This is a genomic window from Streptomyces odontotermitis, from assembly GCF_050510915.1.
Lineage (GTDB): Bacteria > Actinomycetota > Actinomycetes > Streptomycetales > Streptomycetaceae > Streptomyces.
The window spans coordinates 1-55,657 of sequence record NZ_JBNJLS010000010.1 but is presented as its reverse complement, the minus strand read 5'-3'; the positions used below and the strand labels follow the sequence as shown (position 1 = coordinate 55,657).

Below are 55,657 nucleotides of genomic sequence, written 5' to 3'. Positions count from 1 at the left end.
GCCGGACGGGCTGATCCCGGGACCCCGTAGGGTCGGCCGCATGCTTCTGTGGCTCAACGGACCCTTTGGCGGCGGCAAGACCCAGACAGCGCACGAGATCCTGCGGCGCCTGCCCGGCAGCGTCGTCTGCGACCCCGAAGAGGTCGGCTTCGGGCTCCACCGCATGACCCCCCGCCCCCTCCGCGCCGACTTCCAGGACCTCCCCGCCTGGCGCCAGGGCGTCTACGAGGTCCTCGACCTCGCCCTCACCAAGTACCCGGGCCCCGTCATCGCCCCGATGACCGTCGTGGAGCCCGGCTACTTCCAGGAGACCGTCGGCCGGCTGCGCGAACGCGGCCACGACGTACGCCACTTCGCCCTCCTCGCCGAACGCGAGACCGTCCTGCGCCGGCTCTCGGAACGCGGCTTCGGCCACGTCGCCCGCGCCCTGGGCGGCAAGGACGCGCCCCTGCGCCGCGAGAGCTTCGCCGTCGCCAAGCTCGACCTGTGCCTGGAGCGGCTGCGCGGCGCCGAGTTCGCCGAGCAGGTGTGGACCGACCACCGCTCCGTGCCCCGGGTCGCCGAGCACATCGCCACCGCCTCCGGCCTCACGCTCACCCCGAACACGGACGGCCCGCTGCGCGCCCGGGTCCGGCGGGCCTGGACCGGGGTCAAGCACATCCGGTTCCTCTGACGGCGAGAGCTACCCTGGCCGGAAGGCACACGAGGCACACACCGTCGTCGTCGAAGCCAGTCGAAGTCACCGGATCTCTGGGGGATCGCGCCACATGCTCCGCTACCTGCCGTTCCTGCTGGTCCTGGCGCTGTGGATCTATGCCTTCATCGACTGCCTGAACACCCCTGAGGAAGAGGTCAAGGGCCTGCCGAAGGTGGCGTGGGTCTTCATCGTGCTGCTCTTCGGGGAGGTACTGGTCGGGCCCGTCGCCTGGCTCGTGGCGGGCAAGAAGCGGGCCACCGCCCCCGGGGGCGGCAGCGGCGCCCGTGGCCGCCGCTGGGTCGCGCCCGACGACAACCCCGAGTTCCTCAAGTCGCTGCGGGACGACAAGCCCAAGCCCGAGGAGTCCTAGTGGAGCTGCGGCTTCTCGTCACCTTCGAGAAGGTCGCCACCGTCCTCAGCTTCACACAGGCCGCCGCCGACCTGAAGTACGCCCAGTCCAGCGTGACCAGCCAGGTCCGGGCCCTGGAGGCGGACCTCGGCACCGAGCTCTTCGACCGGCTCGGCAGCCGCATCCGGCTGACCGAGGCGGGCGAGCGCCTCCTCCCGTACGCGCGGCAGATCATCGAACTCGCCGACGAGGCACGGGCCGCGGCCGTCGGCACCGGGGAGCCGTCCGGCACTCTCGCGGTGGGCACGATGGAGTCCCTGACCTCCTACCGGCTGCCGCCGCTGCTGGAGCTCTTCCACCACCGCTACGCCGGCGTGCGGCTCGCGCTGCGCACCACCATCGGCGACGCGACGAAGGAGGCGCTGCGCCGGGGCACGTACGACGTGGGCTTCCTGATGGAGCGGGAGCGCGAGCACCCGGGCCTCGCGACCGAGGTGCTCGCCGAGGAGCCGCTCGCCCTGGTCGCCGCCCCCACGCACCCGCTGGCGGGGCGCGAGACGGTGACGGCGCAGGAGCTGACGCGAGTCGCGCTGCTTGCGACCGAGCCGGGCTGCGCGTACCGCGATCTCTTCGAGCAGGAGCTCAACTCCCTTGTCCCGCACGGGGTCTCCTTCATGGAGTTCGGCACGATCGAGGCGACGAAGCAGGGGGCGGCGGGCGGGCTCGGCGTGGCGCTGCTGCCCGCCGTGACGGTCGCCCGCGAGCTGGCGGACGGGACGCTCGTCCGGCTCGGCTGGGAGCCGCCGTTCACGCTGTGGACGCAGCTCGCGTGGCGGTCCGGGAAGCGTCTTCCGGCCCACGTGCGACTGTTCGTGGAGCAGGCCGTGCGGCTCGTGCGGGAGCAAGCGTCACCTTGAGGCTCGCCATGATGATCAGCGGGACGCCGAGCGCCTGGACGAGGCCGATGTGGTGCCCGTACACCGCCCAGTCGGCGACCGTCGCGACCGCCGGGTAGGTGAAGGCGAGCACCGCGATCTTCGAGGTCGGCAGCTTCGCGTACGCGGCGTACATCAGGACGTACATGAGGCCGGTGTGGATCACGCCGAGCCCGGCCAGCCACGCCCATCCCGCGCCCGTCCCGCCCATCGCGCCGAAGTCGGCGAAGGGCAGCAACAGCGGGATGCCGACGAGGACTTGGACGAGGGCGACCAGGTGCGGGCGCACCCCCGTGACGCGCTTGGTGACGAGCGTGGACAGGGCGTAGAGGACGGCGGCCAGCAGGGCCAGGCCGATGCCCGCGAGCGACGCCGTGTCGCCGGGCCGCACCCCGGAGACCAGGACGAGTCCCGCGAACGCGACGGCCAGCCAGCCGAGTTGGAAGCGGGCGAGGCGCTCGCGGAGGACCAGGGCGCTCAGCAGGACCAGGAAGAAGGGCTGCGTGTGGTAGACGACGGTGGCCAGGGAGATCGACGTCGCCTCGTACGCCTTGAAGAGGAACACCCAGTTGAAGACGGTGAACACGCCGCCGAGCGCGGCGAGTCCGGCCTTCTTGAGGGTGAGGCCGTGGTCGCGGAAGTAGCCGCGGGCGAACGCGTACGCGCCGAGAGCGAGGGCGCCGAACAGGACGCGGAAGAAGACGACGTTGAAGGCGGCGGCCCCGGACTCGACGACGAAGATGCCGAGGGTGCCGGAGAGGGCCATGGCGGCGGTGAGCTGGAGGGTGCCCGTGCGCTCACCGCTGGGGTTCGTTGGGGTCATGGCAGGAACGTACGAGCGGGCATATGTGCTGGTCCACGCGCCAGTGGGGCGTCCTGCCGATGGGGCGATCGGCGCCGTCGATGGGGCCTGGTCGGGGGTGACCGCGGCGGCGCCGGGGGTGACCGCGGCGGCGCTGGGGCCTGGTCCGGTGTGTGCGGGGGCAGCATGTCAGGCATGAGCAGCAGCCCCGCCCCAAGCCCGCCCCGCATCCCCACCATCGACCTGCGGCCCTGGCTCTCCGGTGCCGCGGGCGACCGCCGCGCGACCGCGCGGACCGTCGACGACGCCCTGCGCACCGCCGGGTTCCTCCTCGTCACCGGGCACGGCGTGGACCCGGACCTGCGGGCCCGCATCCGCGCCTGCGCCCGCTCCTTCTTCCACCTCCCGGAGGCGGCGAAGCGCCCGTACGCCGTGCGGGTCGGCGCCCGCGGCTGGCTCGGCCCCGGCGCCGAGGCCAACAGCTACGCGGAGGGCACGCCCGCGCCGCCCGACCTGAAGGAGTCCCTGTCCTTCGCGGCCGACGAGCCCACCGGGAACGCGGCGGTGGACGCGGAGTGGTTCGCGCCCAACACCTGGCCGCGTGAAGTCCCGCAGCTCCAGGGCCTGTTGACGGACTACCTCGCCCAGATGCGTACGCTCTCCGACCACCTCCTCGAACTGCTCGCCGCCGCACTCGGCGAACCCGGGGACTTCTTCACCCGACACACGGGCCACCCCACCTGGGGCTTCAACATCAACTGGTACCCGGGCCGGGAGCGGGTGGGCGAGCCCGAGCCGGGCCAGTTCCGGATCGGCCCGCACACCGACTTCGGCACGGTCACGGTCCTGGACCGGCAGGCGGGCCGGGGCGGACTGCAGGTGTTCACGGACGAGGGCGGCTGGGAGGACGCCCCGTACGACCCGGAGGCGTTCACGGTCAACATCGGTGATCTGATGGCCCGTTGGACGGGCGACCGCTGGCAGTCGGGCCGCCACCGCGTCCTGCCGCCCCCGGCGGAGCTGCCCGCGGAGGAGCTGATGTCGCTGGTCTACTTCTACGAGTGCGACCCGGGGACGGATGTACGGGGCGTGGACTCGCACACGTATCTGCGGGCCCAGCTGGACGCGATCGCGGTGGAGCCGGAGGGTTAGCGCGCCTCGTACTCGTCCCGCAGCTCCCGCCACCGCTCCAGGCTCCACGTCGACCAGTCCTTCGGGCGGCCCGCCAGCGCGTCCGCCAGGAACTCGAAGTGGTTGTGCCACCCGGCGAGGCAGTCGAGGCGGAGCGCGTCGTCGCCCTCGAACTCGTTGGTGAAGCGGACCGTGGTGCCCCCGGCGGCCGCCGGCTCCAGGTGGAAGCGGCAGCGGCCGTGCAGGTCGATCGTGTACTCGGCGACGCGCTCCACGTCCCAGGCCGTGACCTGGCCGCTGTGCACGCCGTCGCCGCCCTCCTGGTTCAGCCAGCGCAGCGTGACGGCTCCGCCGAGCCGCGGCTCCAGCACATCGGCGGCGGCCAGCCACTCCGGGAGCCCGCCCGGAGTGGCCACCGCCGCCCAGACCTTCTCCACAGGCTGGGGAAGGTTCAGCGTGAAGTGCAGGGTCTGGGTCTGCGTGCTTCCCTGTGCACTTCCCTGCGTGCGGCTTGTGCCCTTTTCGATGGTTTCGGTCATAGGCCAAGGGTGCCCCACAGGGGCGTCCTGTCAGGGGCGCTGACCCGCCTTGTCGACGATCGTGCGCTCCAGCACCGCGGTCGTGGCGAGAACGTCCCCCTTCTTGCCGAAGGGCTTGTCCTCGGTCAGGACCTCGCGCTCACCGAGGTACTTCTTCGTCTCCTTGTCGAAGAGCAGCTCCTGGCGCTGCCCGTCGTCCTCCCAGGCGATGGCGACCCCGTGCCGCCCGGCGGCGTCCACCGCGTCCTCGACCAGCTCGACGCCCGGGATCTCCGTCGCGGCGAGGTAGATGGCCGCGGCCTGCTTCGACGGCATCAGGGACTCGCGGATGAGGTCGCCCACGACGACGAACGGCTTCCCGTTCGCGTTCTCGTCGGCGATCCTGTTCAGCCAGTCCCGCATGTTGACCGGGTCGGTCGGCAGCTTCTCCAGGTTGCGGTAGTGGTCGTCGTCCTCCAGCAGCGGCAGCTCCGGCTCCACGCGGACGTTGTCGTGGTCGTTCTGCGGCTCGTTGAGCACCTCCGTGTGCTTGCCGTCGACGGACTCCCAGAACTCCCTCACGTGCAGCGGATCCCGCCCCTCGTCCGACGCGTAGCTCACCTTGCTCTTGATGTAGACGAACTGGTCGTCCCGGAGCTTGGGGTCGGGGTGCCGCTTCGCCGCCTCCGCGATCTCCTCCAGCATCTTCACGGTCTCCTTCGACGGCGCGGCCTGCGCCGACCGGTCGCCGAACGGCGAGGCGACGAGGACGCCCGCCACGGCCGCCGCGGCCAGCGCGGTCGCCGCGACGCCCGACCGCAGCCAGACCTTCCTGTTCCGCTGCGGCGACATGTACTTCTTCGGCGAAGCCTCGGACGTGCTGGCCTCGCTCTGCCGGATCTCGGTCAACAGGTGCTCCCTGAGCGCGCGATGACGGCCCGGCGGAAGCTCCCTCTCGGGTACGTCGTTCATCGGCTTCCCTCCCTGATGGGCCCGACCGCGGTGGTGCGGTCACCTCTCATCTGTCCGCGCCCGGAAGGCGGTTCCAGCTCTTTCGTGGCTTTCGCCAGCTTCTTCCGTGCCCGGGAGAGCCGGGATCTGACCGTCCCGACCGGCACCCCGAGCGCCTCGGCGGCCGCCGCGTAGTCGAGCCCCGACCAGACGCACAGCGCGAGCACCTCCCGCTCGGCGCGGCGCAGGGAATCCAGCGCCGCCCGTACGAGAGCCAGTTGCTCCTCGTCGTCGAGGCGCCCCGCGACCTCGTCCGCGAAGTCGTCGACGGACTCCTCGCGCGGCAGCCGGGCGACGGCGGCCGCGTGTCTGCGGGCGGCCCTGCGGCTGTTGCGCGTCACGTTCGTCGCGACGCCGAGCAGCCAGGGCCGCAGCGAGCCCCCGTCCGGCGCGACCCGCGCCCGCATCCGCCACGCCTCCAGGAAGGTCAGCGACACGATGTCCTCGGCCGCCGACCACTCCCCCGTGAGCCGGTAGGCGTGGTTGTAGACGGAGCGCGCGTACGCGTCGAAGAGCTCCCCGAAGGCGTCGGCGTCCCCGTCCCTGATCCGGGCGCGCAGCACCCGCTGGTCCCCCTGATTCATCTCCACACCCCCTTGCTGTCCGTACGACAAAGGCCGGTTCCCGTGACCTGAGTCACAGGAACCGGCCTCTCCCGTAAGGGAGTTGGGGCTACACGCCCGCGTACGAGTGCTTGCCGGTCACGAAGATGTTGACGCCGTAGTAGTTGAACAGCCAGCAGCCGAAGGCGATCAGGGCCAGGTAGGCGGCCTTGCGGCCCTTCCACCCGGCGGTGGCGCGGGCGTGCAGGTAGCAGGCGAAGGCCACCCACGTGATGAACGACCAGACCTCCTTGGGGTCCCAGCCCCAGTAGCGGCCCCAGGCGTCGCCCGCCCAGATCGCGCCCGCGACGATCGTGAACGTCCACAGCGGGAAGACCGCCGCGTTCACGCGGTAGGAGAACTTGTCGAGGGAGGCCGAGGAAGGCAGCCGCTCCATGACGGAGGTGGCGAAGGTGCCGGGCTTGCCGCCCTTCATCAGCTTCGTCTCGTAGCTGTCCTTGAAGAGGTAGAGCAGGGCCGCGACGCCGCCCACGTAGAAGACCGCGCCGCAGAAGATGGCCGTCGAGACGTGGATCCACAGCCAGTACGAGTGCAGGGCCGGCACCAGCTGGTCGCTGGCCGTGTAGAGGACGGTGACCGCGAGGCCGAGGTCGAGCAGGACCGTGGTGACCAGGGGCAGTCCGAGCCAGCGGACGTTCTTCTTCAGGGCGAGCAGGCCGAGGTAGACGCCGACGGCCACCGTGGAGAAGGTGATGTTGAACTCGTACATGTTGCCCCACGGCGCGCGCTGCACCGACAGGGCGCGGGTGAGGACCCCGCCGAACTCGACGAGGAACGCGAGCACCGTCAGCGAGACGGCGATCCTGCCGTACAGGTCGCCCTGCTCGTCGCCGCCCGCCGCGCCGGGCCCGTCCGGGACGTCGCCCCGGCTGCCCGCGGCCGCCCGCGTCACGACCTTGGGCCGCTCCAGGACGGCGGTACCGCCCTTGGCCGACTTCACGGTGACCGCGGGGCCCGCGGCGGCCTCCTCCGACGCGGCCGGGGTCAGCGCGGCCGCGGTACGGGCGACCTTGCTGCGACTGCCGAAGAGCCACTCCGCCATGTGCGCGAAGAAGGCCAGGAGATAGACGGCCATCGCGGAGTAGATCAGCACGTTGCTGATGTGCGCGAGGTTCTCGTTCGTCTCGGCGGCGAGGGTGGTGGCGAGATTCATTTCTCAGCCCCTTCGGCAGGAACAACTGGGGGGTTGTCGGGGGTGGAGTCCTTGGCGTCCTTGGAGCCCTTGGCGTCCTTGGCGTCCTTGGCTTCGGGCTCCTGCTCGGGTGCGCTCGGCGCCCGCTCATGGAGGTGCGCCGCGAGCTCGGACAGCTCCTCGGGGAGCTTCGCCGACTCGCTGCGGCCGAGCCCGGCCATCTCGACGACGGTCACGCCGTCATCGCCGGTGGTGGCCCGCACCCAGACGCGGCGGCGCTGGATGAAGAGCGACCCGGCGAGGCCCAGGATCGCGGCGACCGCGCCGGACAGCGCCCAGCCGGTGCCGGGCTGCTGGGAGATCTGGAAGGTCGCCCACTGCTTGATGTCCTTCTCGAAGGTGATCGAGCCGGCACCGTTCGGGAGCTTCAACGTCTCCCCGGGCACCAGCCGGTCCTTGAGCAGCTGGCCCTTGGAGTCCTTGAACTTCTCCATCTTCTTCGTGTCCAGCTGGTACACGTTCTGCGGCAGGCCCGAGTCCACGCCCAGGCTGCCGTGGTACGCGGACAGGGCGAGCACCGGGAACTTCAGGGCGGGGAACTGCGAGAACATCTGGCCCTTGCCCGAGCCCGCGAACGTCGGCACGAAGAAGGCGTTGAAGCCGAGCTGCTCCTCCTTGCCGTTCTTGTCCTTGTAGCCGTCGAGGACCTTGATGGCGCCGGTGGACGTCACGTTCGAGTCGATCGGCAGGAGCGGCACCGACGCCTTGTAGACGACCTTGCCGCGCCCGTCCCTGACGGTGACCGTGGGCGCGTAGCCGTGCCCGATGAGATAGACCTTCGAGCCGTCGACCTCGAGCGGCTTGTTGGACTCGATGGCCTTCTTCTTCTCGGTGCCGTCCGCGCCCTCGCTGTAGGAGACGTTGGCCCGGTAGGTGCGGGGCGTGCCGCGCTGGGGGCCCGACTCCTCGTACGTGCCCTCGAACTTGTCGAGCTTGAAGCTGAAGGGCGCGAGGTCCTGGGTGTCGAAGAGGCTGCCGGACTTGAAGTTGTCGTACTGGGTGAGGGTGTTGGAGAACCCGTCGCCCTCCACGACCAGCTTCTGGCCCTCGGACTTGAACAGCTGCCCGGCCGCGAAGGCGACCAGCAGCACGATCAGGGCGACGTGGAAGGCCAGGTTGCCGGCCTCGCGCAGATAGCCCTTCTCGGCGGCGACGGCGTCGCCGTCGGTGTGGGCACGGAAGCGGCGCTCCTTGAGCATGGTGAGCGCGGCCTCGCGGACCTGCTCGGGCTCGGCCTCGGTGCGCCACGTCGCGTACGCGGGCAGCCGCGTGAGCCGCTTCGGGGCGCCCGGCGGGCGGCTGCGCAGCTGGCCGACGAACTGCCAGGTGCGCGGCACGATGCAGCCGATGAGCGAGACGAACAGCAGGATGTAGATCGCCGAGAACCACACCGAGCTGTAGACGTCGAAGAGCTGCAGCTTGTCGTAGAGCGGCGCGAGCGTGGAGTGCGCGGCCTTGAAGTCCTGGACCTTGAGCTCGTCGACGCTGTTCTGCGGGATGAGCGAGCCGGGGATCGCGCCGAGCGAGAGCAGGAAGAGCAGGATCAGGGCGACCCGCATCGAGGTGAGCTGCCGCCAGAACCAGCGGACCCAGCCGACCACCCCGAGCGAGGGCAGCTTGACCTCTTCCTGGGGGGCGGTGGAGAGCTGGGCACCGGCGGCGCCGAGGTCGTCGGCGCTCTCGCCGGCGGCGCCGGTCTCGGGGGTGGTGTCGGTCTTGCTCATGGATCAGATCCCCACCGTGTAGCCGTTGGTCCAGACCTGCATCTGCTGCACGATGCTGTCCCACACCCCGGTGACGAGGAGCAGGCCGGTCGCGATCATCATGATGCCGCCGATCCGCATCACCCAGACGTAGTGCCGCTTGATCCAGCCGAACGCGCCGAGCGCCTTGCGGAAGGCGATCGCGGCGACCACGAACGGGATGCCGAGCCCCAGGCAGTACGCGACGCCGAGCACGGCCCCGCGCGTGGGGTTGGCGCCGTCCAGGGCGAGCACGTTGACCGAGGCGAGCGTCGGGCCGATGCACGGCGTCCAGCCGACGGCGAACAGCGCACCCAGTATGGGGGCGCCCGCGAGCCCCGCGGCGGGCTTCTTGTGGAAGCGGAACTCGCGCTGGCTCAGCCAGGGCATGAGCCCCATGAAGAAGACGCCGAGCAGGATCATCACGACGCCGAGCACCCGCATGATCGTGCTCTGGTGCTCCTTCACGGACTGCCCGAGGGCGCCGAAGAAGACGCCCGTCGGCACGAAGACCGCGGTGAAGCCGAGCACGAAGAGCCCGGCCCCGGCGGCCATCCGGCCCCGCTTCGCCTCCGCCAGGTCGGTGCCGCTGACCCCCGTCACGTACGACAGGTAGCCGGGCACCAGCGGAAGCACGCAGGGCGAGAAGAAGGAGACAAGGCCGCCGAGGACGGCGACCGGGATCGCGAGCAGCAGTGCGCCGCTGAGGATGGTCTGGTTCGGTTCGCTCACCGCGGCGGCGAGCGTCAGTGCGCCGGCCACGCCGCTCACTTCTCCGCGATCAGCGGGTCGATCATCTTGTGCAGCTTCTCCGCGTCGAGCGGCTGCTGCGAGCGCGCCGCGACCCGGCCGTCCCGGTCGAGGACGATCGTCGACGGGATGAAGTTCGGGTTGAGCGTGCCCCGGGGGAAGCGCAGCATCAGCTTGCCCATGGGGTCGTGCAGGCTCGGGTACGGGATGTCCTTCGCCTTCTCGAAGGCGAGCGCCGGGCCCTTGTCGTTGTCGCGGGTGTTGATGCCGACGAACTCGACGCCCTTGGCCTTGGTCTCGTTCGCCACCTTCGCGAAGTTCGGTGCCTCGGCCCGGCAGGGCGGGCACCACGAACCCCAGACGTTCAGGACGACGACCTTGCCCTTGTAGTCGGCGAGGTCGAGGTGCTTGCCCTCCAGGGTGGTGCCCTCGATCTTCGGGCCCGGGGTGCGCGCGCTCTTCTTGACGGTGGACAGACCGTCCGTGCCGGTCACGAAGTTGGTGTTCCCCGAGCCGCCCGACGTGCCGCCCGAACCGCAGGCGGACAGGGCCAGGGCACAGGCCGCGGCCCCGGCGGTCAGCAAGGCGGCGCGGCCGCGGCGACTCTTGCGGCTGCGGCTGCTACTGCGATGCGAGCTGTGGGGGGCGCGGCAGGCGGCACTCATGTGAAAAGTTTCGCATGCCCGTTTCGGGGATCTTCGACGCCCCCCGCACTAGCGGAAAGCCCCATTTCAGGCCGCGTTTTTCAGCCCGTTCCAGCCACCCGTGGGAGCGGTGCCGACCTCGAGCTTCTGCCAGGCCGCGAGCACCGCGGGGTCCTGGGCGTCGAGCCAGTCCACGAACTGCTTGAAGGAGACCATGCGGACGTCCTTCTTGCCGGCCATGCCCTTCAGCGCCTCCTCGACCGCATCCATGTAGATGCCGCCGTTCCACTCCTCGAAGTGGTTGCCGATGAAGAAGGGCGCGCGGTTCGTCGTGTAGGCCCGCTCGAATCCCTTGAGGTACGCCTCGGTGGCCTGCTTGCGCCAGCCCGGGTAGTTGGCCGGCGGGGCCTTCGTCGAGTTCTTCGACTGGTTGGCGAGGATGTTGTAGTCCATCGACAGGACCTCGAAGGAGTGGCCCGGGAAGGGCACCGCCTGCAGCGGCAGGTCCCAGACGCCCATCTTCTTCTCGGGCCAGCGCTGACGGCCGCCCGGCGAGGACGCGTCGTAGCGCCAGCCGAGCTTCTTGGCGGTCGGCAGCAGGTTGTTCTGCCCGAGCAGGCAGGGGGTGCGGCCGCCGACGAGCTCCTTGTCGTAGTCGAAGGGCAGCGAGGGCAGATCGCTCCAGCCCGTGTTCGTGCGCCACTTCTTGACGAAGGACTTCGCCTGGTCGATCTCCGACTGCCATTGCGCGGACGTCCAGTTGGCGACCGAACCGGTGCCCGCGCAGAAGTGCCCGTTGAAATGCGTGCCGATCTCATGGCCCTCGAGCCATGCCTGGCGCACGTACTTCAGCGTCTCCTTGATGTGACCGTCGGTGAGATATCCGATGTCGGAGGCGCCGACCGCGTTGTTCGGCGGACGGTAGAGGCGCTTCTTGGACTCGGGCAGCAGATAGAGCCCGGAAAGGAAGAAGGTCATCCGCGCGCCGTGGTCCTCGGCGAGCTTCAGAAAGCGCGGGAACAGGCCATTGCCGACCTCGCCGGCACCGTCCCAGGAAAAGATCACGAACTGCGGCGGTTTCTGGCCGAGTTCGAGGCGCTCCGGCTTGTCGGGCTGATTCGGCTGCTTGCCGGTGAAGGAGGTCGAGCCGTCCCCGATGGGCTTGCCCGAGCGCTCCTGGCCGCCCGCGCCCTCCTTGCCGCCGTTGGCCTTGCCCGCGGGGGACGCCGAGTCGCCGCCGCCGGAGCCGCAGCCGGCCAGGCCGAGAGCGGCCGCCGCTCCCACGCCGAGCCCGATCGCTCCCCGCCGGCTGACCACCCCGCGCTTCGCCGTGTGGTTGTCCCCGTGGTTGTCGCGCATTCCATCCCCATTCGTCGCGCCCCTGGGTCCGGGCCGACCGGCCTTTTCAGGCCATGCAAGCCGGACAACCAGTTAGAGGGCGCGACGAACACGGGGGTTCCGACAAGTCGCACATATTTAGCGGTAATTGGCGGTATGGGACGTTGAGTCGCCTTTTGGCTACACAGGGTTCACACAGTTAGACGTGCGTCACACGCATCGCACCGCGTATCCCACGGCACTCACGCGCCGAACGCCTTGCTCTTCCCCTTCACCGGCTTGGCACCCGCCAGAAGATGGGACGGCACGAGATCGCGTGCCGGTTCCGAGTATCCGACGGAGACAATTTTGTCGCCGCGGTACGTGAAGGTGGTCAGCGAGGCCAGCGTGCACTGCCGCTTGCGCGGGTCGTGCCAGAGGCGTCGCTTCTCGACGAAGCTGCGCACGATCCAGATCGGCAGCTGATGGCTCACGCACACCGCCTCGTGGCCGCGCGCCGCGTCCTTCGCCGCGTCCAGGGCGCCCATCATCCGGACGACCTGCTCGATGTACGGCTCGCCCCAGGAGGGCTTGAAGGGGTTGACGAGGTGCTTCCAGTTCTCCGGGTTCTTCAGGGCGCCGTCGCCCACCCCGAAGGTCTTGCCCTCGAAGACGTTGGCGGCCTCGATGAGCCGCCCGTCCGTGGCGAGGTCGAGCCCGTGCACCTTGGCGATCGGCGTCGCCGTCTCCTGCGCCCGGTCCAGGGGCGAGGCCACGACGTGCGTGACGTCGCGCTGCGCGAGGTGCTCGGCGACCCGGTCGGCCATCTGCCGCCCCAGCTCGGAGAGGTGGTAGTCCGGCAGGCGCCCGTAGAGGACCCCCTCCGGGTTGTGCACCTCGCCGTGGCGCATCAGATGGACGACGGTCAGATCGTCGCTGTTCGCCCCGCTCTTCGCGTCGTCGCTCTTCGCCCCGCTCATGCGGTGGCCTCCTCGGTGGCTTCGGCTGCCGCGCGGGCGGCGGCGGGCAGGGCGGCGGCGATGCGCTCGACGGCCCGCTCGTCATGGGCGGTGGACACGAACCAGGACTCGAAGGACGACGGCGGCAGATAGACGCCCTGCGACAGCATCGAGTGGAAGAAGGCGGTGAAGCGGAACGACTCCTGCTTCTTGGCGTCCTCGTAGGTGCGCACGTCCTGGTCGGTGAAGAAGACCGAGAACATGTTGGAGGCGTTCTGCAGCCGGTGCGCGACGCCCTCCTTGGCGAGCGCCTCCGTCACCAGCGTGCGGATCTGCAGGCTGACCGCGTCCACCTTCTCGTACGCGGCGTCGTCGAGCAGCCGCAGCTGGGCGAGTCCTGCGGCGGTCGCGACGGGGTTACCGGAGAGCGTGCCCGCCTGGTAGACAGGGCCCGCGGGCGCGAGGTACGCCATCACGTCGGCCCGTCCGCCGAAGGCCGCGGCCGGGAAGCCGCCGCCCATGACCTTGCCGAACGTCATGAGGTCGGGCGTGACCCCGTCGACGCCGAACCAGCCGGCCTTCGAGGTGCGGAAGCCGGTCATCACCTCGTCCGAGATGTACAGCGCGCCGCTGTCGCGGCACAGGTCCTTGAGCCCCTGGTTGAAGCCCTCGCCGGGCGGCACGACGCCCATGTTGCCGGGCGACGCCTCCGTGATGACGCAGGCGATCTCGCCGGGGTGCGCGGCGAACGCGGCGCGCACCGCCTCCAGGTCGTTGTACGGGAGCACGATCGTGTCGCCCGCCTGGGCGCCCGTGACACCGGGGGTGTCGGGCAGGCCGAGGGTGGCGACGCCGGAGCCCGCGGCGGCGAGCAGCGCGTCCACGTGGCCGTGGTAGCAGCCGGCGAACTTGATGACCTTGGCGCGGCCGGTGAAGCCGCGGGCGAGCCGGATCGCCGACATCGTCGCCTCGGTACCGCTGGAAACCAGCCGCACCTGCTCGACCGGCGCGATCCGCGCGACGATCTCCTCGGCGAGCGCGACCTCGCCCTCACCAGGCGTGCCGAAGGAGGTGCCGCGCGCGACGGCCTCCTGCACGGCGGCGATGACCTCCGGGTGGGAATGGCCGAGAATCATCGGCCCCCACGAACACACGAGGTCGACGTACTCACGACCGTCGGCATCCGTCAGGTACGGACCGGTACCGGACACCATGAAACGGGGCGTACCGCCCACCGCGCGGAACGCGCGCACGGGAGAGTTCACACCGCCGGGCGTCACGGCCGCCGCACGGTCGAAAAGAGTCTGCGAAACTGGGGCGCTATACGGGAAGCTCACACGGGCCATGGTCTCAGAGGGTCCGGGCTTCCTGCGGACAGGTGTTTCACCCCACGTTTTAGCGGGTGACGGTGGGGGAGGTCACTGACACGATGATCGGGTTGCACGGCGGGGGCCTCGCGGCCTAGAAAATGCAGGGGCCGCGCGCCCTGGAAAAGCAGTCGGGTGGAGATATGCATCGCGGTGGCGGCGGACTGGGCGAGGGGACCGACGACCTGGAACCGCGGCGTGCCCGGCGGGGAAAGCACCGACGCGACGCCGAGGCGGCCCAGGCCCCGCCGGCCCAGCCGTCGGCACAGGATCGCGGCGAGACCAGGCGGACCCGGGACGGGGAGCGCGAGCAGGAGCGGGACCGGCGAGGACGCCGTCACCGTGCGGACAGCGGGAGTGGCCGGGTGGGCGGGGTGACGTACAAGTACTTCGGAGCCCCGGACGGCGCCACCGCCGCCCGGGTACCCATCTCCATGCGTCCCGAGGAGCTCGGCGGTGACGAGCTCGGCATGGGCGGCATGTTCACGAAGATCAAGCCGGAGACGATGGCCGCGATGGTCCTGACCGGCATCGAGGGCATACCCCTGCACAAGGTCCCCCCGCTGGAGCTGGTCGTGCTCCACCCCGACTACGCGGTGGTCAAGCTCCCCATGACGGTCGTCGACCCGCTGCGCGGCATCGGCGAGGAGTCGGTGGGCGCCGCGGCCTTCATCTGGTCGACGGTCCCCGACCGCGGCGGCCCCCGCGACGCGTTCAACGTGTACCAACTCCTGCACGAGTGGCAGGACTTCAGCCATCGCCTGCATGACGCGGGGCATCAGGCGTACTGCCTGGTGTGGCCCTGAGCAGTTCTGAAAGGGCCTGAGCGGGCCTGAGCGGGCCTGAGTGATGTGCCTAACGCACGGGCGCCCAGGCGGGATCGCGTCCGGTCACGGCCAGCAGCCGCTCGAAGTCCCCGGCACCCTCCGGCGCGGAGACCGACTCTCCGAAGACCCCCATCTCCCGTGCCATGGGCGCCATCCGCTCGACGGCCGGGCTCAGCACGGCGACGACCCGGGGGTCGGCCTCGTACGCCTGGCCCGTCGCCCGCGCCAAGTCCCAGGCGTGCACGGTCAGATCGAGCAGCACCATGCAGCCCACGGTCCGGGCGGGCATGTTCATCGCGCCGGTGGTGCCCTCCTCGGCGCCGGGCTCGGACCAGGCGGCGACGAGAGCGTCGGCCTCCTTGCCGAAGCCGGCCCGCCAGTCGGCGCCGGGCACGACGTACCGCGTCCCGGTGTCGAACTCGGAGTCCCGCTTGGCGGCCAGGTCCTGGAAGTGGACGACGACCTGGAAGAGGTGGTCGACCAGGTCCTTCACGTCGTACTCGGCGCAGGGGGTCGGGGCGGAGAGCCGGTCGTCGGGGAGGGCGCGGACGACGGGGGCGGCGCCGTCCGCGGCCACCGCGAGGAGGTCACCGATGCGGTGCGCGTTCTCGTGCGTAGTCATGGGCCGACCGTACGGAGCCGGGGACCTGGCGTCTTGAACGAACACGACACCCGCCCGGACGGCCCCGGACTCCCCGGACGGCCCCGGTATTCCGCGGACGGGCCCCGAACTCCCCCGTGCGGACCCGAAGTCCCCGTCGGACCCGGCCTACGATCGGTCCATGGCTGACGCCGCTCCCCGCCGCGACACCCGGGGCATCGTCGATCCGGCGGGGCTCCTGACCCGCGTACGCTTCCGCCGCCGCCTCCCCGCCGAGCCCCTGCGCGCGTACGTCGAGCACTACTGGCTGATCGACTGGGACCTCCCGGAGCCCTACGCCACCCATGTCGTGCCCCACCCGGCCGTCAACGTGGTCTTCCAACTCCTGCCGGGGCAGGCGCCGTTCGGGGAGGTGGCCGGGGTCGGGCTCGGGCTCTTCGGGAAGAAGCTGCGGGGGCGCGGGCGGGTGTGCGGGGCGCAGTTCAGGCCGGGCGGGTTCCGGCCGTTCGCGCCGGGGCGGGCGGTGGCGGAGTGGACGGGGCGGGAGGTGCCGCTCGCCGATGTGTTCGGCCCGCTCGCCGAAGACCTCGCCCCCGGAGTGCTCGGCCCCGATGACGAGCACGCGCGCGTGGCCGCACTCGACGCCTTCTTGCTGGACCTCGCCCCGGCGCCCGACCCGCGCGCGGACCTGGCCATGCGCCTCGTCGCCCGCGTCCGCGCGGACCGCACGATGCGGCGGGTCGACGCGCTCGCGCGCACGGAGGGCCTGTCCGTCCGCGCGCTGCAACGGCTCTTCGCCGCATACGTGGGGGTGGGGCCCAAGTGGGTCGTCCTGCGCTACCGGATCCACGAGGCCCTGGAGCGGGCCGGGTCGGCGGCGGACGGGCGGGGCGTCGACTGGGCGGGGCTCGCCGCCGCGCTCGGGTATGCCGACCAGGCCCATCTCGTACGGGACTTCACGGCGACCGTGGGGGTGCCGCCGACCGCGTACGGATTGTCGGACCCCCCGCCTACCGTGAGGGCATGAGCATCCGACTCCGTCTCGAACCCTGGTCCGAGGGCGACTTCGAGCTGCTGGTGCGGAACAACGCGCCGGAGATGACCGACCACCTCGGCGGCCCCGAGAGCGACGAGAAGCTCGCCGACCGGCACCGCCGCTACCTCGCGCTGCGGGAGAGCGAGGGGCGCGGCCAGATGTTCCGGATCTCGGCGGGGCCCGACGCCCCCTCGGCGGGGTCGATCGGGTACTGGGAGACGACGTGGCAGGGGGAGCCCGCCTGGGAGACCGGGTGGGGGGTGCTGCCGGAGTTCCAGGGGCGGGGCATCGCGGCGGCGGCCGCGCGCCTGGTCGCCGAGCGGGCCCGGGAAGCGGGCCGCCACCGGCACCTGCACGCGTTCCCGTCCGTCGACCACCCCGCGTCGAACGGGGTGTGCAGGAAGGCCGGGTTCACGCTCCTGGGAGAGTGCGCCTTCGAGTATCCGAAGGGGCACTGGATGCGGTGCAACGACTGGCGGCTGGAGCTGGCCTAGCCGAGGTCGCGGGCCGCGACTCCCGTCATCCGCCTTGACAGTTCCGGGGGCCCTCCCGCACATTTATCTGCGTCACGCAGTTTCTGCACAGCGCAAGATAATTCCTCCCGCTGTGGCTGCGCCCCACCCGAAAGGCACCTCCCATGAGCACGTCCGCTCCCACTCCCGCTCCCACTCCCGCTCCCGCTCCCGCCGAGCCCAGAGCCGCTCCCGAACCCCCCTTCACCCCCCGAAAACGCTGGGCCGTCCTCGCCGTCGTCCTCGCCGCCGACGTGCTCGACCTCGTCGACGCGACCCTCACCAACATCGCCGCCCCCACCATCGCCAGGGACCTCGGCGGCGGCCCCGCCCTCGTGCAGTGGCTCGGCGCCTCGTACGCCCTCGCCCTCGGTGTGCTGCTCGTCCTCGGCGGGCGGCTCGGCGACAAGTACGGCAGGCGGCGGCTCTTCCTCGCCGGTCTTGGCGGGTTCACGCTCGCCTCCGTGGTCTGCGGGCTCGCACCGAACCCCGAACTCGTCGTCGGCGCCCGGCTCGTGCAGGGCGCGTTCGGCGCGCTCGTCATCCCGCAGGGCTTCGGCATCCTCGGCGCGGTCTGGCCCCGCGACCAGCTCGGCAAGGCGTTCAGCTTCTTCGGGCCCGTGATGGGGCTCTCGGCCGTCGGCGGACCCGTCCTCGCCGGGTTCCTCGTCGACGCCGACCTCGGCGGACTCGGCTGGCGCCCGATGTTCCTGATCAACCTCGTGCTCGGCGCCGCCGCCGTCCTCGCCGCCGCCCGGCTGCTCCCCCGCGACACCGGCGACCGCGCCACCGCCATCGACGGCCCCGGCTCCGCCCTCCTCGGCGGCGCCATGCTCGGCCTGCTCGGCGGCCTCATCGAGGGCACGGCGAACGGCTGGAGCGCGGGCCCCGTCCTGCTCGTCGCCGCCGGACTCGCCCTCTTCGCCGCCTTCTGCCACCGCCAGCGCACCGCCCGGAACCCGCTGATCCAGCCGTCGTTGCTGCACAACCGCGGCTTCACCTCGGGCCTGCTCCTCGGCGTCTTCTTCTCCGCCGCGGTCTCCGGCCTGCTCTACGTGATCTCGCTCTTCCTCCAGCAGGGCCTCGGCCGCTCCCCGACCGGCACCGCGCTCGGCCTGATGCCGTTGTCCGCGGGCATCGTCGTCGCGTCCCTCGCCTGCTACCGCCTCATCGGCCGGTTCGGCCGCACCCTCGTCGTCGCCGGTCTCCTCATCACCCTCACCGGCACCGGCTACCTCCTCGCCCTCGTCACCGACACCGGTACGGATACGGGCACTTGGGCCCTCGTCCCGCCCCTGCTCATCGTCGGACTCGGCATGGGCACGTGCTTCGGCACCATCTACAACGTCACCATCGGCGACATCGCCCCCGCCGAGGCGGGCAGCGCCAGCGGCTCACTCACCGCGGTGCAGCAGCTCGCCAACGCGATCGGCGCCGCCACCGTCACCACCGCCTACTTCAAGACCCTCGCGTCCGGGTCCGCCCACGCGACCGCCGTCAGCCTCGGCACGGTCGGCGCCGTCACACTCGTCTGCCTGAGCCTCGTCCGGCTCCTGCCCCGCGAGGCTCCGCAGGACGACCACCACTGAGCCCGCCCCGGGCTGCTAGCCGAACTCGCCGTCCCGCAGCCGTGTCACCTGCTGCGCGCTGAACTCCACGGTGCGCCTCATGTGGCCGACCAGGACGGCGAGTTCGTCGTTCCCGAGCTCCTCGAAGATCCCGTTCCAGCCCTCCGCCATCCTGTCCCACAGCCGCCCGAACTCCTCGATCTTCTCCGGCACCGTCGCCACCAGGACGCGCCTGCGGTCTGCGGCGTCCCGCTCCCGTACGACGTAACCGGCCCGCTCCAGACGGTCCACGAGCCGCGTCGCCGACCCCGTCGTGAGCCCGGTCAGCTCCGCGATCCGTCCCGTCGTGACCGGCTTCGCCTCCAGGCTGAGCAGGTTGAGGCACTGCAGGTCGGTCGGGTGCAGCCGCAGGTGGTCGGCGACGGCCTGGTTGAAGAGGGCGTACGACGCCATGTAGCGGCGCGAGGCGACGGACAGCTCGTCGAGCAGCGTCGCCCGCTCGCGCTCGGCCTTCTTGCTCCCGGTCATGGACGCCCCCTTCGGAGAAGCCGGTCTCTGCGTCAGACAGAAAGCGTACGACGCAGAGAAGCCGGGTCGCGGGCGAGCGCCCGCCTCGGAAGGAGCCCCATGGGGAGCCCAAGAAGGAGGGGTCCTGGGACGAGGGGTCCTAGAAGTAGTACGCGTCCCCTGAGTCCAGGACCAGCACCTCATGCTCCTGGTTCGCCGGGTTCAGATCCGAGGCCCCGCCGTTCCAGACCGTGTCGATGCGGACCCGCACCTCCGGCACCCGCCCCGCGAGCCGCACTCCCAGCTCCACCGGCTCCCCCCTGCTCCCCGCCGCCAGCTCCCCGGCGTCGCACAGCACCTCCCGCTCACCCCCGCGCACACAGCCCCGCGGCAGCCGCTGGCCGTCCGCGAGCGGCACCGACCAGCGCAGCCGGACCGTGGCGTCGGAGACGTCGGCGGGGCCGTGGTTCTGCGGGGCGAACCGCACCCGGACCCGCTCGCCGGAGAGGGAGACCTCCCCGTGGTAGGCGAGGTCGGCCTCCGGAGGGGCAGCGGGCAGGGGGACGGGCTCGCGCACGGCACCCGGCACCGGGCTCGGCTCACCCGCGGCACCGGCCGCCATGGCGCCGCCCCCGCAGAGCACCACCCCCATCACCCCCGCCACCCCCATCCCCGCCACCACACCCCAGCGAAGCAGCAGCATGCGCACAACAGCCTCCACACAGCACTCGGCCCGGAACGTCGCCCCGATACATGCCACTCGCCCGCCCCGTGCACAGCACTCCCACACCTCATGCCACCCTCATGCCACCCTGAGGCCCATGCTCATCGCCCGCTCCGCCGCTCTCTTCGTCCTCGCCGCGCTCTTCGAGATCGGTGGCGCGTGGCTCGTCTGGCAGGGGGTGCGGGAGCACCGCGGGTGGGCGTGGATCGGCGCCGGAGTGCTCGCGCTCGGGGTGTACGGCTTCGTCGCGACGCTCCAGCCGGACGCCGAGTTCGGCCGGATCCTCGCCGCGTACGGCGGGATCTTCGTGGCCGGTTCGATCGCGTGGGGCATGGTCGCCGACGGCTACCGGCCGGACCGCTGGGACGTCGCCGGGGCGTTGATCTGCCTCGCCGGGATGGCGGTCATCATGTACGCGCCGAGGGGCCGCTGATCGTGCGCCCCGCCCGGCCTATCCTGGCGGCAGGACAAGGACAAGAACGTACGTACGCCCAAGGAGCCACCATGACCGCCGGGAACGCCGGGAACGGGGCGAACGCCGCCCGCCGCATCGCCATCGTCACCGGCGCGAGCAGCGGCATCGGCGCCGCCACCGCGCGCGGACTCGCGGCGGCCGGCTACCGGGTCGTCCTCACCGCCCGCCGCAAGGACCGCATCGAGGCCCTCGCCGCCGAGCTCACCGACGCCGGGCACGACGTGGTCCCGTACTCCCTCGACGTCACCGACCGCGCCGCCGTCGACACCTTCGCGACCGCCTTCCGCGAGATCGCCGTCCTGGTCAACAACGCGGGCGGCGCGCTCGGCGCGGACCCCGTCGCCAGCAGCTCCCCCGAGGACTGGCGCCAGATGTACGAGACGAACGTCATCGGCACCCTGAACGTCACGCAGGCGCTGCTGCCCGCCCTCACCGCGAGCGGCGACGGCACGGTCGTCGTCCTCTCCTCGACGGCCGGGCACGGCACGTACGAGGGAGGCGGCGGCTATGTGGCCGCCAAGCACGCCGAGCACGTGCTCGCCGAGACGCTGCGCCTGGAGATCGTCGGTACGCCGGTGCGCGTCATCGAGATCGCGCCCGGCATGGTGAAGACCGACGAGTTCGCCCTGACCCGCTTCGGCGGTGACCGGGAGAAGGCCGCCAAGGTCTACGCGGGCGTGGCCGAGCCGCTCACCGCGGACGACGTCGCGGACACCATCACCTGGGCGGTGACCCGCCCGCCGCACGTCAACATCGACCTGCTCGTGGTCCGCCCCCGGGCCCAGGCGTCCAACACCAAGGTCCACCGGGACGCGTGAGCCGCCCCCGATGACCTACGCCTCCGACGACCCCGGCGCACCGGCCGGGTCACCCGACTCCGCCGACCCGGCCGAGCGGCTCACCCACGAGGTCGAGTCCCGCCGCCTCGCCCAGGAGAAGAAGAACGAACGCCTTGTGTGGTGGTACCTCGCGTACTTCCTGTTCGGGATCCACCTGGTGGCCTTCATCATGATCTTCGCGATCAAGAACGCGAAGTAGGCGCATCCACCGGGGAGTTCACCGAACGCGAGTCAGCCACATCGGTGAACGCGTCCTATCGCCATGAGAGTTGATGTACGGCCTGCCCAGGGTGGAGTTCCCTCGTCGTGACTATCTGCGGGGCCTCGTCGATGCAGACGGCTCGATCGGCCACACCGGCCAACAGCTCCCCTCATGGGGGCGGAGCGGCTGATCAAACGCAACCTGTCTCTGGGGGCCCAGGCTGACAACAGCCTGGGCCCCACGGCCAGTTCAGCCCTTCACGCACACAACCTGCTTCAGCTTCGCCACGACTTCGACGAGGTCGCGCTGGTTCTCCATCACCTGCTCGATCGGCTTGTACGCGCCCGGAATCTCGTCGACGACACCCGAGTCCTTGCGGCACTCGACGCCCCGCGTCTGCTCCTCCAAGTCGCGCGCCGTGAACCGCTTCTTCGCCGCGTTCCGGCTCATCTTCCGGCCGGCGCCGTGCGACGCCGAGTTGAAGGACTTCGCGTTGCCGAGGCCCTTCACGATGTACGAGCCGGTGCCCATCGAGCCCGGGATGATCCCGTAGTCACCGGAGCCCGCGCGGATCGCGCCCTTACGGGTGACGAGCAGATCCATGCCCTCGTAGCGCTCTTCGCTCACGTAGTTGTGATGGCAGCTGATCTCCGGCTCGAAAGTCGGCTTCGCCTTCTTGAACTCCTTTCGGATCACATCCTTGAAGAGCGCCATCATGATTGCGCGGTTGTACTTCGCGTACTCCTGCGCCCAGTAGAGGTCGTTCCGGTACGCCGCCATCTGCGGGGTGTCGGCGACGAAGACCGCCAAGTCGCGGTCGATCAGGCCCTGGTTGTGCGGGAGGCTCTGAGCCACACCGATGTGGTGGTCGGCCAGCTCCTTGCCGATGTTGCGGGAACCCGAGTGCAGCATGAGCCACACCGAATCAGACATGTCAACACAAACTTCCGCAAAGTGGTTGCCCGACCCGAGCGTTCCCATCTGCTTACCGGCCCGCTCCTCCCGGAACTTCACCGCATCGGCAACCCCGTCAAAGCGCGACCAGAAGTCACCCCACCCCGCCGTCGGGAACCCATACAGCCGCCCCGGATCCACAGCCTCCTCATGCATCCCCCGCCCCACAGGAATCGCCGCCTCGATCTTCGACCGCAGCCGCGACAGGTCCCCCGGCAGATCGTTGGCGGTCAGCGACGTCTTGACGGCGCTCATCCCGCAGCCGATGTCGACCCCGACCGCCGCCGGGCACACCGCGCCCTTCATGGCGATCACGGACCCGACCGTCGCACCCTTGCCGAAGTGGACGTCCGGCATGACGGCGAGGCCCTTGATCCAGGGCAGCGTCGCCACGTTCTGCAGCTGCTGCATGGCGGCGCCCTCGACCGTGGACGGGTCGGTCCACATCCGGATCGGTACCTTCGCCCCCGGAACCTCTACGTAACTCATGGCGTCCTCTTTCCCCCGTACTACTGAAACAACTGGTAACGCAACAAATGACCTTGAAGCGCAAATACCGGTGCCAAGGTCGACGAAAGGGATGAGGGACCGGCAGCCGGAGCAGCGCGTGCGATAGACATTGTGTCCACCGGCTGACCACCACCGGCAACCGATTAACCCGTCGAGCATCCGTCGAGAGGAGCCCCAGCGTGCAGCGGAAGGCCAGGGCAAGGGCCGCCAAGGTCTGCGTATCAGGCGTCGCCGCCCTCCTCTCGGTCGTGCTCGCCGGCTGCTCGGGCGGCTCGGGCCTCGGGGACGACTCCGACGACTCCAAGCCCGGCGACCCGGGCTCCACCACGCGCGCCGCCGAGCCCGGCAAGTTCCGCACGCTGCCCGAGCCCTGCGGCGCGGTGGACCACGGCACCCTCGACGAGATGCTGCCCGGGATCCAGCAGATCGAGGACGAGGACCAGCAGGAGAAGGCGTACGCGGGCACGGCGACGAACACCTTCGACACCGACCGCCGGGTGGGCTGCCGCTGGAAGGTCGACTCCCCGGACGCCACGCACCACCTCCTCGTCGACTACGAGCGGGTCGTCTCGTACGACGGCGACGTCAGCGACGACGCCCGCGCCCAGGAGCTCTACCAGCGACGGGTCACGGCCGCGGACCTGCCCGCGCCGTCGGCGTCGAGCGGGGACAGCACCTCGAAGGAGAGCACGTCCGGCGGCGGCGCCTCCGACGACCCCGGCTCCGGCAAGGACAAGGACAAGGACAAGACCAAGGACACGGACAAGTCGGGAGACAAGGGCGAGCAGGACGGCAAGGGAGGCAAGGGAGATAAGGGAGGCAAGGGGGACAAGGCGAGCCCCTCCGGGTCGCCCTCCGGGAACGCCGCGCCGCCCGCCAGCCTCCTGCCCCGCGTCCTCGACGACCTCGGTGACGAGGCGTACCTCGACGACGCCCTCGCGGCCTCCGGTTCGGCGGCCCGGCACCGGACCGTGACTGTGGTGTTCCGCACGTCCAACGTCCTGGTGACCGTCGAGTACGACGAGCAGCCGGGGCGCGGCAGCGACATCCCCGACAGCAAGGAAATGCAGGACAAGGCACAGGAACTGGCCGAGTCGCTGGCCGGGAAGTTCGACTCGTAAGGGCTCCGTGAAGGCGGTCCGCCGGGTGGCCGGGGTGATGTGCGGCTCACTCGAAGCGGGACCGCTCAGGTTCCTCAGCGCGTACCGTGGCCCCTCGGAACGACGACGTCATGAATGAACACATGAGTGAACATGAGTGAAGGAACCATGCACCGACCTGCACAGCGACAGCGACTGACCCGCCGCCTTCTCGCCTGCGCGGCCGCCGTACCGGTGATCCTCGTCGCCTCCGGCTGCTCCTCCGACTCCGGCGACTCGGACGGCGCGAAGAAGGACTCCGGCTCGAAGGCGTCCGCCTCGGCCTCCACCGGCGGCGACAAGGCCGCCGAGGTGCAGAAGGCGGCGTACGCGAAGCTGCCCGAGCCGTGCGACGTCCTGTCGAAGAAGACCCTCGGCGACCTGGTGCCGAAGGCGAAGGACAAGACCGGCAAGGCCGGCACGTCCGACGACACCTCGGCGCGCGGCACCTGCTCCTGGGACAGCCTCGACAACAACGGCGTCGACGGCTCCCAGTTCCGCTGGCTGCGGGTCTCCCTGCTGCGCTTCGACTCCGAGGCGTCGCTGGGCAGCGGCGAGAAGCGCGCCCAGCAGAGCTTCACCAAGCAGGTCACGGACGCGCAGGCCACCAAGGACGCCAAGTCCGTGAAGACCCAGCCGGTCTCCGGCGTGGGCGACCAGGCGACGCTCGTGACGTACGACCTGAAGAAGGACAAGGACACCTTCAAGCAGCAGACGGTCGTGGCGCGCGTGGAGAACGCGGTCGTGACGATCGACTACAACGGCGCGGGCCTGGCGGGCGACAAGTCCCCGAAGGCGGAGGACCTGTCGAAGGCCGCGGAGAAGGCGGCGAAGGAGGCCGCGGCGTCGGTCACCGACGCCAACAAGGCGGGCTCGGGCGGCAAGTCGTCCGACAAGCCTTCGGAGAAGCCCTCGGAGAAGTCCTCGGAGAAGTCCAAGGACGACAAGAAGAGCAGCGACGACAAGAAGAGCGACGAGAAGAGCGACGACAAGTCCAAGTCGTAGCCGCGGCGCAGCAGTCGACGGAGCCCGGCCCCCTGGGGGCCGGGCTCCTGTCGTTCTCCGCGGGCTCATGTGCCAGGCTGTCGCTCGCAACAGACCGAACAGGGAGGGGTTCGCGGGTGGCCGCGATGCAGCTGACACGCACACACCGGATACTCATCGGGGTGGTCGTCGCCGGTGCGGTGGTCATCGCCGGAATCGGCTTCGCCGGCTCGTACGCCGCCGTGCGCGAACTGGCCCTCAAGAAGGGCTTCGGCAACTTCAGTTACGTCTTCCCGATCGGCATCGACGCGGGCATCTGTGTGCTGCTCGCCCTCGACCTCCTGCTGACCTGGATCCGCATCCCCTTCCCGCTGCTGCGCCAGACGGCCTGGCTCCTGACGGCCGCCACCATCGCCTTCAACGGCGCGGCGGCCTGGCCCGACCCGCTGGGCGTGGGCATGCACGCCGTCATCCCGATCCTCTTCGTCGTCTCGGTCGAGGCCGCCCGGCACGCGATCGGGCGCATCGCGGACATCACCGCCGACAAGCACATGGAGGGGGTGCGGATGATGCGCTGGCTGCTCTCCCCGCTCCCCACGTTCCTGCTGTGGCGCCGCATGAAGCTGTGGGAACTGCGCTCCTACGAGCAGGTCATCAAGCTCGAACAGGAACGTCTCGTCTACCAGGCCCGGCTGCGCTCCCGCTTCGGCCGCGGCTGGCGCCGCAAGGCCCCCGTCGAGTCGCTGATGCCGCTGCGCCTCGCCCGCTACGGCGTCCCGCTCGCCGAGACCGCCCCCGCGGGGCTCGCGGCGGCGGGCATCGAGCCGGTGCTCCTGCCGCCCGCCCCCGCGGCGGTCACGACGAAGGAGCAGCAGCACCCCGAACTCACGGCCCCGGCCCCGGTGACGCCCGCACCCGCGCCCCCGGCGGCCGCCGCCGAGGAGCCCGCGCCCCACCCCCCGGAGGAGACCCTTCCGGTCGGCCGGCACGAGAGCCCCTGGTTCGCCGCGCACAGCGCCTCGTACGCCCCCGTGGCCCCCTACGACGAGTGGTACGCGGAACAGGAACAGGGCCAGCCCCAGCCGCAGGCCCAGCCCGAGTTCCCCGTCCCCAACGGCGCCGGCGGCACCCGCCCCCTCGGCGACGGCGCCCCCCAGGCCGAGCCCGAGCCGCTCCCCGAAGCGGTGGCGGAGGCGCTCCCCGAAGCGGCGCCCGAATCAGCGCCCGAACCCGCCCCCGCCCCCTCCGACGAGGACCTCTACCAGGTGTTCCGGCACTCGATAGAGGGCGAGGGCATGCCGACCCCCGGCGCGTTCGCGGCGAACGTCGAGGCCGCCTTCGGGATCCGCCTCCAGTCCCGCGAACTCAACCACTACATGGACCGGTTCACCGCTCGCCTGGACAGCGAGCTGATGGAGGACCACATCGCCTAACCCCGGCTCCTCGCCCGCTGCTTGGACGTCTCGCCCCAGATCGCCAGCGCGGCGCCGAGGACGAACAGGACGAGGTAGCCGGGGGTCGGGATGTCCCACCACTTCTGGAGCAGACCCCAGGAGTCCCCGGTGAAGAGGCGGCCGAGGACGCCGAGGGCGCCCTGGATGCCGACGACCCAGCCGATGATGGTGATGATTTCCTTCATGCGTCCATGATCGGCGGCGCCCGGCCCGCACGCCTCGTGCGGCTGAGCGAGATCGCCGCCGTCGCCGTAGTCCGAAAGATGCAGTACGTACGGGTGAGGGGGCGCCGTCCGCGCGGACGGCGCCCCCTCACCCGTAAGCCGACAGCTAGACCGACAGCAGCTTCCGCACCCGGTCCGCCCCCACCGCGAGCAGCAGCGTGGGCAGTCGCGGCCCCGTCTCACGGGTCACCAGGAGCCGGTAGATCAGCGCGAAGAACGTCCGCTGCGCCACCTTGATCTCCGGCGGCAGCTCCTTCGCCGTCGCGTCCGCCGAGAAGCCCGCCCGGACCTTCGGGACGCCGTAGACGAGGTGGGTGAGGCCGTCCAGGGACCAGTGCGAGTCCAGGCCCTCCAGGAGGAGGCGGAGCGACTCGCGGGCCTCGTCGTCCAGGGACGAGAGCAGCTCGGTGTCCGGCTCGGCGCGCACGATGGTGCGGGCGTCGGCCGGGACCTGCGTGCTGATCCAGTTCTCGGCGCGGTCGAGGCGCGGGCGCACCTCGTCCAGCGAGGCCAGCGGGCTCGACGGGTCGAGCTCGCTGAGGATGCGGAGCGTCTGGTCCTCCGCCCCGGCCGTGATGTCCGCGACCGACGCGAGCGTGCGGTACGGCAACGGGCGCGGGGTGCGCGGCAGTTCACCGGCGGCGGTGCGGGCGGCCCGGGAGTGCGCGGCCGCGTCGGCGGGCAGCACCGAGCCGTCGGCGACCTTGGCCTCCAGCTTGTCCCACTCGTCGTAGAGCCGCTGGATCTCCTGGTCGAAGGCGATCTTGAACGACTGGTTCGGCCTGCGGCGGGCGTAGAGCCAGCGCAGCAGCTGCGGCTCCATGATCGCGAGGGCGTCGGCGGGCGTCGGGACGCCGCCCCGCGACGACGACATCTTCGCCATGCCGCTGATGCCGACGAACGCGTACATCGGGCCGATCGGCTGCTTGCCGCCGAAGATCCCGACGATCTGCCCGCCGACCTGGAACGACGAGCCGGGCGAGGAGTGGTCCACACCGCTCGGCTCGAAGATCACGCCCTCGTACGCCCAGCGCATCGGCCAGTCGACCTTCCAGACCAGCTTGCCGCGGTTGAACTCGCTCAGCCGGACCGTCTCGGTGAAGGCGCACTCGCCGCACACGTACGTGAGCTCGGTGGTCTCGTCGTCGTACGACGTGACCGTCGTCAGGTCCTTGCCGCAGCCGCCGCAGTACGGCTTGTACGGGAAGTAGCCCGCGCCGGAGCCCGAGCCGTCGTCCTCGTTCGCCGCGCCCGAGCCCTCGGCGGCCTCCAGCTCGGCCTCGTCGACCGGCTTCTGGCCCTGCTTCTTCGGCGGGGCCTTCTTGGTGCGGTACTGCGCGAGGATCGCGTCGATGTCGCCGCGGTGCTTCATCGCGTGCAGGACCTGCTCGCGGTAGACACCCGCCTGGTACTGCTCGGTCTGGCTGATGCCGTCGAACTCGACGCCCAGCTCACCGAGGGAGGCGACCATCGCGGCCTTGAAGTGCTCCGCCCAGTTCGGGTACGCGGAACCGGCCGGGGCGGGCACCGACGTCAGCGGCTTGCCGATGTGCTCGGCCCACGACTCGTCGACGCCGGGGACGCCCGCCGGGACCTTGCGGTACCGGTCGTAGTCGTCCCAGGAGATCAGGTGCCGGACCTCGTACCCGCGCCGCCGGATCTCGTCGGCGACCAGGTGCGGGGTCATGACCTCGCGGAGGTTGCCGAGGTGGATCGGGCCGGAGGGGGACAGGCCGGAGGCGACCACGACGCGTTTGCCCGGGGCACGACGCTCCGACTCGGCGATGACGTCGTCCGCGTAACGGGAAACCCAGTCCGCATTCTCGGCGGGCTCCGTGCTCGTGCTCTGGGCCACGGTCAGTCGGTCCCTTTCGCTTCAGGTCTTCGGCTTCAGGTTCTTCATGGGGCGCGCTTGCTCTCCATGGGGGCACGATCGCTCGCTGTGCCGCTGCCATTCTCCCAGACGGAAGCGACCCCTCCGGGGTTGCGCTTATCCAGAAGCGACGGCCTCTCTCCTCATGGGACACTTGGCACCCAGCACGGTGCATCCCCATTACCAGAACGGAAGCTCATGGCCTCGGTCCCGTCCCTCGCCTCTACCGTCCAGCAGCGCCTCGCGGACGCCCTCTCGGCAGCCCTGCCGGAGGCCGGCTCCGCCGACCCGCTGCTGCGACGTAGCGACCGGGCGGACTTCCAGGCCAACGGCATCCTGGCGCTCGCCAAGAAGCTGAAGGGCAACCCGAGGGAGCTGGCGGCCAAGGTCACCGACGCCCTCGACGCCGCCGACGTGCTGCAGGACGTCGAGGTCTCGGGGCCGGGCTTCCTGAACATCACGGTCACCGACAAGGTGATCGTCGAGACCCTCGCCGCCCGCGCGGCCGACGACCGGCTCGGCGTCCCGCTCAAGGAGCAGCCGGGCACCACGGTCATCGACTACGCCCAGCCGAACGTGGCGAAGGAGATGCACGTCGGCCACCTGCGCTCGGCGGTCATCGGCGACGCCCTGCGCGGCATGCTCGACTTCACCGGCGAGCGGACCGTCGGCCGCCACCACATCGGCGACTGGGGCACCCAGTTCGGCATGCTCATCCAGTACCTGATCGAGAACCCCGGCGAGCTGGCCCCGGCCGAGGACGTCGACGGCGAGCAGGCCATGTCGAACCTGAACCGGGTGTACAAGGCGTCGCGCGCGGTCTTCGACTCGGACGAGGAGTTCAAGGAGCGGGCCCGGAAGCGGGTCGTGGCGCTCCAGTCCGGCGACAAGGAGACCCTCGGGCTGTGGCAGCAGTTCGTCGACGAGTCGAAGGTCTACTTCTACTCGGTCTTCGAGAAGCTCGACATGGAGATCCGGGACGACGAGATCGTCGGCGAGTCCGCGTACAACGAGATGATGCCGGAGACGGCGCGGCTCCTGGAGGAGTCCGGCGTCGCCGTCCGCTCGGACGGCGCGCTCGTGGTCTTCTTCGACGAGATTCGCGGCAAGGACGGCGAGCCGGTGCCGCTGATCGTGCAGAAGGCGGACGGCGGCTTCGGCTACGCGGCCTCCGACCTCTCGGCGATCCGCAACAGGGTCGTCGACCTGGACGCGACGACGCTCCTGTACGTGGTGGACGTGCGCCAGTCCCTCCACTTCAAGATGGTCTTCGAGGCGGCCCGCCGGATGGGCTGGCTGAGCGACGAGGTCACGGCCCACAACATGGGCTACGGCACGGTGCTCGGCGCGGACGGCAAGCCGTTCAAGACCCGCGAGGGCGAGACGGTGAAGCTGGAGGACCTCTTGGACGAGGCCGCCGAGCGGGCCACGGCGGTCGTGCGCGAGAAGGCCGCGGAGAAGCCGGGCCACCTGACCGAGGAAGAGATCGTCGAGAACGGCCGGTACGTGGGCATCGGCGCCGTGAAGTACGCGGACCTGTCGACGTCGGCGAACCGCGACTACAAGTTCGACCTGGACCAGATGGTCTCGCTCAACGGCGACACGAGCGTGTACGTCCAGTACGCGTACGCCCGGATCAAGTCGATCCTGCGCAACGCGGAGGACGCGGCCCCGACCGCGCACCCGGAGCTCGAACTCGCCCCGGCGGAGCGGGCGTTGGGCCTGCACCTGGACGGGTTCGGCGATCTGCTCGCGGAGGCGACGGCGGAGTACGCCCCGCACAAGCTGACGGCGTACCTGTACCAGCTGTCGTCGCTGTTCACGACGTTCTACAGCCAGTGCCCGGTGATCAAGCCGCGCCCGGCCCAGGAGATCGTCGAGAACCGCCTGTTCCTCTGTGACCTGACGGCGCGCACCCTGCACCAGGGGATGGCGCTCCTGGGCATCCGCACCCCGGAGCGCCTCTAGCCGTCGGCCATGGCCCCGCCTGGTCGGCTCAGCTCAGCGCGGCGCCGGTGAACGCGGTGCCGAGCCTCCGCAGCCCCTCACCGATCTCCTCGGGCGTCTGTGTGACGAAGCACAGGCGCAGGGTTGCGGGGTCCGGCGCCCCCGCGTAGAACGGCGCGCCCGGTACATAGGCGACGTCGTACGTGATGACCTTCCGCAGCAGCTCCGTGGTGTCGTGCCCCTCCGGCAGCGACGCCCACACGAACATGCCGCCCTCCGGCCGGATCCACCGCGACCCGGCGGGCAGCGCGTCCCCGAGCCCCGCGAGCAGCGCGTCCCGCCGCTCCCGGTAGGCGCCCGCGACCCGCGCGACGTGCGCGTCCAGGTCGTTGTCCGCCAAGTACCGTGCGGCGGCGAGCTGGTTGACGGTCGGGGTGTGCAGATCGGCGGCCTGCTTGGCGACGGCGCAGGCCCGCCGCAGCGCCGCCGGGGCGCGCAGCCAGCCCAGCCGCAGCCCGGGTGCCATCACCTTGGAGAAGCTGCCGAGCAGGACGGTCCGGTCCTCGGCGCCGGGGTACGTCGCGATCCACGGCACCCGCTCACCCTCGAACCGCAGCTCCCCGTACGGGTCGTCCTCGACGATCCACAGGCCGTGCCGCCCGGCGACCTCCGCGACGGCGGCCCGGCGCTCGGCGGGCAGGGTGCGGCCCGTCGGGTTCTGGAAGGTGGGGACGGTGTAGAGCAGCTTGGGCCGGTGCAGGGCGACGAGCGCGTCGAGCGCGGCCGGGTCGAGGCCCTCGTCGTCGCCCGGCACGGCGACGATGTCCGCCCCGGCGAAGGAGAAGACCTGAAGTGCCGCCAGATAGCAGGGCTCTTCGACGAGGACCGTGTCGCCGGGCTCGATGAGCGCGGTGGCGAGCAGCGAGAGCGCCTGCTGCGAACCGGTGGTGACGAGCACGTCGTCGGCGTCGGTGGGCAGTCCGCGTGCCGCCGTGCGCCCGGCTATCGCGGTACGGAGGGTGGGCTCGCCCTCCGTCGTCGAGTACTGCAGCGCCGTCCCGGGCGTCCCGGTCAGCACCTGCTGGAAGGCGGCGGCCACCCCGGCGCCGTCGAAGAACTCGGGCGCCGGGAGCCCGCCCGCGAAGTTGATGACCTCAGGGCGGGCGGTGACCGCGAGGATGTCCCGGATGGGCGAACCGCCCACGGCGGTGGCCCGGGCCGCGAGGGCGGGGGCGGGGGCGCGGCCCTGGCCGGTGGGGACGGGGGCGTCGGTCACGGTCATCTGCGGCTCCTTGGCTCCTGTGTTCCCCGCAGCGTAAGGATCCACGTGCCCCCCACAAGCACCATTCCGAGATGCGGACGCCCCCTCTCCTACTGCTCCCCCGCCTCCGCCGAGTCCGCCGAGTCCGCCGACACCTGGTCGTTGTCGCGGTTCGTCTTCAGCCACTTCTTCTTCTCGGGCGAATACGCGTACACGGGACGGCTCTTGTCGCCGCTCGTGGCGAACGGCTTGTTCTTTTCGTCGTGGATGCGGATCGTCCCGCGCTCACCCCCGCTCGACCACTCCAGCTCCAAGTACCAGTCCACATAACTGGAGTTGGCGGTCCCCTTGATGAAGAACGCCTCCGGGTCGCTCTCGCTCACCTTGTAGGGGAAGCCGCTCTCCTTGGGCTCGGCATCGGGGTCGGGAGTCAGCCGCGGCGCCGAGGAGTCCAGGTCGACGTTGAAGGAGTGCGTGGGCACCCTGCCGCCGCAGCCGTAGCCGAAGTACCCCATCTTGTAGGTGGTCCAGTCGAGCGCGGCGGCCCGCTTGACCACACGGACGTTCATCGACTCCAGGACGACGGTGTTCTTCCCCGTCCCCTGGACCGTCACCTTCACGGTCTGGTCCCGCGAGGCGACCCCTCGGTTCGCCGACACCCAGCTGGTGGCGTCCTGTTCGCCGGGGGGCGGCGAGAGCTCGCCGGGGCTCTTGTCGACGAGGTAGGCGGGGGTGCAGGGGTCGTCCCAGTACTGGGGCTGGACGGAAACGGTCACGGGAGGGGACCCCTTGCCGGTGCCCGCGCCGCCACCCCCCTTGCCACCGCCTCCGGTGGCGGGCGCCGAGCCCTTGCCCCCGGCCTCCTCGCCTCCCCCGTCCCCCTTCGACTTCCCGGGCCCCGCGGCGTCCCCGTCGCCCTTGCCCTTCCCGGGCCCCTTTCCGGAAGGCGAAGCGGAACCGTTGACGTCCGGATTCCGCTTCCGCGCCCCGCCGTCGGCGGAAGGGGAGTTGGCGGAGGCACGATCGTGGTTGCGCCCGCCGTCGTCGGAGGAGGCGGCCTGCACGGCGAAGACGGTGGCCCCGAGCGCAAGCACCACACCAGCGGCAACGAGCACCCGCACCCGCGACATCCGCCCACCGTCACGCTGCTTCACCGCGTCGCCGACGGGCCCGATGACGACGCCGGGCGCGTCGCGCTCGGATCCCTCGTCAGCATCCGCCCAGGCCGGGCGGCGCCGCTCCTCCGTGGGCTGGCGTCCCGCACGGCCGGTCCCGTCTTCGAGATGGACCCCGTCGCCGGGTGTCCCTGCCTCGAAGTCCCGCTCGGCGAGAGCCGGCTCAGCAGAGACGTCGGGCGCCTCTCCCTCGAAGTCCCGCTCGGCGCGCCCCGGTTCAGCAGACTCGCCGGGCACAGCAGCGCCGGAGGCCGGAGCAACCGACCCGTCGGGCACCGAAGAAGAAGAGGGCGCCCCCTCCCTCCGCTCCCCCCGACTCGCATCGGCGAGTATCCACCGCCGATGCGCCTCGACCATCTCCTCCCGAGACGCCCCGCACACCCGGGCAAGCCGCTCCAGCGGAGCGAACTCCGTAGGCACGGCAGTCCCGTTCACATACCGGTGCAGTGTCGAGGTCGACACATGCAATCGCTTGGCCAGCGCCCCGTAGCTGAGCCCCGACCTCTCTTTCAGCTCCCGCAGCAGCTCCGCGAGATCTCCCGCCCCCACGTTCCCCTCCATCCCATTCGTCCGTTCCATGGAACAGCGTTTCCCCAGGCCACACCCTTATGGGTGTCCCAGCGTCCCCGACTCCCCCGTCACGCTGGCCCTGAATTACATCGCTGTACATGCTGCGACCCATACAAGCACGCCGCCTCCAGGAGCCTCTCGGCGCGGCGCGCGTAGGCCACGTCACACCGAAAGAGACCAGCCATGCGACTCATCACCAAGGCCGCCACCGCAGCAGCGGCCCTCACGGCCACCCTGTCGCTCACTGCACTCGGCGGCGCCGCGTCGGCGGCACCCTCAGCCACGTCGGGCCCGTCGACGGCGGCCAAGAGCTGCACCGCCGCCACGACGAAGATGACCGTGAAGGAGGTCGGCCGCCCGCTCAACCACCTGCTTCTTTCCGCCAAGAACACGGGAACGGAGACGTGTTACGCGTACGGCGCCCCGTTCCTCCGCTTCGACGAGGCCCAGGCGGCCACGGCGTGGCTGGAGGAGAGCCGGCCCCAGGCGGTGGTCACCCTCCGGCCGGGCGAGACGGCGTACGCGGCGATCGGCACCTCGTCGCCCGAGGGCGTGGAGGGCTACCGGGCCCACAAGCTGGGGGTCCACTTCTCCAACCGCGCGATGAACGGCAGCGTGGGCGCCCCCGCACCGGCCAGGCTCCCCAAGGGGGGCGTGTACGTGGACAGTTCGGCGTATGTCACGTACTGGCAGACGTCGGCGTCGGACGCGCTGATGTGGTGACGGCGTGGGGGCGGGGCGAGGCCACGCGTACGTGTCCTCGCCCCGACTCCCCGTCCGGACACACGAGTTCGGGGCACCGGTCACCACTGGTGTGCACCTCGGCGCGCAGAGAGCGTGTGCCTTCGCCCTCGGCGTCGTAGCGGAGGCAGAGCTGGAACCCACGTCCGGGAGGGACGCCCGGGAGGAGGGAATTGGTTGCACGTTCGATGACACAGCGGACGGCGCCGTGCCCGCCGCACGAAAAACGCCCCCGGCCTCGCGTGGGGGCACAACGAGGCCAGGGGCAGCTGGAGGGGGGTCGGGTCAGCAGAGGTGGGCCGGCTCAGCAGAGCTGGGGGCGGGTCCGCAGAGGGGGCGGGTCAGCGTCAGTTGTGGTTGCCGCTGGCCTTCCCGACGGGGCCGACCTTCACCGAGGAGCCGCCGCCTTCCGTGACCGGCAGCGAGTCGGCGGCCGGCCACTCCATGCTGAACGACTTCGTCTCGTCCGGCGGGGTCACCACAAGGCCCGTGATGCGGACGCCGGAGCCGCCCGAGTCGTTGAGCGGGAAGGTGATGTTGAAGGCCGCCGACTCCCCGTCCTTCAGGATGTCCGGGTGGATCTGCTCACCCGAGCGCTTCGCGGACAGCGTGCCCGAGTTGGTCTTCAGGTCGGCGCCCGCGTACCCGGAGATCGCGCAGTCCTGGCCACTGCCGTTCTGCATCTGCACCGTGACGACGCCCTCGGGGTCGCCCGTGATCGTGTTGTCCTGCGCCGTGATGTCCAGGTCGTCCGTGCGGCACTTCTCGACCTTGCCGTTCGCGTCGGAACCGTTCCCGCCGGACGTGCCCTGACCGCCCGAGTTCCCCTTCCCGCTCCCGGAAGAGCCCCCGCTGGACGAGCCGTTGTCGGACGAGCCACCACCGGAGGACCCGTTGGAGCCGCCCGAGGACCCGTTCCCGCCGGAGGAGCCGGACGAAGCGGAGGACGACGAGTCGCCACTCGTGTCGACGCCCGTGCCGTCGTCCCCGTTGCACGCGGTGAGCGTGAGCGCGGCGACAAGAGAGATACCGGCGAGGACCGTACGGGTTGAGGTACGCGTGAACTTCATGGGTGCCCCCGAGTAAGGAAGTTGAGGAAGTGGGCGGGCCGGTCCGTGGCCCTGGAAGGCGTGCCGCAGTGGCACGGCCAAGAGCGAAACAGCCCCGGCCCCACCGCCACAAGAAATCCCGGCCGATCTGGCATGCTGGAACGCTTTCAAGCCACTGACCTGCGGGAACGCGCCTCTCTGGAACGCCTCCCTGGGACACCGGAATGCCCGCCTCCCCCACCCCCGTAACAACCTCCGCGCCCTCCTGGAGCCGGAGCTCCTGGACCGCGCGGTCGAGCAGGGAGACGGTGCGGACGGCTTCTCCCTCCTGGTCACGCGCTCAAGAAGGACTGAACGGCACAAGCCGGGACAGGGCACCCTACGGAACTACCGAACCCCGGGATCACGGGATCACGGGATCACGGGATCAGCAGCACCTTCCCGGTGGTCTCCCGCCGCTCCATCGCCGCATGGGCCCGCGCGGCCTCCGCCAACGGGAAGGTCTGGTGGCTGGGCGCCAACTCCCCCCGGGCCAGCGCCTCCAGGGCCTGCTTCTGCTGCCCGGGCCCGTCCTCCGGCCGCCCGAGCAGCTCCAGCAGGGCGTTCACGTACGAGATCCCCCGCCCCGCCAACACGTCGTCGCCCGGCACGAACGCCTCCTGCGAGGCCCACCCGATGACGACGTACCGCCCGCCGTCGGCGATCAACTCAAAGGCGGCGGCGGCCTTTTCCCCGCCCACCCCGTCGAGTACGGCGGTGACCTTCCGTCCTCCGAGGTGCTCGCGCACGACGCTGCCCCAGCCGGAGTCGTTGTAGTCGACGGCGAGATCGGCCCCGAGCTCCCGCACGGCGCGGACCTTCTCCGGCCCACCGGCCGCACCCACGACCGTCGCGCCCAGTGCCTTCGCGTACTGCACGACGAGCCGCCCGACGCCCCCGGCGGCTGACGTCACCAACACCACATCGTCAGAACGGAGTTGAGCGACCTCAAGAAGCCCCATGGTGGTGGCCCCGGTGACCACCATGGAGGCGGCATCCTCGAACCCGACCCCCTCCGGCAGCGGATGCACCCCGCTCACATCGGCCACGGTCAACTCGGCGTACCCACCGGGGGTGCTCCGGGCGGTGACGACCCTCCGCCCCACCCAGTCCGCATCGACCCCGGCCCCGACCAGATCGACGACTCCGGCGACCTCTCCCCCGAAGACGGCGGGCAGTTCGGGCGGAGGCGGGGCCATGTCACCCGCCTCCCCGGCCCGTACGACGGTCTCCACGAAGTGGGCCCCGGCGGCACGGACGGCGATCCGCACCTGCCCCGGCCCGGGAACGGGGTCGGGCAGGGACTCGTACCGCAGGTTCTCGGCGGGCCCGAACTCGTGCAGGACAACGGCGCGCATGGCGTGCTCCTCCCGGCGGCGGAACACCCGTCCGCCGCCACACACCACACTCGGACCTGAACCGGACTTGAGGTCAAGCCACCGAGCTGATCAGAGCCGCCCGGGATCAGAGCTGCCGGGCAACCTCGGTCGCCCAGTAGGTGAGGATCATGTTGGCCCCGGCGCGCTTGATGCCGAGCAGGGATTCCATGATCGCCTTGTCCCGGTCGATCCAGCCGCGCTCGGCGGCGGCGGTGATCATCGCGTACTCGCCGCTGATCTGGTACGCGGCGACCGGCACATCCACCGAGTCGGCGACCCGCGCGAGGACGTCGAGGTAGGGCCCGGCCGGCTTGACCATCACCATGTCGGCGCCTTCCTCCAGGTCGAGCGCCAACTCCCGCAGGGACTCACGGGTGTTGGCCGGGTCCTGCTGATAGGTCTTGCGGTCACCCTTCAGCGACGACCCGACGGCCTCCCGGAAGGGCCCGTAGAAGGCGGAGGAGTACTTCACGGTGTAGGCGAGGATGGCGACGTCCTCGTGCCCGACCTGGTCCAACGCGTCGCGGATGACACCGACCTGACCGTCCATCATGCCGCTGGGCCCCACGATGTGGGCACCGGCGTCGGCCTGGACCTGAGCCATCTCGGCATACCGCTCAAGAGTCGCGTCGTTGTCGACGCGCCCCTGCTCGTCGAGCACGCCGCAGTGCCCGTGGTCGGTCGTCTCGTCGAGGCACAGATCGGACATGACGAGCAGGTCGTCCCCGACCTCGGCCCGCACATCGCGGAGGGCGACCTGCAGAATCCCGTCCGGGTCGGTGCCCGGCGTCCCCTGGGCGTCCTTCTTGCTCTCCTCCGGCACCCCGAAGAGCATGATCCCCGCGACCCCGGCCTCCAGCGCCTCGACGGCGGCCTTCTTCAGGCTGTCGCGGGTGTGCTGGTGGACCCCGGGCATGGACCCGATCTCGACGGGCTCACTGACCCCTTCCCGCACAAAGGCGGGAAGGATCAGATCGGCAGGGTGCAGCCGGTTCTCGGCGACCATGCGGCGCATGGCGGGGCTGGTCCGCAGTCGTCGCGGGCGCGCGCCGGGGAACGATCCGTAGCTGGTCACAGGTTGCCTCTCACGTCGTACCGTCACAAATCGCCCCTGTCCCGCCCCTTCCCGAAACTCAGTCACCGGACGGGCTCATCAAGCCCGTCCGGCGTTCGAGGACGAGCCGTTCAGGCGACATCGGGTGCCCCAGGGCCGCGGAGCGGCAGTTTCGGGAAGGGGCGGGATCGGGGAAGGGAAACCCTACGGCGCCGCACGCCGCCTGCGCGCCCCCGGCCTCCGCTCACTGGGCCGGGTCACAGGATCCCCGGCCTCGATCGCCGCCGCCCGCCGATTCGCCCCGAACTCCGCAAGCGCCTCGGCCAACTTGTGCACCGACGGCTCCGGAGCCATCACATCCACCCGGAGCCCATGCTCCTCGGCGGTCTTCGCCGTGGCGGGCCCGATACAGGCGATCACGGTCACGTTGTGCGGCTTCCCGGCGATACCCACCAGGTTCCGCACCGTGCTCGACGACGTGAAGAGCACGGCGTCGAAGCCGCCGCCCTTGATGGCCTCCCGCGTCTCCGCAGGCGGCGGCGAGGCCCGCACAGTCCGGTAGGCGGTCACGTCGTCGACCTCCCACCCGAGGTCGATGAGCCCGGCGACCAGCGTCTCCGTGGCGATGTCGGCCCTGGGCAGGAACACCCGGTCGATCGGGTCGAACACCGGGTCATAAGGCGGCCAGTCCTCAAGCAACCCCGCCGCCGACTGCTCCCCACTGGGCACCAGATCAGGCTTCACACCAAAGGCGACCAGCGCCGCAGCCGTCTGCTCGCCCACAGCCGCGACCTTGATCCCGGCGAAGGCGCGCGCGTCGAGCCCGTACTCCTCGAACTTCTCCCGCACGGCCTTGACGGCGTTGACCGACGTGAAGGCGATCCACTCGTAGCGCCCGGTGACGAGCCCCTTGACCGCCCGCTCCATCTGCTGCGGCGTCCGCGGCGGCTCGACGGCGATCGTCGGGACCTCGTGCGGCACCGCGCCGTACGACCTCAACTGGTCGGAGAGCGAAGCCGCCTGCTCCTTCGTGCGCGGGACGAGCACGCGCCACCCGAAGAGCGGCTTCGACTCGAACCACGACAGCTGGTCGCGCTGGGCGGTGGCGGAGCGCTCGCCGACCACGGCTATCACTGCCTGACCGCCGTCCGGCGAGGGCAGCACCTTGGCCTGCTTGAGGACCTGCGCGACCGTGCCGAGCGTCGCGCTCCAGGTGCGCTGCCGCGTCGTCGTACCGGCGATGGTGACGGTCATCGGGGTGTCGGGCTTGCGGCCCGCGGCCACCAGCTCACCAGCCGCCGCGGCCACCGTCTCCAGCGTCGTCGAGACGACCACGGTCCCGTCCGACGCACCGACCTCGGTCCAGCAACGGTCCGACGCGGTACGGGCGTCGACGAAGCGGACGTCCGTGCCCTGCGCGTCCCGCAGCGGGACACCCGCGTACGCGGGGACGCCCACGGCGGCCGCGATGCCGGGCACCACCTCGAAGGGGATGCCCTCGGCGGCGCACGCCAGCATCTCCTCGGCGGCATCCGTGTCCAGGCCCGGGTCGCCCGCCACAGCACGCACCACCCGCCTGCCGCCGCGTGCGGCCGCCATGACAAGATTGGCCGCAGCCCGAACCGAAGAGGCGTCAACTGAAGCCTCATCAGGACCGGCCGGCTGAGGTGTGTCCACACCTCCCCGGGCATGTGCGCGGACGACCTCCAGCACTTCGGGCTCGGCGACCAGCACGTCCGCGCGCGCCAGCGCCTCGACGGCGCGCAGAGTCAGCAGTCCCGGATCTCCGGGTCCGGCACCGAGGAAGGTGACGTGCCCGTGTGCGGGAGGGGCGGGAAGGTTAGAGGTGGGGCTCAAAGTGCTCGCTCCCCCATCAGACCGGCCGCGCCCTTGGCGAGCATGTCGGCCGCGAGTTCGCGGCCGAGCGCCGAGGCGTCGTTCTCCGTCTCGGGCACGGGACCGGTGGTGGACAGCTGCACCAGCGTCGCGCCGTCGGTCGACCCGACGACGCCGCGCAGGCGCATTTCCTTGACAATCTGCCCGTCGGCCAGCAAGTCGGCCAGTGCGCCAACAGGCGCGCTGCAACCGGCTTCCAGGGCGGCGAGCAGGGACCGCTCGGCGGTCACGGCGGCCCGGGTGTACGGGTCGTCGAGCTCGGCGAGCGCGGCGGCGAGTGACGCGTTGGTCGCGGCGCACTCGATCGCCAGTGCCCCCTGGCCGGGGGCGGGCAGAACGGTGTCGACCGACAGGAAGTCGGTCACCTCGTCGATCCGGCCGACGCGGCGCAGGCCCGCGGCGGCGAGGACGACGGCGTCGAGCTCTCCCTTGTGCACGTATCCGACGCGGGTGTCGATGTTCCCGCGGATCGGCACGGTCTCGATGCGCATGCCGTGGCTGCGGGCGTACGCGTTCAACTGGGCCATGCGGCGCGGCGATCCGGTGCCGACACGGGCCCCGGCGGGGAGCTCGGAGAAGGTCAGGCCGTCGCGGGCGACGAGGACGTCACGCGGGTCCTCGCGCAGCGGCACGGCGGCCAGGGTCAGGTCCGCGGGCTGCGCGGTGGGCAGGTCCTTCAGCGAGTGCACCGCGAAGTCGACCTCGCCCTTGGTGAGCGCGTCGCGCAGGGCGGTGACGAAGACGCCGGTGCCGCCGATCTGCGCGAGGTGCTCGCGGGAGGTGTCGCCGTAGGTGGTTATCTCGACCAGCTCGACGGGGCGTCCCGTCAACTGGCGCACAGTCTCTGCCACTTGCCCGGACTGGGCCATGGCCAGCTTGCTGCGCCTGGTCCCGAGCCGGAGTGCCTTCCCGGTCATGCTCGGCCTCGATTCGGGTCTATCGGTTGGTTCGTGGACTGCTGGTGGTTCGTGAGCTCCCGGCCCGGCGGCTGGTCCGCGCCCGCCGGCCGCTCGGCCCTGCTGACGGCGGCCACCGTCTCCGGGTCGAGGTCGAAGAGGGTGCGCAGCGCGTCCGCGTACCCGGCGCCGCCGGGCTCGCTGGCCAGCTGCTTGACCCGGACGGTGGGTGCGTGCAGGAGCTTGTCGACGACGCGGCGCACGGTCTGGGTGATCTCCGCCCGCTGCTTCTCGCCGAGTTCGGGCAGCCGCCCGTCGAGCCGGGTGATCTCGCTGGCGACGACGTCGGCGGCCATGGTGCGCAGCGCGACGACGGTCGGCGTGATGTGCGCGGCCCGCTGCGCGGCGCTGAAGGAGGCGACCTCTTCGGAGACGATGCCGCGCACCTGGTCCACATCGGCGGCCATCGGGGCGTCGGCGGACGCCTCGGCGAGCGACTCGATGTCGACGAGGTGCACCGCGTCGAGGCGGTGCACGGCGGCGTCGATGTCCCGGGGCATGGCGAGGTCGAGCAGCGCGAGCAGCGGGGTGCGCCGGTCGGGCACGGTCTCGTCGGCGGGGCCGCGCCGCTCGGGCACCCGGCCCACGGCGGCGAGCGCGGCGATGGCCTCGGCCTCGGCGGCCGGGTCGACGGCGTGCGTGACCTGCTCGCCGGGGGCGTTGTCGACCCAGGCGCCGTGCTGTTCGAGGGCGGCCGCGTCCATCCCGGCGACGGCGGCCTCACCCATGACGGAGAACCCGGCGCCACCGCGTGCGCCGAGGCCCACGGGGCAGCCGTCGTCGTCGGACTTCTGCGGCTGTACGGGGGCGTGGGCGGGCGCCGCGGTCACGGCGACCGGACCGTCGGCGCGGCCTTCGAGCGCGGCGGCGACGGCGTCGGCGCGCAGGACGAGGCCGGTGGCGCCGGTGCAGGAGACCGCGACATCGGCACGTGTCAGTTCGGCGGCGACGTCGGCCATGGCGACGGCGCGGGCGGAACCCGTGCCTCCGCCCTCGTTCAGGATCTGCGCGAGCCGCTCGGCCCGGTCCAGCGTCCGGTTGGCGACCACGATCTCGGCCACCCCGGCCCGCGCGAGCGTCGCCGCGGCGAGCGAGGACATGGAGCCCGCGCCGATCACCAGGGCCCGCTTGCCCGCGGCCCACGCCTCGACACCGGCCCGCCCGGCGAGCTGCTCGAGCCCGAAGGTGACGAGCGACTGCCCGGCCCGGTCGATGCCGGTCTCCGAGTGCGCCCGCTTGCCGACCCGAAGGGCCTGCTGGAACAGGTCGTTGAGCAGCCGGCCCGCGGTGTGCAGCTCCTGCGAGCGCGCCAGGGCGTCCTTGATCTGCCCGAGGATCTGTCCCTCGCCGACCACCATCGAGTCGAGACCGCACGCCACCGAGAAGAGGTGGTGGACCGCCCGGTCCTCGTAATGCACGTACAAGAAGGGGGTGAGCTCCTCCAGGCCGACGCCGCTGTGCTGGGCGAGCAGCGTGGACAGCTCGGCGACGCCCGCGTGGAACTTGTCCACGTCGGCGTAGAGCTCGATGCGGTTGCAGGTGGCGAGCACCGCGGCCTCGGCGGCGGGCTCGGCGGCCAGGGTGTCCTGGAGCAGCTTGGCCTGCGCGTCCGGGGAGAGCGCGGCGCGCTCCAGGACGCTGACGGGGGCGCTGCGGTGGCTGAGGCCGACGACAAGGAGGCTCATGCCGGCATCACGGCGGGGACGTCCCCGTCAGGTCCCTTCCGGTCCTGCTTGGCGGCGGCGGGCGCGGCGGCGGCCTCGGCGGCCGCGTCCTCACCGGCCTTGCGCTGCTCGTGGAAGGCGAGGATCTGCAGCTCGATGGAGAGGTCCACCTTGCGCACGTCGACGCCGTCCGGCACCTGCAGGACGGTGGGCGCGAAGTTCAGGATCGAGGTCACACCGGCGGCGACGAGCCGCTCGCAGACCTGCTGGGCGGCGCCGGCCGGGGTCGCGATGACGCCGATGGAGACGCCGTTGTCCTCGATGATCTTCTCGAGGTCGTCGGTGTGCTGGACCGGCATGCCCGCCACGGGCTTTCCGGCCATTGCCGGATCGGCGTCGATGAGGGCCGCGACGCGGAAACCGCGCGAGGCGAACCCGCCGTAATTGGCAAGCGCCGCACCGAGGTTACCGATACCGACGATCACAACCGGCCAGTCCTGGGTCAGGCCCAGTTCCCGGGAGATCTGGTAGACGAGATACTCGACGTCGTAGCCGACACCACGGGTCCCGTAGGAGCCGAGGTAGGAGAAGTCCTTGCGCAGCTTCGCGGAGTTGACCCCCGCGGCGGCCGCGAGCTCCTCGGAGGAGACCGTGGGTACCGAGCGCTCCGACAGCGCGGTGAGGGCTCGGAGGTACAGCGGAAGCCTGGCGACGGTGGCCTCGGGAATTCCTCGGCTGCGGGTCGCCGGTCGGTGAGTTCGGCCAGTTGCCACGGTGCTCCTGCGGGTAGAGCGGGGCTGCAGGCGGTCACACGTCCCCAGACCGCCCCGTCGAATGCAGGCTATGTCTTTGTGAACGCGTGCACAAAGATGGTGTCCGATTTGCCCGGCCAACGTGACCGGGGTCACGCGCCCCCGGCGCGCAGAGGTGGAACCGGCGCGCAGGCAGCGGCGTTGCACACATGAGGGGGGCAAAACCGCACACTCTCCTTAACGATCCACGCCCCCGAGACCAAAACCGCACACGATCCTAAGGGACCTTACGGACGAGTTGTACTGATCAGTCAGTGACGTTCGGAACTCTCCCGAGCCCTTGTGATCACTGATCACTCACTCAGGGCGCGACGCAGCCGTTCTTCGTTCACGCGCCAGAAGGTGTGCTGCTCCCCGTCCACCAGGACCACCGGAATCTGCTCCCAGTAGGCGCGGTTGAGCTCCTCGTCCTGCGTGATGTCCTTCTTCTCCCACGCGACGCCGAGCTCGCCGCAGACCTTCTCGATCACCACCTGTGCCTCATCACACAGATGGCATCCGGGCTTTCCGATCAAGGTGACCGTCCGCTCGGCCGCGCTCTTCTTCGTACGGCGAAAAATCGGGCTCATGTCCTCATTCTCACCCCGCGCGCACGGTGTCCAGGACACCCGACAGAGACCCGGCAGGCACCCGGCGCGCCGCTCCGTTTTACGGCGCGGACGCGCAGAGTTCACAGGGTCGAACCCTGCCGACTCGGGAAGTACCGAACAGACTGGCTATGCTCACGCCATGGCCGCTCTCGGATGGCTCACCCCCCGTAGGCGCTCCGCCACGGCGCGGAGCGTGTTGGCAGGCGAGGCCGCTGCTGAGGCCGCGCGCAAGTCCTCCCAGGAACAGGAGGAGGAACTCGCGCGCGCGGCGGAGGCTGCCGCACAAGCCGAGGAGCAGGAGCCCGCGGAACCGGAGTTCCCGGTCGTCGGCGACGAGAAGGCCGCCGCCTTCTTCGACCTCGACAACACCGTGATGCAGGGCGCCGCGCTCTTCCACTTCGGCCGCGGCCTGTACAAGCGGAAGTTCTTCGACCGCCAGGAACTGGTCCGGTTCGCCTGGCAGCAGACCTGGTTCCGGCTGGCCGGCGTCGAGGACCCCGAGCACATGCAGGACGCCCGCGACAGCGCCCTGTCCATCGTCAAGGGCCACCGGGTCGCCGAGCTGATGTCCATCGGCGAGGAGATCTACGACGAGTACATGGCCGAGCGCATCTGGCCCGGCACCCGCGCCCTCGCCCAGGCCCACCTGGACGCGGGCCAGAAGGTCTGGCTGGTCACAGCCGCCCCGGTGGAGACGGCGACGATCATCGCCCGCCGCCTCGGCCTGACCGGCGCGCTCGGCACCGTCGCGGAGTCCGTGAACGGCGTCTACACCGGCCGCCTCGTGGGCGAGCCGCTGCACGGCCCCGCGAAGGCCGAGGCCGTCCGCGCCCTCGCCGCCGCCGAGGGCCTGGACCTCGCCCGCTGCGCCGCGTACAGCGACTCGCACAACGACATCCCGATGCTCTCGCTCGTCGGCCACCCGTACGCGATCAACCCGGACGCGAAGCTGCGCAAGCACGCCCGCGAGCGGGACTGGCGGCTGCGCGACTACCGCACCGGCCGCAAGGCCGCGAAGGTCGGCATCCCGGCCGCCGCCGGGGTCGGCGCGCTCGCGGGCGGCGCCGCCGCGGCGATCGCCCTGCACCGCCGCCGCCACTGACGCACCCGGCCGACCGACGCACCTGGCGCACCCGGCGCACCCGGCCGGCGGCGGACTCACGGGCCACGCCGTCGGCCACGGACCGTCACGGGGGCGAAGTGTGCCGCTGACACGCGGCAATTGCTGCCTCCTACCCCGCCCCGGCTCCCGCCAGTCCCGTTGGTTCAACTCGACCACAACACGCCCCGCGCTCAGACGGAATGCGAGCTAATCCGATCAACAACTGCTCACGGAGCGGTACTTGATCAGGCGTCAATCGGTTACAGAAGCGACGTAATCGATGATTTGAGCAACTGGGTGTAGCGCTGCCTGTACGAAGCGTTATTCTCCTCAGACGCATAACGGACCCCGCCTTTCGCTACGACGGGTGAACGGTCCCGCACTGCACGTGATGGAAGCTCTGCCTCTGGGAGTCCCGTGTACTCACACGTCGGGGTTGACACCTCGGGCCTGGCTACGCTGCGCGCAACGGTCGCCGACCGCTTGCGCGGCTTCGTCCCCACCGCGTACGCCGGCCCCGCCGTCCCCGCCTTCGCCGTCCCCGCGCCCGCCGGGCCCTGCTATGCCCTGGCGGACGGCGGTGCGGCCGTGAACAGACGGACCCGTTCCGCCAGCGCCGCCACGACCCCCGCCCCCCGCCGTCCCGCCGCGGACAGCGACAGCGCGCGCATGATGGACCTCGTCGAGCGCGCCCAGGCGGGCGAGGCCGACGCCTTCGGCCGCCTCTACGACCAGTACAGCGACACGGTCTACCGCTACATCTATTACCGCGTGGGCGGCAAGGCGACCGCCGAGGACCTCACCAGTGAGACCTTTCTGCGCGCCCTGCGCCGCATCGGGACCTTCACCTGGCAGGGCCGCGACTTCGGCGCCTGGCTGGTCACGATCGCGCGCAACCTGGTGGCCGACCACTTCAAGTCGAGCCGCTTCCGCCTCGAAGTCACCACCGGCGAGATGCTCGACGCCAACGAGGTCGAGCGCTCCCCCGAGGACTCGGTGCTCGAGTCCCTGTCGAACGCGGCGCTGCTCGACGCCGTCCGCCGCCTCAACCCACAGCAGCAGGAGTGCGTGACGCTGCGCTTCCTCCAGGGCCTCTCGGTCGCCGAGACCGCCCGGGTGATGGGGAAGAACGAGGGCGCGATCAAGACCCTCCAGTACCGCGCCGTGCGCACCCTCGCGCGCCTCCTCCCGGACGACGCGCGCTAGCGCTCCGTAGCGCTCAACTCACCTGCTGTGGCGGCCAGATGGCCGCCACGGCGGCTTCCTCATTTCCTCGCGGTCCGATCATCCTTCGTCCGTAACCCAAGTGCCGCGACGCTCGTTGTGCGGGATGCAGGCTCCCTGTGGTCGCTCCCTGGCCCTTCCTCAAGCTCTGAATGAGCATGGGGATGCCCCATCCGCTCACCCGATCGTGTGGATGCGGCCAGATCGTGCAACCCTCAGGACCCCCTGGGGAGTCGACCGTCATGACGAGAGGAGGTGCCGCCAGTGATCGCGAATGTATCGGCCCACCGGCGGGCGAACGCCTTCGCCCAGGCCCTGGAGGAGCATTCCGGCCAGGACCCGGCGGCCGAGCAGCCCGACGATCCCACGGCTACCGTCCCGGCGGCAGCCAGGACCGGCCCGTCCCAACAGGACGAGCAGGAGCGGATGTTGACCCTGGCGACCGGACTCGGCGAACTGCCGAAGCCGGACCTTGACCCCGAGGTCAAGGTGGTCCAGCGAGCCCAGCTCGTGGCCGCCATGGAAGCGATGCTCTTGGAGGGCACGGCGGCGGGCGAGGCGGGGGGCCCTTTGGTGCCCGAGCAACGCGCGCGCGGCAAGGGCACCCACCGGGCCACCGGACTGCGGAAGTTGAAGCCGCGCTCCCGGCTGTCCAAAGGCATCGCCGCGGGCGGGCTCACCGTCGGTGTGGCCGCCGGGGCGTTCAGCGGAGTCGCCGCCGCCAGCTCGGACGCACTGCCCGGTGATTCCCTGTACGGGCTCAAGCGCGGCATGGAAGACCTCAAGCTCGGCATGGCGGACGGCGACTCGGACCGCGGCCAGCTCTACCTGGACCAGGCGTCGACCCGGCTCAGCGAGGCCCGCCGCCTGATGGAGCGGGGCCGCGCGGGCGACCTGGACCACGAGTCGGTCGGCGAGGTCAGGCGCGCCCTGTCCGGCATGCGGCACGACGCGACGGAGGGCCACCGCCTGCTCCACGAGGCGTACGAGCGGGACGGCTCGCTCGGCCCCATCCAGGCCCTCTCCGCCTTCTCGCAGTCGCACCGCGAGAGCTGGAGCGCCCTGCAGAGCCGGCTCCCGGTCCAGCTGGGCGACGTGGGGCAAGAGGTCAACTCCGTCTTCGACGCCATAGACGACGAAGTCGGCCCGCTGCGGGGACTCCTGCCGAGCGCCCCGGAATCGGGCCGCGACGGCGGGCAGTCGAGCCAGGACAGCACCGGCACCGCGAACACCGGCAAGGCCACCCCCTCCCACCCCCGCGGCACGCACCAGGAGGGCACCGGCAGGCACCGCAAGCCCAGCTCCTCCACCCCGCGCGACAGCGGCAGCGAGGGCGGCGGCCTGCTCGGCGGCAACACCGGCGGCCTCCTCGACCCGCCCGACGAGCAGGCGAGCCCCACCCCGACCGACAGCAACAAGGACGACACGGGCGACTCCACGACCAAGCCCGACGTCACCCTGCCCCCGATCCTCCCCGGGCTCCTGCCCGGCCTGGGCATCGACGGCGAGGACACCACGAAGTAGCAGAGTTTTTCCCTACGTTGATGGGGCGCCCTCCACGTGGAGGGCGCCCCATCAACGTATGCACGAGGTCGGAGAACCGGTCAAAAAAACACGAACGGTCAGAAGAACACCGACCGCCGCTGCACCAGCAGCTTGTACAGCGTGTGCTGGATCTGCTCGCGCACCTGGTCCGTCAGGTTGAACATCAGCATCGGGTCCTCCGCCGCCTCCGGCGGATATCCGTCCGTCGGAATCGGCTCGCCGAACTGGATGGTCCACTTCGTCGGCAGCGGCACCATCCCCAGCGGCCCCAGCCACGGGAAGGTCGGCGTCACCGGGAAGTACGGGAAGCCCAACAGCCGCGCCAGCGTCTTGGCGTTGCCGATCATGGGGTAGATCTCCTCGGCCCCGACGATCGAGCACGGGATGATCGGGGTGCCCGCGCGCAGCGCCGTCGAGACGAAGCCGCCCCGGCCGAAGCGCTGCAGCTTGTAGCGCTCGCTGAACGGCTTGCCGATGCCCTTGAAGCCCTCCGGCATCACCCCGACCAGCTCCCCGCGCTCCAGGAGCCGCTCGGCGTCCTCCGCACAGGCCAGGGTGTGCCCGGCCTTGCGGGCCAGCTCGTTGACGACCGGGAGCATGAAGACGAGATCGGCGGCGAGGAGGCGAAGATGCCGTTCGGCGGGGTGGTTGTCGTGCACGGCGACCTGCATCATCAGGCCGTCGAGCGGCAGCGTCCCGGAGTGGTTGGCGACGATCAGCGCCCCGCCGTCCGCCGGGATGTTCTCGACGCCCTTCACGTCGACGCGGAAGTACTTCTCGTACAGCGGCCTGATCATGGTCATCAGGACCTGGTCGGTGAGCTCCTTGTCGTAACCGAAGTCATCGACCTCGTACTCCCCGGTCAGGCGCCGCCGCAGGAAGGCGAGGCCGCCCGCGATGCGCCGCTCCAGGCCGCCGCCCTCGGCGCGCGGCCCCGGCACGTCCGGAGCCTCCCGCTGTACCCCGGGCCGGTCCGGCTCCGGTGTCCCGGCCGCCGCCTGCCCGGGCAGCGGCTGCACCTCGCGCACCGCCGCCGGTTCGCTCGTGCGCCGGGGCGCGGCACGGCGCCGCGACGGGCGCTGTGCGCCACCGCGCGACCGGTCGGCCGCGCCTTCGTCGAACGGAATGACCTTGGCGTCCGCCATCGTTGATGCGCTCCTCAGTCGGCGCTCTGGTTGGCGCCCCGCGTCGTGGCACCCTGCTGTGTGTGCGCGGCCCCGTCCGCGCCCCCGTCCGTGCGCCGGCCGCCCGCGAAGGGCAGCGCGGCGATCCGGTCGACGACGTCCGCGACGACCCGGGGCGGCAGGAGCCCCGGCCCCCGGCTGCGTACGAAGTCCGCGAAGGTCTCCGCGGTCGTGTACTTCGGCCGGAACCCCATTGTCTCGCGCATCTGCCGGGTGGCCACGACCCGCCCGTGGGTGAGCAGCCGGATCTGCTCCGGCGAGAAGTCGCTGACACCGAGCGTCCGCAGCGTGGAGCCGGCCCAGGTCACCGTCGGCAGGAACACCGGGACCGTCGGCCGGCCGAGCCGCCGCGAGCACTGCGAGAGCAGCAGCTGCCCGTCGCCCGCGATGTTGAACGTGCCGCTGTTGAGCGTGCCGCGCTCCGGGTCGTGCGAGGCCAGGCGCAGCACCTCCACCGCGTCCTCCTCGTGCACGAACTGCAGTCTCGGGTCGTAGCCGAGGACGGTCGGCAGGACGGGCAGCGAGAAGTACTGGGCGAGCGGCGAGTCCGCGGTCGGCCCCAGGATGTTCGCGAACCGCAGCACACACACCGCGACGTCCGGGCGGCGGCGCGCGAAGCCCCGCACATAGCCCTCGACCTCCACGGTGTCCTTGGCGAAGCCGCCGCTGGGCAGGGACTTGGGCGGCGTGGTCTCGGTGAAGACGGCGGGGTCGCGGGGCGCCGAACCGTACACATTGGTGCTCGACTTCACGACGAGCCGCTTCACGGTCGGCGACTTCTGGCAGGCGCCCAGGAGCTGCATGGTGCCGATGACGTTGGTCTCCTTGACCGAGCCCCGGCTGCCCCCGGCGAGCGCGGTGCCCGTCACGTCCATGTGCACGACGGTGTCCACGCGGTGCTCGGCGAGGATCTTCGCGATGGCGGGCTGCCGGATGTCGGCCTGAATGAAGTCGGCGCCGCCCAGATGGTGCTCGGGCGGGACCGCGTCCACGGCGAGCACCCGCTCGACCCCTGGATCCCGCTGAATCCGCCGGACGAACCGGCCCCCCAGCTGCCGGGCCACCCCGGTCACGAGCACGACCTTGCCCAAGATCACGCCTGCCTTTCGCCCCCAGTCACATCCTGCGCACACGTTATCGGGTGGATGTTGCGCTGTGATGACCTCGAGCCCATCGCCCGGACTCCGTTGTCCGGAACTGGTGGCCCGGGACTCGCGGCCCGGAACCCTCGGCCCGGAGCAGCCCGAGCAGCGCGGAACCCGAGCGGCGCGGAGTCCGAGCGGCGCGGAGCCCGAGCGGCCCCGAAACGGCCGAAGCCCTCCCCCCGTACAGATCCGTACGGCAGAAGGGCTTCGGTGCGCGCTGTTGCAGCGGCCGCTTACTTCTTGTTGCGACGCTGAACGCGGGTGCGCTTGAGCAGCTTGCGGTGCTTCTTCTTGGCCATCCGCTTACGCCGCTTCTTGATAACAGAGCCCACGAATTCCCTCGCTCACTTCTCGGACAACCCCCGCGTGGTGCGGGGGTATCACACGGTGCGGGGCAGACTGGGCCCACACGACCTACGTCGGCCTAGCCTACCCGTCCCCGCGTGAGGGACGTAATCGAGGTCTTCGAGGGCTCTGCCCTCAGCCTGCGTCCACCCCCACATAGGACTCGCGAAGGTACTCGTGAACCGCCTGCTCGGGAACCCGGAAGGACCTTCCGACCCTGATGGCGGGCAGATGACCGCTGTGCACCAGCCGGTACACGGTCATCTTGGAAACTCGCATCACCGAGGCGACTTCCGCCACGGTCAGGAACACGACCTCGTTCAGAGGCCTCTGGTCAGCAGCCATGACACACCCGAACCTTCCGCACATGACGGGCACCGGCTTCCCCTTCCGGTGACGCTTCGTCGCTGCGCGCTCACTCCCCAGACTAGGGGCGGGTGATACGAGTGGGGAAGAGGAGCTGCCAACGGCCGCCTACTGTGACAGACACGCTCGATTGAGTACATAGCGAGTAAGCGGTCGGTAGTAATCAGACCGCACAGCGTCATCAAGTGGAACGACGACGGACACCAGCCCCTCGGCCTCTCCGACGAACAGCGCCGGATCGTCCGTATCCGCCAGACCGATCGCCTCAAACCCCAGCTGACCTGCTCCGCAGACCCACCCGTGGTCCCCGATGACCAGCTCGGGAAGCGGTCCCCCGGCCTCCGCCAGGGCCCCCAAAGCCACCCGAACCGGGAGCGGAGAGTGCGTATGTGCGCCGGTCTCACTCCCGGTTGAGCGTGCGCCGGGTTCCCGCACCAGCGCGACTCCTTGTACGTAGTCAAGGTTGTACGTGCGTAGGCCGAACCGGGTCGTTATGTCGACACTGCTGCCCTGCGCAGGGGTGAGAACAGGACATCCCGCCGCCGACAACGCGTCCGCCAACGCGGCGTAGAACCCGAGCAGTCGGTGCGGATGCCCGGTTCCCAGAAGTACCGGAAGCCCCCGCCGAGCCACTTCCGCCACCCGCTCGGCAAACGCGTCGAGCGCCGCCAGCGTCCGCTCGGGGTCGATGACATCGGCACCCGTGGTATGCCCCGGATCCGCGGACACCCCACACTTGTCGGCCATGAGCGAGAGCAAGTCCCGCTGCCCCCAGCTCCATTCGGGATCGAGCCCGAGCAGTATCCGGGGGTCCCGGGCCGCGAACAGCCGATAACTCCGCAGGCTCTCCTCCCGCGACGTCGCCACGGGACCAGCAAGCCTGGCCGCCAACAGATGCGCCCGCAACGCTCCGGTGCTCAACACGCCCCGATGCTGGCGCATTACACGGGTCCCGACCCCCAAAACCCCTAAAACACCCCACAGTTGGGCTAACACCAGCTAGCAGGCCCCACTCAGCCCGTCCGGAGGGGCGCCCTTCAGCCCGTCCGGCGTTCGAGGACGAGGCGCGTTCAGCGCCGATACGGGGGTCTAGGGCCGAAGCCCCAGGACGAGTGCCCCAGGGGCGACGAAGTCGCTGTATCCGGGAAGGGGCGGGATCGGGGAAGAGAAACCTCAGGCCAACAACCCCCGCAAGGGAAACGCCGCCCTCCGCGCAGCCAACACGGCCTGATCCACCCGATCCGCAGGGTCGTACCCCGCCTCCCAGTCCTGGAAGGACACAGGCCACCGCCCATCAGTCATCCGCGAAGGCGCCAACTGCCGCGCCCGAGCGAACACTTCGGCCCGCCAAGCCTCAGGAACCCCGGCCTCCGGCTCCACCGGAGCCCCCGCCGCGATCCCCACCAAGTGCGTCCACGACCTGGGCACCACATCCACCACGGCATACCCCCCGCCCCCGAGGGCGACCCACCGCCCGCCCGCATGCTCGTGCGCCAGCTCATGACAGGCCACCTGCACGGCCCGCTGCGCATCCAGCGACACGGCCAGGTGCGCCAGCGGGTCCTCGAAGTGCGTATCGGCCCCGTGCTGCGTGACCAGCACATCCGGCCGGAAGTCCGCCAACAGCTCCGGCACCACCGCGTGGAACGCCCGCAGCCACCCCGCGTCCCCGGTCCCCGCCGGCAGCGCCACATTCACGGCGGACCCCTCCGCTGCCCCGGCGGCCCCCGTCTCCTCGGGCCACCCGGTCTGCGGGAACAGCGTCCGCGGATGCTCGTGCAGCGAGATCGTCAGGACCCGAGGGTCCTCCCAGAACGCGGCCTGCACCCCGTCCCCGTGATGCACGTCGACATCCACATACGCGACGCGCTCGGCCCCCAGCTCCAGCAACCGCGCGATGGCCAACGCCGCATCGTTGTACACACAGAACCCCGAAGCCGCCCCCGGCATCGCATGGTGCAGCCCGCCCGCGAAGTTCACCGCGTGCAGCGCGTCCCCGGCCCACACCGCCTCGGCGGCACCCACCGACTGCCCCGCGATCAGCGCCGACGCCTCGTGCATCCCGGCGAACGCGGGGTCGTCCTCCGTACCGATCCCGTACGCCGCCGCGTACCGGGGATCGACGGCCGCCGCCCTCGGATCGGCCGAGACGGCCTTCACGGCCTCCACGTAGTCCTCGCGGTGCACCAGGCGCAGCGTGGAGTCCCCGGCCCGCTTCGCCGCGACCACGTCCAGCTCGCGATCGAGCCCGAACGCCCCGATGAGACCCCTGGTCAGCGCGAGCCGCACCGGGTCCATCGGATGTCCGGGCCCGAAGTCATAGCCCGTTACTGCCTCGTCCCACATCAGCTGTGCGCGGCCGCTCATGCCCGTCACCGTATCGGGCCTCCTTCGGCGCGAACGAACGGGCGTACACCAGCGTGACGAGGACGAGCGCCATCGGCACCAGCATCGCCCCGCGGTAGTTCCAGGCGTCCCCGATGGCGCCCACCAGCGGCGAACCGATCAGGAAACCCACGTAGTTGAAGACATTGAGCCGCGCGACCGCCGTGTCCGAGGCCCCGGGGAAGAGCCGCCCCGCGGCGGCGAAGGTCTGCGGCACGATCACACAGAGCCCCGCGCCGAGCACGGTGAAGCCCAGGATCCCGATCCACGCCCCGGGCGCCACCGCCACCACGGCGAAGCCGAGCGCCGCGACCACGGCCCCGGCCCGCACCACCGCGACCGCCCCGAACCGCCGCACCCCGGCGTCCCCGAGGCCCCGCCCGATGAGCGTCATGATCATGTAGACGTTGTACGGAACGGTGGAGACCTGCTCCGAACTCCCCAGCACGTCCTGGAGGTACTTCGCGCTCCAGTTGGAGACCGTGGAGTCCCCGATGTACGCGAAGGTCATCACGAGACACAGCGGCAGCAGCAGCTTGAAGACGACGGCCCCGCCCTCACCGGTCTCCGCGCCCCCGTCCCCGCCTTCCCCTTCCCCTTCCCCCTTGCCGGCGTCCACGTACCACCGGCTGCCGATCAGCGCGGCGGGCAGCAGCACGGCCACCACCGGCAGATACGAGACGAACAGCGAGAGGTCCCAGTGCGCCCCCGCCCACGCGAGCGAGGCACCGACGATGCCGCCCAGGCTGTACGCGGCATGGAAGCCGAGCATGATGCTCCGCCCGTACGCCCGCTGCAGGCTCACCCCGAGCATGTTCATCGAGGCGTCCAGGGCACCGACCGCGAGCCCGAACGCCCCCAGGGACAGGCCCACTTGCCACAGCGCGTCCCCCGCGCCGACGCCGAGCAGCGCGAGCAGCACCACCGGCTGGGACCAGCGGAGCACCCGGCTCGGCGGGATCTGCTTCACCAGGTGCTCGGTGGTCACGCTCCCGACCCCGGCGAGGATCGGCACGGCCGCGAGGAAGACGGGCAGCAGCCCGTCGGATATCCCGTACCGGTCCTGGATCGCGGGTATCCGCGTCACCAGCAGCGCGAACGTGGCGCCCTGCACGAGGAAGCCGAACGCCAGCGAGGCCCTGCCGCGCCGCAGCACATCTGTCATGGCTGCAGAGCGTAGGGCCCCGGGCTACCCGTGGGTAGGTAGATCACTCAACCAATCTCGGCGACCTCACGGTCGACCATCTTCTCCATCGGGTCGACGAGCCGCCCGCCGCTGACGAACACCGCCAGGGTGATGGTGACCGCCGCGATCACACTGCCGAGCCAGACCATGGTGTCGACGGGCAGCGTGTAGGCGCCCACGATCCGCAGCACGGCCTCACCGAGCAGGGCCCCGCCCCACACCACGGAGAACATCCGCTCCATCCGCGCGAACCGCCCGCCCTGCGCCATCAGCCGCCCCCAGGCCGCGTCCCGCGCCGCGTTGCCCTTGGTCACCCAGGGCTTGAGGGCCGCGGTCATCATCGGCCGCCCCGAGGCGACGGTGCCGAGGACGACGAGCCCGATGGTCCCCGTGATCCCGCTGTCCTTGGCCAGCATGAGCCGCGCGTCCCCGGAGAGGAGGCTGAGCAGCAGCCCCACGATGTTGGCGGTGAGGATCAGCGCCGCGAACCCGTTCACCCGCCGCTCCTTGACGAGGCTCCAGAGGGTCCGCCCGGCGGGCACCACGCTGCTCCAGGCGAGCGCGCTGAGGGTGCTCATCCCGAGGCCGTTGCTGAGCAGGTAGTACATCGCCATGGGCACGGCGGCGTCGAGGACGAGCGGCTTCAGCGACTCGAACCGCGACGCCTGCTCCGTCCCGGCCTGGTGGTCGGTGGCCTGGGTGGCGGTCGGACCGGCCTGGGTGGTGGTGGCGAGCTGGCTCATGATCGGGTTCCCTCCGTGGTCGCTGTGTACGTCCCGTTCTCGATGTACTCAGCTTCGCGGTCAGGGCCCGTCGCCCGACAGAAACGATCGTCCGGACAACGCCATGACAAATGTCAGGGTGCCTCCGCTGCCCCTGTCATACGAGCAGGTCAGCCAACTCCCGCATGCTGCCGAAGAGTTGGGTGGCCCCCGCGTCGGCGAGCCGCTCCCCCGGCGTCATGGCCGTGAACCCGTACACGTCCATCCCCGCAGCGACGGCGGCGCGCACTCCCAGCGGACTGTCCTCGACGACGAGACACCGCCCCGGCTCGACCCCCATGCGCTCGGCGGCGTACAGGAACAGATCAGGCGCGGGCTTCCCCCGTCCCACGTCCTGGGAGCTGAAGATCCGCCCATCATCGAAGAACTTCGTGAGCCCGGCCTTCCGGTGCCCCACCCGAATCCGCTCGTGGCTCCCCGAGGAGGCGAGACAGTACGGCACCCCTTCGGCCACGAGCTTCTCCAGCACGTCCACGGCCCCCTCCACGGGCTCCAACTCCCGCTCGAAGGACGCGAATACGCGGGCGTGCAGCGTGTCATCGAAGTCCGTGGGCAACTGCTGCCCGCTGCGCTCCATGACCAGGTCGTGCACGCGGTGCACGGCGGCCCCCATGTAGTCCCGCAGGGATTCCTCGTACGAGGTGGGGTGCCCCAGCTCGGTCAGGTAGCCGGCGAGGATCGTGTTGGAAATCGGCTCGCTGTCCACGAGGACGCCGTCGTTGTCGAAGATGACCAGGTCGTATCGCATACTTCGACCCTAAACGCGAGTCTCCATAAACGCAGAAGGGACCCGT

At 70.9% G+C, this 55,657-nt stretch carries 55 protein-coding genes; 19 read left to right on the top strand and 36 right to left on the bottom strand.

Annotation, left to right across the window (positions count from 1 at the left end; translation table 11 throughout):
* Positions 1-40: 40 nt before the first annotated feature.
* From ACQB60_RS26090 to ACQB60_RS26080, 3 genes are all read left to right on the top strand, one after another.
* Complete coding sequence (locus ACQB60_RS26090; RefSeq protein WP_496928561.1) at positions 41-673, top strand: AAA family ATPase; 633 nt, start codon at positions 41-43, stop codon at positions 671-673.
* A 94-nt stretch (positions 674-767) separates the two neighbouring features.
* Positions 768-1,067 carry a PLD nuclease N-terminal domain-containing protein gene (locus ACQB60_RS26085; RefSeq protein WP_496928560.1) on the top strand — a complete coding sequence of 100 codons (300 nt, stop codon included), beginning with the start codon at positions 768-770 and terminating at the stop codon, positions 1,065-1,067.
* The gene (locus ACQB60_RS26080) at positions 1,067-1,963 is read left to right on the top strand and encodes a LysR family transcriptional regulator (protein WP_496928559.1); all 897 of its coding nucleotides are present in this window, start codon (positions 1,067-1,069) and stop codon (positions 1,961-1,963) included. The genes ACQB60_RS26085 and ACQB60_RS26080 overlap by 1 nt, the downstream gene beginning before the upstream one ends.
* Here the strand turns inward: ACQB60_RS26080 and ACQB60_RS26075 are convergent.
* Positions 1,854-2,804: a DMT family transporter gene (locus tag ACQB60_RS26075; protein ID WP_496928558.1), complete on the bottom strand. Its 951-nt coding sequence runs from the start codon at positions 2,802-2,804 to the stop codon at positions 1,854-1,856. The two genes, ACQB60_RS26080 and ACQB60_RS26075, sit on opposite strands and share 110 nt — an antisense overlap.
* Before the next feature lie 174 nt (positions 2,805-2,978).
* Between ACQB60_RS26075 and ACQB60_RS26070 the strand changes: the two genes are divergently transcribed.
* Positions 2,979-3,935 carry an isopenicillin N synthase family dioxygenase gene (locus ACQB60_RS26070; RefSeq protein WP_496928557.1) on the top strand — a complete coding sequence of 319 codons (957 nt, stop codon included), beginning with the start codon at positions 2,979-2,981 and terminating at the stop codon, positions 3,933-3,935.
* Here ACQB60_RS26070 and ACQB60_RS26065 read toward each other — a convergent pair.
* The 10 genes from ACQB60_RS26065 to hemL form a co-directional block, all read right to left on the bottom strand.
* Positions 3,932-4,453, bottom strand: a complete 522-nt coding sequence (locus ACQB60_RS26065; protein WP_496928556.1) for an SRPBCC domain-containing protein — start codon at positions 4,451-4,453, stop codon at positions 3,932-3,934. The two genes, ACQB60_RS26070 and ACQB60_RS26065, sit on opposite strands and share 4 nt — an antisense overlap.
* A 30-nt stretch (positions 4,454-4,483) precedes the next feature.
* Positions 4,484-5,404: a CU044_5270 family protein gene (locus ACQB60_RS26060; protein ID WP_496928555.1), complete on the bottom strand. Its 921-nt coding sequence runs from the start codon at positions 5,402-5,404 to the stop codon at positions 4,484-4,486.
* Positions 5,401-6,027, bottom strand: a complete 627-nt coding sequence (locus ACQB60_RS26055) for an RNA polymerase sigma factor (RefSeq protein WP_496928554.1) — start codon at positions 6,025-6,027, stop codon at positions 5,401-5,403. The genes ACQB60_RS26060 and ACQB60_RS26055 overlap by 4 nt, the downstream gene beginning before the upstream one ends.
* Before the next feature lie 88 nt (positions 6,028-6,115).
* On the bottom strand, positions 6,116-7,219 hold the full coding sequence (ccsB, locus tag ACQB60_RS26050; RefSeq protein WP_496928553.1) for a c-type cytochrome biogenesis protein CcsB: 1,104 nt from the start codon (positions 7,217-7,219) through the stop codon (positions 6,116-6,118).
* Positions 7,216-8,982, bottom strand: a complete 1,767-nt coding sequence (gene resB / locus ACQB60_RS26045) for a cytochrome c biogenesis protein ResB (RefSeq protein WP_496928552.1) — start codon at positions 8,980-8,982, stop codon at positions 7,216-7,218. Before resB ends, ccsB begins: the two co-directional genes overlap by 4 nt.
* A 3-nt stretch (positions 8,983-8,985) precedes the next feature.
* The gene (locus ACQB60_RS26040; RefSeq protein WP_496928551.1) at positions 8,986-9,771 is read right to left on the bottom strand and encodes a cytochrome c biogenesis CcdA family protein; all 786 of its coding nucleotides are present in this window, start codon (positions 9,769-9,771) and stop codon (positions 8,986-8,988) included.
* On the bottom strand, positions 9,768-10,415 hold the full coding sequence (locus ACQB60_RS26035; protein ID WP_496928550.1) for a TlpA family protein disulfide reductase: 648 nt from the start codon (positions 10,413-10,415) through the stop codon (positions 9,768-9,770). The genes ACQB60_RS26040 and ACQB60_RS26035 overlap by 4 nt, the downstream gene beginning before the upstream one ends.
* A 66-nt stretch (positions 10,416-10,481) precedes the next feature.
* Positions 10,482-11,753: a polysaccharide deacetylase family protein gene (locus ACQB60_RS26030; RefSeq protein ID WP_496928549.1), complete on the bottom strand. Its 1,272-nt coding sequence runs from the start codon at positions 11,751-11,753 to the stop codon at positions 10,482-10,484.
* A 221-nt stretch (positions 11,754-11,974) separates the two neighbouring features.
* Positions 11,975-12,691 (bottom strand): histidine phosphatase family protein, encoded by a 717-nt coding sequence (locus ACQB60_RS26025; protein ID WP_496928548.1) that lies wholly within the window; start codon positions 12,689-12,691, stop codon positions 11,975-11,977.
* Positions 12,688-14,016, bottom strand: coding sequence for a glutamate-1-semialdehyde 2,1-aminomutase (gene hemL / locus ACQB60_RS26020; protein WP_496928547.1), 1,329 nt, complete (start codon positions 14,014-14,016; stop codon positions 12,688-12,690). Before hemL ends, ACQB60_RS26025 begins: the two co-directional genes overlap by 4 nt.
* A 386-nt stretch (positions 14,017-14,402) precedes the next feature.
* Here hemL and ACQB60_RS26015 point away from each other — a divergent pair, with 386 nt between their 5' ends.
* A complete protein-coding gene (locus ACQB60_RS26015) occupies positions 14,403-14,843 on the top strand; it encodes a hypothetical protein (RefSeq protein ID WP_384829506.1) in 441 nt (146 codons plus the stop codon).
* Positions 14,844-14,892: 49 nt separating this feature from the next.
* Here ACQB60_RS26015 and ACQB60_RS26010 read toward each other — a convergent pair whose 3' ends face one another.
* A complete protein-coding gene (locus tag ACQB60_RS26010) occupies positions 14,893-15,486 on the bottom strand; it encodes a TIGR03086 family metal-binding protein (RefSeq protein ID WP_496928546.1) in 594 nt (197 codons plus the stop codon).
* 160 nt (positions 15,487-15,646) lie between these two features.
* Between ACQB60_RS26010 and ACQB60_RS26005 the strand changes: the two genes are divergently transcribed.
* The 3 genes from ACQB60_RS26005 to ACQB60_RS25995 all read left to right on the top strand — a co-directional run bounded on the left by ACQB60_RS26005 (position 15,647) and on the right by ACQB60_RS25995 (position 18,602).
* Complete coding sequence (locus tag ACQB60_RS26005) at positions 15,647-16,492, top strand: DUF6597 domain-containing transcriptional factor (RefSeq protein WP_496928545.1); 846 nt, start codon at positions 15,647-15,649, stop codon at positions 16,490-16,492.
* A complete protein-coding gene (locus tag ACQB60_RS26000; RefSeq protein ID WP_496928544.1) occupies positions 16,489-16,995 on the top strand; it encodes a GNAT family N-acetyltransferase in 507 nt (168 codons plus the stop codon). Before ACQB60_RS26005 ends, ACQB60_RS26000 begins: the two co-directional genes overlap by 4 nt.
* Before the next feature lie 143 nt (positions 16,996-17,138).
* Positions 17,139-18,602, top strand: coding sequence for an MFS transporter (locus ACQB60_RS25995; protein ID WP_496928543.1), 1,464 nt, complete (start codon positions 17,139-17,141; stop codon positions 18,600-18,602).
* Between the two features lie 15 nt (positions 18,603-18,617).
* On the opposite strand, the gene ACQB60_RS25990 is transcribed toward ACQB60_RS25995, so the two are convergent.
* Together ACQB60_RS25990 and ACQB60_RS25985 are read right to left on the bottom strand one after the other, a co-directional pair.
* Positions 18,618-19,109 carry a MarR family winged helix-turn-helix transcriptional regulator gene (locus tag ACQB60_RS25990; protein ID WP_496928542.1) on the bottom strand — a complete coding sequence of 164 codons (492 nt, stop codon included), beginning with the start codon at positions 19,107-19,109 and terminating at the stop codon, positions 18,618-18,620.
* A gap of 139 nt (positions 19,110-19,248) precedes the next feature.
* Positions 19,249-19,791 carry a hypothetical protein gene (locus ACQB60_RS25985; RefSeq protein WP_496928541.1) on the bottom strand — a complete coding sequence of 181 codons (543 nt, stop codon included), beginning with the start codon at positions 19,789-19,791 and terminating at the stop codon, positions 19,249-19,251.
* A gap of 118 nt (positions 19,792-19,909) precedes the next feature.
* Between ACQB60_RS25985 and ACQB60_RS25980 the strand changes: the two genes are divergently transcribed.
* The 3 genes from ACQB60_RS25980 (at position 19,910) to ACQB60_RS25970 (ending at position 21,325) form a co-directional block, all read left to right on the top strand.
* Positions 19,910-20,245, top strand: a complete 336-nt coding sequence (locus ACQB60_RS25980) for a YnfA family protein (RefSeq protein WP_496928540.1) — start codon at positions 19,910-19,912, stop codon at positions 20,243-20,245.
* A 71-nt stretch (positions 20,246-20,316) separates the two neighbouring features.
* On the top strand, positions 20,317-21,105 hold the full coding sequence (locus ACQB60_RS25975; RefSeq protein ID WP_496928539.1) for an SDR family NAD(P)-dependent oxidoreductase: 789 nt from the start codon (positions 20,317-20,319) through the stop codon (positions 21,103-21,105).
* Positions 21,106-21,115: 10 nt separating this feature from the next.
* Positions 21,116-21,325, top strand: a complete 210-nt coding sequence (locus ACQB60_RS25970; protein WP_496928538.1) for a hypothetical protein — start codon at positions 21,116-21,118, stop codon at positions 21,323-21,325.
* Between the two features lie 252 nt (positions 21,326-21,577).
* On the opposite strand, the gene ACQB60_RS25965 is transcribed toward ACQB60_RS25970, so the two are convergent.
* Positions 21,578-22,771, bottom strand: a complete 1,194-nt coding sequence (locus ACQB60_RS25965; protein WP_496928537.1) for an RtcB family protein — start codon at positions 22,769-22,771, stop codon at positions 21,578-21,580.
* 200 nt (positions 22,772-22,971) lie between these two features.
* Between ACQB60_RS25965 and ACQB60_RS25960 the strand changes: the two genes are divergently transcribed.
* The 3 genes from ACQB60_RS25960 (at position 22,972) to ACQB60_RS25950 (ending at position 26,348) form a co-directional block, all read left to right on the top strand.
* Positions 22,972-23,913: a DUF3558 domain-containing protein gene (locus tag ACQB60_RS25960; protein WP_496928536.1), complete on the top strand. Its 942-nt coding sequence runs from the start codon at positions 22,972-22,974 to the stop codon at positions 23,911-23,913.
* A 147-nt stretch (positions 23,914-24,060) separates the two neighbouring features.
* Positions 24,061-24,936, top strand: a complete 876-nt coding sequence (locus ACQB60_RS25955; RefSeq protein WP_496928535.1) for a DUF3558 domain-containing protein — start codon at positions 24,061-24,063, stop codon at positions 24,934-24,936.
* A 125-nt stretch (positions 24,937-25,061) separates the two neighbouring features.
* A complete protein-coding gene (locus ACQB60_RS25950) occupies positions 25,062-26,348 on the top strand; it encodes a DUF2637 domain-containing protein (RefSeq protein ID WP_496928534.1) in 1,287 nt (428 codons plus the stop codon).
* On the opposite strand, the gene ACQB60_RS25945 is transcribed toward ACQB60_RS25950, so the two are convergent.
* Together ACQB60_RS25945 and lysS are read right to left on the bottom strand one after the other, a co-directional pair.
* Positions 26,345-26,554: a hypothetical protein gene (locus ACQB60_RS25945; RefSeq protein WP_496928533.1), complete on the bottom strand. Its 210-nt coding sequence runs from the start codon at positions 26,552-26,554 to the stop codon at positions 26,345-26,347. The genes ACQB60_RS25950 and ACQB60_RS25945 overlap by 4 nt on opposite strands.
* Positions 26,555-26,699: 145 nt before the next feature.
* Positions 26,700-28,448 carry a lysine--tRNA ligase gene (lysS, locus tag ACQB60_RS25940; RefSeq protein ID WP_496928532.1) on the bottom strand — a complete coding sequence of 583 codons (1,749 nt, stop codon included), beginning with the start codon at positions 28,446-28,448 and terminating at the stop codon, positions 26,700-26,702.
* A 216-nt stretch (positions 28,449-28,664) separates the two neighbouring features.
* On the opposite strand from lysS, the gene argS reads away from it, so the two are divergent.
* A complete protein-coding gene (gene argS / locus ACQB60_RS25935) occupies positions 28,665-30,434 on the top strand; it encodes an arginine--tRNA ligase (protein ID WP_496928531.1) in 1,770 nt (589 codons plus the stop codon).
* A 28-nt stretch (positions 30,435-30,462) separates the two neighbouring features.
* On the opposite strand, the gene ACQB60_RS25930 is transcribed toward argS, so the two are convergent.
* Positions 30,463-31,695, bottom strand: coding sequence for an aminotransferase-like domain-containing protein (locus tag ACQB60_RS25930; RefSeq protein ID WP_496928530.1), 1,233 nt, complete (start codon positions 31,693-31,695; stop codon positions 30,463-30,465).
* Positions 31,696-31,784: 89 nt separating this feature from the next.
* On the bottom strand, positions 31,785-33,428 hold the full coding sequence (locus ACQB60_RS25925) for a helix-turn-helix domain-containing protein (RefSeq protein ID WP_496928529.1): 1,644 nt from the start codon (positions 33,426-33,428) through the stop codon (positions 31,785-31,787).
* 174 nt (positions 33,429-33,602) lie between these two features.
* Between ACQB60_RS25925 and ACQB60_RS25920 the strand changes: the two genes are divergently transcribed.
* Entirely contained in the window at positions 33,603-34,142 is a 540-nt protein-coding gene (locus ACQB60_RS25920; RefSeq protein ID WP_496928528.1) for a DUF4232 domain-containing protein, read from the top strand.
* 365 nt (positions 34,143-34,507) lie between these two features.
* Here the strand turns inward: ACQB60_RS25920 and ACQB60_RS25915 are convergent, their stop codons facing one another.
* From ACQB60_RS25915 to ACQB60_RS25880, 8 genes are all read right to left on the bottom strand, one after another.
* The gene (locus ACQB60_RS25915; protein WP_496928527.1) at positions 34,508-35,230 is read right to left on the bottom strand and encodes a DUF4232 domain-containing protein; all 723 of its coding nucleotides are present in this window, start codon (positions 35,228-35,230) and stop codon (positions 34,508-34,510) included.
* A gap of 398 nt (positions 35,231-35,628) precedes the next feature.
* Complete coding sequence (locus tag ACQB60_RS25910) at positions 35,629-36,606, bottom strand: zinc-binding dehydrogenase (RefSeq protein WP_496928526.1); 978 nt, start codon at positions 36,604-36,606, stop codon at positions 35,629-35,631.
* Between the two features lie 106 nt (positions 36,607-36,712).
* On the bottom strand, positions 36,713-37,702 hold the full coding sequence (gene hemB, locus ACQB60_RS25905; protein WP_496928525.1) for a porphobilinogen synthase: 990 nt from the start codon (positions 37,700-37,702) through the stop codon (positions 36,713-36,715).
* A gap of 183 nt (positions 37,703-37,885) precedes the next feature.
* Positions 37,886-39,538 carry a bifunctional uroporphyrinogen-III C-methyltransferase/uroporphyrinogen-III synthase gene (locus ACQB60_RS25900; protein WP_496928524.1) on the bottom strand — a complete coding sequence of 551 codons (1,653 nt, stop codon included), beginning with the start codon at positions 39,536-39,538 and terminating at the stop codon, positions 37,886-37,888.
* The gene (gene hemC, locus ACQB60_RS25895; RefSeq protein ID WP_496928523.1) at positions 39,535-40,494 is read right to left on the bottom strand and encodes a hydroxymethylbilane synthase; all 960 of its coding nucleotides are present in this window, start codon (positions 40,492-40,494) and stop codon (positions 39,535-39,537) included. Before hemC ends, ACQB60_RS25900 begins: the two co-directional genes overlap by 4 nt.
* Complete coding sequence (locus tag ACQB60_RS25890; RefSeq protein ID WP_496928522.1) at positions 40,491-42,218, bottom strand: glutamyl-tRNA reductase; 1,728 nt, start codon at positions 42,216-42,218, stop codon at positions 40,491-40,493. Before ACQB60_RS25890 ends, hemC begins: the two co-directional genes overlap by 4 nt.
* Complete coding sequence (locus tag ACQB60_RS25885) at positions 42,215-42,970, bottom strand: redox-sensing transcriptional repressor Rex (protein WP_496928521.1); 756 nt, start codon at positions 42,968-42,970, stop codon at positions 42,215-42,217. Before ACQB60_RS25885 ends, ACQB60_RS25890 begins: the two co-directional genes overlap by 4 nt.
* A gap of 332 nt (positions 42,971-43,302) precedes the next feature.
* Entirely contained in the window at positions 43,303-43,578 is a 276-nt protein-coding gene (locus ACQB60_RS25880; RefSeq protein WP_384829455.1) for a glutaredoxin family protein, read from the bottom strand.
* A gap of 160 nt (positions 43,579-43,738) precedes the next feature.
* Here ACQB60_RS25880 and ACQB60_RS25875 point away from each other — a divergent pair, with 160 nt between their 5' ends.
* The 3 genes from ACQB60_RS25875 to ACQB60_RS25865 all read left to right on the top strand — a co-directional run bounded on the left by ACQB60_RS25875 (position 43,739) and on the right by ACQB60_RS25865 (position 47,449).
* A complete protein-coding gene (locus ACQB60_RS25875; protein WP_496928520.1) occupies positions 43,739-44,701 on the top strand; it encodes an HAD family hydrolase in 963 nt (320 codons plus the stop codon).
* A gap of 417 nt (positions 44,702-45,118) precedes the next feature.
* Entirely contained in the window at positions 45,119-45,907 is a 789-nt protein-coding gene (locus ACQB60_RS25870; protein ID WP_496928519.1) for an ECF subfamily RNA polymerase sigma factor, BldN family, read from the top strand.
* 282 nt (positions 45,908-46,189) lie between these two features.
* A complete protein-coding gene (locus tag ACQB60_RS25865; RefSeq protein ID WP_496928518.1) occupies positions 46,190-47,449 on the top strand; it encodes a DUF5667 domain-containing protein in 1,260 nt (419 codons plus the stop codon).
* Positions 47,450-47,547: 98 nt separating this feature from the next.
* Here the strand turns inward: ACQB60_RS25865 and ACQB60_RS25860 are convergent, their stop codons facing one another.
* From ACQB60_RS25860 to ACQB60_RS25820, 9 genes are all read right to left on the bottom strand, one after another.
* Positions 47,548-48,615, bottom strand: a complete 1,068-nt coding sequence (locus tag ACQB60_RS25860; RefSeq protein ID WP_496928517.1) for a lysophospholipid acyltransferase family protein — start codon at positions 48,613-48,615, stop codon at positions 47,548-47,550.
* A gap of 14 nt (positions 48,616-48,629) precedes the next feature.
* Positions 48,630-49,745 (bottom strand): NAD-dependent epimerase/dehydratase family protein, encoded by a 1,116-nt coding sequence (locus ACQB60_RS25855; RefSeq protein WP_496928729.1) that lies wholly within the window; start codon positions 49,743-49,745, stop codon positions 48,630-48,632.
* Between the two features lie 287 nt (positions 49,746-50,032).
* Positions 50,033-50,131, bottom strand: coding sequence for a 30S ribosomal protein bS22 (locus ACQB60_RS25850; protein WP_003948845.1), 99 nt, complete (start codon positions 50,129-50,131; stop codon positions 50,033-50,035).
* Between the two features lie 148 nt (positions 50,132-50,279).
* The gene (locus ACQB60_RS25845; RefSeq protein WP_384829447.1) at positions 50,280-50,489 is read right to left on the bottom strand and encodes a helix-turn-helix domain-containing protein; all 210 of its coding nucleotides are present in this window, start codon (positions 50,487-50,489) and stop codon (positions 50,280-50,282) included.
* Positions 50,490-50,618: 129 nt separating this feature from the next.
* Positions 50,619-51,434, bottom strand: coding sequence for a phosphatase (locus ACQB60_RS25840; RefSeq protein ID WP_496928516.1), 816 nt, complete (start codon positions 51,432-51,434; stop codon positions 50,619-50,621).
* Positions 51,435-51,683: 249 nt separating this feature from the next.
* Positions 51,684-52,877, bottom strand: a complete 1,194-nt coding sequence (locus ACQB60_RS25835) for an acetoin utilization protein AcuC (RefSeq protein WP_496928515.1) — start codon at positions 52,875-52,877, stop codon at positions 51,684-51,686.
* Positions 52,828-54,060, bottom strand: coding sequence for an MFS transporter (locus ACQB60_RS25830; RefSeq protein WP_496928514.1), 1,233 nt, complete (start codon positions 54,058-54,060; stop codon positions 52,828-52,830). The genes ACQB60_RS25835 and ACQB60_RS25830 overlap by 50 nt, the downstream gene beginning before the upstream one ends.
* A 47-nt stretch (positions 54,061-54,107) precedes the next feature.
* Positions 54,108-54,824, bottom strand: coding sequence for a VC0807 family protein (locus ACQB60_RS25825; RefSeq protein WP_496928513.1), 717 nt, complete (start codon positions 54,822-54,824; stop codon positions 54,108-54,110).
* Positions 54,825-54,960: 136 nt separating this feature from the next.
* Positions 54,961-55,611 carry an HAD family hydrolase gene (locus ACQB60_RS25820; protein WP_496928512.1) on the bottom strand — a complete coding sequence of 217 codons (651 nt, stop codon included), beginning with the start codon at positions 55,609-55,611 and terminating at the stop codon, positions 54,961-54,963.
* Positions 55,612-55,657: the final 46 nt, after the last annotated feature.

Bases quoted from the DNA above. Each gene is read 5' to 3' on its own strand.
- ACQB60_RS25995 (WP_496928543.1), top strand. From the start codon at position 17,139: ATGAGCACGTCCGCTCCCACTCCCGCTCCCACTCCCGCTCCCGCTCCC.
- ACQB60_RS26030 (WP_496928549.1), bottom strand. From the start codon at position 11,753: ATGCGCGACAACCACGGGGACAACCACACGGCGAAGCGCGGGGTGGTC.
- ACQB60_RS26090 (WP_496928561.1), top strand. From the start codon at position 41: ATGCTTCTGTGGCTCAACGGACCCTTTGGCGGCGGCAAGACCCAGACA.
- resB (WP_496928552.1), bottom strand. From the start codon at position 8,982: ATGAGCAAGACCGACACCACCCCCGAGACCGGCGCCGCCGGCGAGAGC.
- ACQB60_RS26070 (WP_496928557.1), top strand. From the start codon at position 2,979: ATGAGCAGCAGCCCCGCCCCAAGCCCGCCCCGCATCCCCACCATCGAC.
- ACQB60_RS26005 (WP_496928545.1), top strand. From the start codon at position 15,647: ATGGCTGACGCCGCTCCCCGCCGCGACACCCGGGGCATCGTCGATCCG.
- ACQB60_RS25860 (WP_496928517.1), bottom strand. From the start codon at position 48,615: ATGGCGGACGCCAAGGTCATTCCGTTCGACGAAGGCGCGGCCGACCGG.
- ACQB60_RS25825 (WP_496928513.1), bottom strand. From the start codon at position 54,824: ATGAGCCAGCTCGCCACCACCACCCAGGCCGGTCCGACCGCCACCCAG.
- ACQB60_RS26035 (WP_496928550.1), bottom strand. From the start codon at position 10,415: ATGAGTGCCGCCTGCCGCGCCCCCCACAGCTCGCATCGCAGTAGCAGC.
- hemL (WP_496928547.1), bottom strand. From the start codon at position 14,016: ATGGCCCGTGTGAGCTTCCCGTATAGCGCCCCAGTTTCGCAGACTCTT.
- ACQB60_RS26055 (WP_496928554.1), bottom strand. From the start codon at position 6,027: ATGAATCAGGGGGACCAGCGGGTGCTGCGCGCCCGGATCAGGGACGGG.
- ACQB60_RS25920 (WP_496928528.1), top strand. From the start codon at position 33,603: ATGCGACTCATCACCAAGGCCGCCACCGCAGCAGCGGCCCTCACGGCC.
- ACQB60_RS25915 (WP_496928527.1), bottom strand. From the start codon at position 35,230: ATGAAGTTCACGCGTACCTCAACCCGTACGGTCCTCGCCGGTATCTCT.
- ACQB60_RS25955 (WP_496928535.1), top strand. From the start codon at position 24,061: ATGCACCGACCTGCACAGCGACAGCGACTGACCCGCCGCCTTCTCGCC.
- ACQB60_RS25930 (WP_496928530.1), bottom strand. From the start codon at position 31,695: ATGACCGTGACCGACGCCCCCGTCCCCACCGGCCAGGGCCGCGCCCCC.
- ACQB60_RS25950 (WP_496928534.1), top strand. From the start codon at position 25,062: ATGCAGCTGACACGCACACACCGGATACTCATCGGGGTGGTCGTCGCC.
- ACQB60_RS25975 (WP_496928539.1), top strand. From the start codon at position 20,317: ATGACCGCCGGGAACGCCGGGAACGGGGCGAACGCCGCCCGCCGCATC.
- ACQB60_RS26010 (WP_496928546.1), bottom strand. From the start codon at position 15,486: ATGACTACGCACGAGAACGCGCACCGCATCGGTGACCTCCTCGCGGTG.
- ACQB60_RS25875 (WP_496928520.1), top strand. From the start codon at position 43,739: ATGGCCGCTCTCGGATGGCTCACCCCCCGTAGGCGCTCCGCCACGGCG.
- ACQB60_RS25965 (WP_496928537.1), bottom strand. From the start codon at position 22,771: ATGAGTTACGTAGAGGTTCCGGGGGCGAAGGTACCGATCCGGATGTGG.
- ACQB60_RS25845 (WP_384829447.1), bottom strand. From the start codon at position 50,489: ATGGCTGCTGACCAGAGGCCTCTGAACGAGGTCGTGTTCCTGACCGTG.
- ACQB60_RS25980 (WP_496928540.1), top strand. From the start codon at position 19,910: ATGCTCATCGCCCGCTCCGCCGCTCTCTTCGTCCTCGCCGCGCTCTTC.
- ACQB60_RS26000 (WP_496928544.1), top strand. From the start codon at position 16,489: ATGAGCATCCGACTCCGTCTCGAACCCTGGTCCGAGGGCGACTTCGAG.
- ACQB60_RS25925 (WP_496928529.1), bottom strand. From the start codon at position 33,428: ATGGAACGGACGAATGGGATGGAGGGGAACGTGGGGGCGGGAGATCTC.
- ACQB60_RS25880 (WP_384829455.1), bottom strand. From the start codon at position 43,578: ATGAGCCCGATTTTTCGCCGTACGAAGAAGAGCGCGGCCGAGCGGACG.
- ACQB60_RS25835 (WP_496928515.1), bottom strand. From the start codon at position 52,877: ATGAGCGGCCGCGCACAGCTGATGTGGGACGAGGCAGTAACGGGCTAT.
- ACQB60_RS26060 (WP_496928555.1), bottom strand. From the start codon at position 5,404: ATGAACGACGTACCCGAGAGGGAGCTTCCGCCGGGCCGTCATCGCGCG.
- ACQB60_RS26025 (WP_496928548.1), bottom strand. From the start codon at position 12,691: ATGAGCGGGGCGAAGAGCGACGACGCGAAGAGCGGGGCGAACAGCGAC.
- ACQB60_RS25945 (WP_496928533.1), bottom strand. From the start codon at position 26,554: ATGAAGGAAATCATCACCATCATCGGCTGGGTCGTCGGCATCCAGGGC.
- ACQB60_RS25820 (WP_496928512.1), bottom strand. From the start codon at position 55,611: ATGCGATACGACCTGGTCATCTTCGACAACGACGGCGTCCTCGTGGAC.
- ACQB60_RS25985 (WP_496928541.1), bottom strand. From the start codon at position 19,791: ATGCTGCTGCTTCGCTGGGGTGTGGTGGCGGGGATGGGGGTGGCGGGG.
- ACQB60_RS25830 (WP_496928514.1), bottom strand. From the start codon at position 54,060: ATGACAGATGTGCTGCGGCGCGGCAGGGCCTCGCTGGCGTTCGGCTTC.
- ACQB60_RS26085 (WP_496928560.1), top strand. From the start codon at position 768: ATGCTCCGCTACCTGCCGTTCCTGCTGGTCCTGGCGCTGTGGATCTAT.
- ccsB (WP_496928553.1), bottom strand. From the start codon at position 7,219: ATGAATCTCGCCACCACCCTCGCCGCCGAGACGAACGAGAACCTCGCG.
- hemC (WP_496928523.1), bottom strand. From the start codon at position 40,494: ATGACCGGGAAGGCACTCCGGCTCGGGACCAGGCGCAGCAAGCTGGCC.
- argS (WP_496928531.1), top strand. From the start codon at position 28,665: ATGGCCTCGGTCCCGTCCCTCGCCTCTACCGTCCAGCAGCGCCTCGCG.
- ACQB60_RS26065 (WP_496928556.1), bottom strand. From the start codon at position 4,453: ATGACCGAAACCATCGAAAAGGGCACAAGCCGCACGCAGGGAAGTGCA.
- ACQB60_RS25910 (WP_496928526.1), bottom strand. From the start codon at position 36,606: ATGCGCGCCGTTGTCCTGCACGAGTTCGGGCCCGCCGAGAACCTGCGG.
- ACQB60_RS26075 (WP_496928558.1), bottom strand. From the start codon at position 2,804: ATGACCCCAACGAACCCCAGCGGTGAGCGCACGGGCACCCTCCAGCTC.
- ACQB60_RS25890 (WP_496928522.1), bottom strand. From the start codon at position 42,218: ATGAGCCTCCTTGTCGTCGGCCTCAGCCACCGCAGCGCCCCCGTCAGC.
- ACQB60_RS25990 (WP_496928542.1), bottom strand. From the start codon at position 19,109: ATGACCGGGAGCAAGAAGGCCGAGCGCGAGCGGGCGACGCTGCTCGAC.
- ACQB60_RS25970 (WP_496928538.1), top strand. From the start codon at position 21,116: ATGACCTACGCCTCCGACGACCCCGGCGCACCGGCCGGGTCACCCGAC.